A 47,048-nucleotide genomic window follows, 5' to 3' on the forward strand; every position below is an offset into this window, starting at 1 on the left:
GATGTATTCTACGACTATTCTACTTGACCAATATTCTGCTAGCATGGCTAACTCATTACACATAACTTTTTATTATTGTGCATTTAGGTTTTGTATTCACAGAAAGTTGGTGTTGTTATATGAGGAAATTATTTGTTTTTACGTTTTCAGCTGACTATAGACATAGCTATATTGTTACAGCTATAGAGGTTTTGACTAGGCTAGGTGAAAAAACTAGGTTGTTTGATGTTTATGCAACTGAGGAGATGGCGGATTTTAATAGAAATTTTCTAAGGAATTTTGATGGTGTTATGTTTTTAATTTCTGGTGATGTGCCTTTTTCAGATGAGCAAAAAGAGCTTCTAATTGATTTCGTTACGTCTGGAGGAGGCTTTGTTGGTGTTCACAATGCAGCTGCTGCACTATATTCCTTTGCTAGATATGGTGAAATGCTTGGTGGCTATTTCCATTCTCATCCATGGGTTCAAGAAGCTCTTTTCATTGTTGAGGATCAGAATCATCCATCAACAAGGCATTTGCCAAGGAGGTTCAAGGCATTTGAGGAAATTTACTTGTTTAAGAATTGGATAGGTAGAAATAGAACAAAGGTGTTGATAAGTCTTGACATATCATCTGTTGATCTGAGTAAAGCTCCTAAGGAAATTCAGGACTATCCCATTGCCTGGTGCCATAGGTATGGTGGTGGAAAAGTGTTTTATACTGCTTTTGGCCATTTATCGTCTAGGTGGAGAGAAGAATGGTTTCAAAAACATGTTTTAGGTGGAATTCAATGGGTTTTGGAAAAAGAGTAGAAATTTATTGGCAACTTCCTGAACACATTCATGGTATTATGAAAAACTCATTGTAGTTTTTAATGCTTGTCTCCTTTATCTTAACCTCCCATATATCAAATTCTCTAAGACTTTTTATAGTCTCTACGAAAGCATTAACTCTATCATCATCTCCCTCAACATGTATTTCCACACTACCATCAGGCAAATTCCTTACATATCCAAAGACCCCAAATGCAAGTGCAATGCTCTTTATCCTAGCTCTAAAGCCCACACCTTGCACATCACCATAAACATGCATCATCACAGCTTTAGCCATGCAAATCACCAATTTACTTTATAGCTAAACAACTCTGAAAACACATTTAGACAATTTAATTAAAAAGCTATTCCTCACAGAGTTTTGTCTCCATTAACTCGAGAGAATCTTTATCTTCGCTTTTTCAAGCTTCTAAACCTTCTTAACTCTCCTCGTAGCTATGATATCTGTGCCACACACATTCCTTATTATAACATCACCAACCTCTACAGGTGCTTCAACCTCAATTCTTGCCAGCATCTTCATTACTTGCCAAATACAGTCTTTGGGTACAGGATCGCGAGTAATGACAGATACTGTTGGCATATCCCCTCCCCTTACTTTAACAACACTCATAACATATCTTACAGGATTTGAGATTTCGCTTTTTGCAAATTCGATTCCACGTGGACAAAGAGCTCCTTCAACACTTTCAATCGAGTTGTCCTTTATGGTTACTCTCAATGTGCAACTAGCTGGACAGCGTATGCAAACCATCTCCACTATCTTATTCATCTAGGCTTCACCTGTATTGTAATTTTATCAGCATTTTCATTGATTTTGTTAAGAATATTCCTTCCTATTTTGAATCTAATCATTTCAGCTGGTCTTACACCAAAGTGAAACATTCTAAAGTTTAGCTCAGGTATTTCAACAAAAACATTTCTCTCTGGTTGAGCTACCCTAGCATATATTACAACATCTCTTTCTCCACCAATCATTTGTGGAACAACTAGCCTGATGTTTCTACCCTTCTTAACATATTTCCAATTCTTTGTAGGCATACCACCATTATCAACAAAGACCTTTGCTCCTTCTGCCGCAATTTCACCTTGCTCAACAGCATAATCAACAAGATCGTTTATCACCAAAGCATTTCCAGCAACAAATACACCAGGAATGCTAGTCTCTAGATACTCATTTACAACAGGTCCTCCAGTAGAAGGATCTACGACAACCCCGAGTTTCTCCAGTAAATCGATATTGGGTCTGAGACCAGCAGATACCACAACAGTATCACATGGTATTTCAAATTCTGTTCCATCTATAGGCCTCAAATTCTCATCTACTTTCGCCACAACTACTTTCTCAACTCTCTTCCTCCCAACAATTCTCACAACAGTATGCTGCAAAAGCAAAGGTATGTTGAAATCAACTAAACACTGCAGTATATTTCTCATTAACCCTCCTGGATATGGAAGTATTTCTACAACTGCTTTTACCTTAGCACCCTCTAGCGTAAATCTTCTAGCCATTATCAATCCAACATCGCCAGAACCTATAATCACTATCTCCTTTCCTGGTAAAACACCATAGATATCCATAAGCGTTTGAGCCTCGCCTGCTGTATATATCCCATCTGGTCTATCCCCAACAACACCTATTTCAAAAATGTGTCTTTCCCTAGCCCCAGTTGCATATATTATTGTTTTAGCATATATTCTCATTACTCCTTGAGGTGTAATAACATTTACTAGTTTCTTGTCATAGTCTATATACTCAATGCTATGAACATGTGCTCTCAACAAATACTCAACCTTTAAGCTCTCCAACTTGTCTAATAGCCTTGTTATAAATTGCGTACCTGTTAAATCCTCTCTAAAATAGTGTAAGCCAAAACCTGGATGAATACATTGAAGTGGTATTCCCCCAAGTAGATCCCTATTCTCAACTAAAATCGGTTTTAAGCCTAATTCAGTTGCCTTTATAGCTGCTGCAATACCTGCGGGGCCTCCACCTATAATAACTGTGTCATACTTTAGAAACTTCATTTTCTTCACCTACTTTCTTACTCCACAAAATCTTTATCTCACCTATGCCATAGCTACTCTTCTTCACAACAACATCATAATATGGAATACTCAGCTTATCAGATACCACTTTTGCTACTCTCCATCGACAGAAAGAGCCTTGGCATTTTCCAAAACCTGTATAGATTCTGAACTTCAACCCATCTAAAGTAATTGTCTTAATACCAATTTTCATCATTCTATCAATTGCTTCCAGCACTTCTGCTTTAGACACCATTTTGCAATAGCAAACTATTTCACCATAGTCAGGATTCTTTCTTATCAAATCATCTATTTCACTCAATGATTTGCCACTTAACCTAGTTATGTCATGTCTGTAGGGATTCCAACTACCTTTCCTAATCAACTTCACATCATATGTATTTGCAACTAACTCAACTACGTATTCAGCAATTGCTGGTGCTGCTGTTAGTCCTGGTGATCTAATACCAGCTACATTTACAAATCCCCATGGATTAGAATATGCTTTGATAAGCCATTGACCATTTGGAGGCTCAGGTCTTAAACCTGCAAATGTTCTTATGATCTTCGACTTTGGTGGTAACTTCTTTAATAGTTTAGTTGCTTCTCTATAGACATAGTCCAAGCCCTTTACAGAAGTTGATGCATCATCTCTAGCTTCAAGAGGTAAATCCTCAGCTGTTGGCCCAATTAAAACATTGCCATGAACTGTTGTTATGGCATAAACACCTTTTGTTATATGCGTTGGAACTGTGTGAAGTATTTTCAATGGCTTGGGTTCAATGTTTTCATCAAATAAAATATACTCTCCTTTGCGAGGTCTTATATAAAAATCTAGTTCTACCCCTGCTAAATGACTAATTTTATCTGCATACAAACCAGCTGCATTAATAACAATATCTGCTTCTACAAAGCCTTGAGTTGTTTCAACACCTTTTACTGTACTATTATAAACCCTTATCCCAGTCACCTCAGCTTCTGTTAAAAGCTTAGCCCCATTTTCAACAGCGTTTTCTACAATAGCTATTACAGCTTCAAATGGCGAAATTACTCCAGCTGTGGGTGCATATACTGCACCCTTTGCATCATCCCCTATACTGGGCTCCAAAAACCTTAGCTCCTCCCCGTACACCACTCTGACTCCTGGAACACCATTTAACTGTGCTAATTTAATATATTCTCTAGCCTGTTTCTCCTCATCCTCATTTGTAAAAACCATTAATTCTCCAGGCCATTTCACAGGTATCTCCAGTTCCTCAGCCCATGTTCTCCACATCTGATTTCCTTTAACACATAGCTTAGCTCTTAAAGGATATTTATTTGGGTCTTCTTCATGCCCTGGATGAATTATTGATGTATTTGCCTTGCTAACACCCCATCCAACATCAGGTTCTTTCTCAACAATAACAACATCAAAATTCTCATACATGCTGAGAATTCTTGCAATAGATGCTCCAACAATACCAGCTCCAATGATAACCACACGAAACTTCTTCAAAATCAGCACCTAGATGGCCACACATGTTAGTGTAAAGAAAAATAAGTTTCAAGTAAAAAAGTTATTCGTAGCCATACGCCCATGGAACTTCCTTTGCCCATCCAAGTGCTCTTTGAACTGCTGCTTTCCACCCTTTGTATAGCCTCTCCCTCGTTTTTTCATCCATTCTCGGTATAAACTCTTTCTCCATTCTCCAATTCTTTCTAACTTCATCAAGGCTCTTCCAGAATCCCACAGCTAAACCAGCTAAATAGGCCACGCCAAGTGATGTTGTTTCAAAAACTACTGGTCTAACAACTCTAACATTGAGTATATCAGCCTGGAACTGCAATAGGAAATCGCTTTTTGCAGCTCCACCATCTGCTTTCAAAACAGTTATATCTCTACCTGTATCAGCCTTCATAGCCTCAATAACATCTCTAGTTAGATAGGCTATTGCCTCAAGCGTTGCTCTAGCTATGTGCTTTCTCTCAGTTCCACGCGTAATACCAATTATCAATCCTCTTGCATAGTGATCCCAGTAGGGAGCCCCCAAACCAACAAATGCTGGAACAAAGTAAACACCACCAGTATCAGAAGCTGATTCAGCCAATGGGTTTATCTCAGCTGATACCTCAATTAGCTTCAACCCATCTCTTAGCCACTGAATAGCTGCACCAGTTATGAATATACTTCCCTCAAGAGCATAGACAGCTTTCTTTGGCTCTAAAGAATAGTATACAGTGGTCAATAGATTGTGTTTAGAGGGCACAGGAGCTTCGCCAGTATTGAGAAGTATGAAGTTTCCTGTTCCATAAGTACACTTAACATCTCCAACATCAAATCCAACTTGGCCAAAGAGAGCTGCTTGCTGATCACCAGCATCGCCAGTAACCGGAATACTTACTCCACCCATTAGCTCCTGCACCTCGGGACCTGTATACCCATAAACTTCTTTATCACTAGATGGTCGAGGCAATGGAAGAATTTCTCTTGGTATCTTGCCTTGAATTTCAAGCAACTCGTCATCCCAATCAAGTTTGTGTATATTAAATATCATCGTTCTAGAGGCATTGCTATAATCTATCACATGAGCACCATACCTCTCCGGCGTTAAAACATCTTTAGAACCCTTAGTCAAATTCCAAATAATCCACGTGTCAATTGTTCCAAAAAGCAGCTCTCCCTTCTTAGCCCTTTCTCTAACACCTGAAACATTATCTAAAATCCACCAAATCTTTGTACTAGAAAAGTAGCAATCTGGAACCAAGCCACTTTTACCTTGAATAACCTTGAAGTAGTGTTCACGAAGATAATCAATTTCCTTAGCTGTTCTTCTATCCTGCCAAACAATAGCATTGTAAACAGGTTTACCAGTTTTTGGATCCCATATAATAGTTGTTTCCCTTTGATTTGTAACACCAATAGCAGCAATTTCTCTTGGATTAATTTTCGTTTGCTCAAGAACCTCCTTAATGCACTGCTTTGTTTTTTCCCATATCTCCAATGGGTCATGCTCAACCCAACCAGGTCTTGGATATATTTGCCTATGTTCATGATAAGCCCAACCACCTTTAACAGGAAGACCATCATATGTAAACAGCATTACCCTAGTACCAGTAGTTCCCTGATCTATCGCCATAACATACTTTTTCTCAGCCAAAGAAATCCCCACTATATTGATTAAGGAACATATTTAAAATTTTTAATAAACTATGGCAAAATAATAAACGTTGCTAAATCAAGAAACTGTAGATCCTAGATTTTACCTGTACAAAATGTTTCATTAGAATGCTTTCCAAATGAGTATGTTTATGAAAACAGAAATGAAAATAAATGCTGTAAGGCCATGTCAGCCATGCTCTATAAACATTTAAACTTTTGTTTCAATATCAATTAGGAAATTATAATCTGCTATTCTTAGGTGTTGAATGTGCTTTTCAAAAAGCCAAATGTGTTTGACAAACCCATTAAATTGTTTGATGTAGATGATGTTGCGCTTCACATTGTTATTTCTAAAACCATTAATAATGTTGTTGTTCACACTAGAGATGATAGTGAAAAATTGTTAATTCCATTGAGGGGATGCGCAAAATTTGGAAATATGCATGCATATTCAAAGGACATAATCTATATTCCAAGAGGTTTTGAGGATATTTCCATAGATTTAGAACTGGGCTCAATAGTGTACATTGTTGAAGCTCCTTCAAACACTGTTTACAAACCATACATCAAGAGATTTGAAAATGCAAAAACTATTCATGTTGGCGATGAGCATTCTAGAAGAACAAGATATGTGATGATAGATGTTGATGACTCTTCTGAAAAATTTTTAGCTGGATACACATTTTGTTGCCCTGGGTGTTGGGGTTCCTATCCACCACATAGACATGATGATAAATATGAGATATTTATTTATTTTGATGTTGAACCTGGTTTTGGTGTTCAGCTACTAATTGATGATGATAAAGAAGAGGCTTATGTAGTTAAAGATTTTGACGTATTTCTAGTTACTCGCGGATACCACCCAAATGTATCAGCACCTATTAAAGGTCTTAAATATTTGTGGATTATGGTAGCTGTTAAAGGGAGTAGAAACTTTTCAATGAGTGTTAACAAAGCCTTTGTCGAAACACAAACAATGAAAATGTGAAATAAGGCTAGCAAGTTTAATGTGTTAAGCATTTTTGAAAATACATAAAAAGGTTGTTAAATAGTGGATTGAGTTATTGGTGTAATTATGTCTAAAAGTGAGATAATTATTTTATTTGACAAGGATTTTTATCTTCACAAACCTCCTTATGGGTATCATCCAGAAAATCCTTCAAGATTAGACATTGTGTTGAGGGGGTTGAGAGAACATGGATTATTAGATAAAGTTGTTTTTGTTGAAGGTATAGAGTTTTCTGATGTTCTAAAAAGTGTTCTCATGGTTCATGAGAAAAGCTATGTGGATATGGTTATCGATTTCTGCAATTCTGGTGGTGGATACATAGATCCAGATACATATATTGTTAGAGAGTCTTGTGTTGTTGCTCAAAAAGCTGTTGCAGCATCTATAAAAGCTGTTGAAAATGCTTTAGAGGTTAGAGAAAAGCTTTTCTTTGCTTTGGTGAGACCGCCAGGGCATCATGCTGGTTTTAGTGGAAAAGCTTTTGAGGCTCCAACACAAGGTTTTTGCATATTCAACAATATTGCTATAGCAGTTAACCATATCATGGAAAAGTATAGGATAAGCCCAGTAGTAATAGTTGATATAGATGTTCACCATGGTAATGGAACCCAGGAGATTTTTTGGAACAACCCAAATGTTATTCACATCGATATTCATGAGCATGGGATTTACCCAGGCACTGGCCATATAAACGATGTTGGGGGTTCAAATGCTAAGGGAACCAAGATCAACATACCACTACAGCCTTTTAGTAACGACGATGACTATCTCTATGTTCTCAACAAAATTATTCACCCAATTATATCACACTACAAACCCAGGCTAGTAGCAATTTCAGCAGGTTTCGATGCATATAGAGATGATGGCTTGGCTAATATGATGCTCACAGAAAGATTTTACTCCATTTTTGGAGCATATCTGAGATCATTATCTAAATTAGGAATTAGCATAGCAGCAATTCTAGAAGGGGGCTACACCCATGGACTTCTCCATGGATTACCATCAATGCTAAAGGGATTCATAGAATACAACAAGGATTATTTAGAAAAAATCTTGAGCTCAGCCACCCCAAGAAATAACACAGTTAAGGTTGTAGATGAGTTGATTAAGATATTAAGAAGCTACTACACCTTATAATTTGTTTTCTCTAAATCGATAATGATATGGCTATAAAAACCTCACATTCTTCTCATTTTCTTGTGCATCATACTTTAAATTTTGAAAAGCCATTAAGTTGACTTTAATCTGTAGATAGAGTTGATAGAGTTGAGAGTAAGGAACATACCTAATTTGTTGGTGCGGCGGCCGGGATTTGAACCCGGGATCTCCGGCTTGGCAGGCCGGCGTCCTAGACCAGGCTAGACGACCGCCGCTTGTGTGCTTCTGTTACTTTTTTGTGGTTGTGGTTAAAAATTGTTTTGCTTATATCCAGTTTGTTTTTACTATTGTTTTTGATGGAACATCTCTATATACTGTAACTCCTGGGTATATTATTGAGTATGAACCTATTTTTACTCCTGGCATTATTGATACATTTATGCCTGTTTTTGCGTATCCCCCTATTACTGCTCCTAGCTTTACTCTTTCACTATCTACACGCTTGCCTTCTATCATCATTTTCACTATTTGATTGTCAAATCTTAGATTCGCTATTTTTGTTCCTGCTCCTAGATTAACGTTTTCAGCTATTATGCTATCCCCGATGTAGGTCAAGTGTTCTGCATGTGTATTCTCCATTACTATACTCTCCTTAACCTCTACCGAGAATCCTATGTGTACTTTGCTTAATATTGTTGTGTATGGTCTTATGTATGAGTTTGGCCCTATAACTGCTTCTTTCCCTATGTAGACAGGCCCCTCAATGTATGTAGCTCCTTTTATTGTTGCCTCCTCATCTATGTATACATGCCCCTTTATTGTTGCATATGGTGATACATCGCCCATTACTTTTCTTAATGCAAGCTTTTCTAAAGCTATTTTGTTTGCTTTTAGCAAGTCCCATGGATATCCAATATCCTGCCAATCACTTAAGCTTATTGATACATATTTGAATTCCTCTCCTTTGCTTCTGGCAATAGAGATTATGTCTGTTAGCTCATACTCTCCCCTGGGAGACTTTCTCAACTCATTAACAAGTTCAAGAACCTTTGACTTAACAAAGTAGATACCGGCATTAGCAACACCAGTGCCGTTTTCAGAAGGTTTTTCAACAATTTCCAAAACCTTTTCACCATCAACAACAAGCTTTCCATACTTAGAAATGTTGGAAACAACAACACCAACAACCACATTAAATCTCTTTTCAACAGCTTTTTTCAAAGCATTTGAAACAGTAGAAGAGTTTAAATAGAGATCACCATAGATAATAACAGCATCATCCAAAACATTCTCAACAACTTTTTTCACAGCATGTCCAGTGCCCAAAGCATTGCCTTGATCAATAAACTTTACATTAATTGAAAGCTCATCGGTAATTTCCTTAACATTTTCAATAACCACATCCTTCATATACGACACAACAACATAAACTTCTTCAATACCTAACCTACTTAACACATCAAGTGGATAATAGATCACAGGTTTGCCAGCAACAGGCATTAAAACCTTTGGTTTTGTTTCAGTTAATGGTCTAAGCCTTTTACCATCTCCAGCAGCTAAAACAATTCCTATCAAGACTAACCCCAAAATATTTTGGTGAACCAGAATGTAAAATACAAAGTAAGAAGAATTTAAAGTTATAGCGATGTTCCATATGGAGCTTCTAAAACACCTGGCTTGGGGATTATAACAGCTTTTTTAAGTCCCTCTGGCGTTGGCACTGCTATTAGTTTGGATTTTGCAAACTCTACTTTTCTCAATGGATATATCTTCTTAGCTTCATTAAATATTGCCTGGTTATAGTCTCCAAAAACCATTCCAACAACAAATTCTCCAAACGTTTTCTCAGATGCTATTTTAGTTGCTTGCTCCATTAAAATTTTTCTAATTGCATGCCTTTGGCTAGTGCCACATCTATACGTGGTCCAAGCCATAATATTCAACCTAAGAACATAGCCATCCTTTGTTGTTACATTTAGTATTGCTGAGACCTTGCTACTTTTTCTTCTCGTCAAACTTCTTAAATAGTCTCTTGCAAGTTCATGACCCTTAAATATTGTGTATGCATTTTCCCCCTCAATCTTCCATATCTGGAAATAGATATTGATGTGAACCTGGGTAATGTCACCAGTTAAATCATATAGCGTTACAGCAACTCTTCTTCCAAGCAATTTCCAAGGCTCATCGGCAGGCGTTGTAGCTATGGCTACAGATCCAAAATACTCTGGCGCTACAACATTGAACCACTTCTTAAGTCTCCACCTCTCTCTTCCAGTTAACCTAAATTTTTGTGCTGACGACAAAGAGCTAAACACCCATTAACTTAACAAAAACCACTAACTGAATACCCAAACTTAAAAGCTTTTAAAAACATTTACCAATCAAATTATTTTGTAAGCAATGATGTAGAGACTTTCCACAATACGACTCATAACATGATACTAAATTGCCAAGTTTCAATACATCAAAATTTTGCTAAAATCTCTCAAATTTTGAACCTAGCAACATACTGCAGTTAACATAGCAAAACATATTGAAAAGGTATAACATCTTAACGAAGCTCAATAAAATGCAAGTGATATATACAAGTCCATGCCATGGTCTGTCTTTCCATAAACTTGGAGATAAAGGTATTGCTAATGTGAATAACAAGACTTTGAGCATGTACAAAAACTTTAATATTTGAGAACCAAATGAGTAGATTATGGTGTAACAAAAATGTTTGAAGTTTTTAGAGAAGAGGTTTTTGGAGATTTTACAATTATTGAGTATAAGCCTATAGAGCTTGAAAAGCCAAGTTTTGCATTGGTATCGCTTCCTGATGCAGGTCTTGTAAGTGTTATTGGTGCTTGGCACATAATTAAGACTCTTAACCTTTCTGAAGTGGGGGGTATAGACTCTTACATTCATTTGCCTCCAGTAGCTGTGATAAGTAATAAGCTTCTTAGAACTCCTATAAGGATTTTCTCAAGCAATACTCTACTCATTGTCTATAGCGAATTCATGCCTTCTCAACCAGGAATAGTGAAGTTATCAAAGCTTTTAGCAAATTATCTGGAGAGAAAAGGCATAGACTATGTGTTTCTCATGACTGGAATGCCAATTCCAAATAGATTTGAGATTGAGAAATTAAGAACATTTTATCTAGCAACATCGCAGAAAGCACTAGAGCTCATAAAAAGCTATGATTTGATACCCTTTGAAAATGGGTTTTTTGCAGGACCCTATGCAGTGCTTTTAAAGGAATTTGTCAAGGCTAGACTAAATACTGTTCTCCTACTTACAGAATCATTTTTAGAATTTCCAGATCCAGAAGCTGCAGCTAAAAGCATTGATATAGTTTCAAAAATAGTAGGGAAGCCTATAGATGTTAAGGAGCTTCTTGAAGAAGCAGAAACTATCAGGATCAGAGCTAGAGATGCTATGAGAAATGTTGTTAGGGGATTAGCTCAAATGAGAAAAGATGTTGAATATGCCCCACCTCTATACACATAAGGAATGAGAATATGATTGATGAAGAATTTGAAAAACTCTTTAGAAAAATTCGAGAAGTAGAGAGAAGTGTTAAGGATTTTGTTGAAAGTGAATTTAAAAGAATTTTAGATAGTGTTGAAGATGTGATGCATATTAGAAGAGTTTTATCTCCAACATGGTACCACGAAGGATATTTAAGACCTTTGTATACAGTCTATGACAGAGGTAGTTACTATGAAATTTTAATAGACTTGCCAAAAGTTGATGAAGGGTCAATAGATGTGAGATTTCAAGACAATCTCATATACATTAGGGCAAGACTTAAAGAAGAGATTAGATTTAGTAATTGGAGTGGTGTAGGAGGAGAAACTAGATTTCATGAATATAGAGAAGTTATAGAAATACCAATAAGGATTAACCCTGAAAAAGTTAGGATTCAAACTAGGCGCGGACTAGTTAAAATACTAGTATATAAGTAACAATGTTTTGTTTAGGGTTATGAAATTGGGTGTTGTTTTAGCTGTTCATGGTGGTGCTGGTGGTTGGAAAGTTGATAAAGATGTTTTGGAGAAGGTTAGAAATGTGATTAAGGAGGCTTTGGAAGAGGGGTTCAAAGCTTATCAAAATGGTTCAAGTCTAGACATGGTTGTAACAGCTATTGAGGTTTTGGAGAATTCTGGGGTTTTTAATGCAGGTATTGGAAGCACTGTTGATTTAAGTGGTTCTATTTCAATGGATGCTGGCATAATGTTTCGTGGTAAAGCTGGTGCAGTTGCATATGTTAAGTATCCTAAAAACCCAATAAAATTAGCAAGATTTGTTCTTGAGAAAACAGATCATGTAATAGTTGCTGGTGATGCTGCTGATTTGCTGGCTAAGAAAATTGGTTTAGAGCCTCATCCAGGACCTTTGAAGAGGATTCTCGAAACATATAGAGAATACATAGCTAAGATTGTGAAAGGCGAGGCAAAGAGTGTTCCATTTGCTAAAAGCATTGCCACATGGCTTTCCATAGGAGATACTGTAGGAGCTGTTGCAGTAGATAAAAATGGTGATTTTGCAGCAGCAGTAAGTACTGGTGGCGTGTTTTTAAAAATGCCTGGAAGGGTTGGCGATTCTCCAATACCAGGTGCTGGATTCTATGCAAATGAATGTGGAGCTGCTGCTGCAACTGGTATTGGAGAATATATTATATTAACTCACTCAACTCTTAGAATAGTTGATGATATGTGTAAAGGAAAAAGTGCTGAAGAAGCAACAAAAAATGTGTTAGAAACTATAACAACTATCTATGGAAGTGGTACAGCAGGTTTCATAGCATTGGATAGACTTGGCAGAGTTGCTGGGCTTTTTAACACACGCGCAATGCCATGGGGTTTTATAAACAGCTATGGAGAGTTGAAAGTGCTTGGACTATAGCAGTTGCGAGCAGGTGTGTAATATATATACTAGCTTAAGTTTATGTAATAACTACAACTAAGAATTTAGAGGACCATGAAAGTAATAACGCTAAATGATTTAGAAAACTTGGTAGGTGTTTATTGTCGTGAATAAAAATGTGATAGTTTTTTATGTTAAAGAATGGATAGATGAGGAAGATTTTGAAACATTTCTAAAGTTTGCAAAATATCTAGGCAAAGATAATCGTGGATCAAAGTTTGTGATAGACGTTAATAAGCTTTCTCAATCCCTTAGAGATAAAAAGTTGAGCTCTGCAGATGTTATTGACTTGATGATGGGATATGAAATAGAGTTTGTGAATGGCTCATTAGAAGATGTTAAAAAACTTATTGCTAGCTATACCCCAACAGTAGTTTTTGAGAGAGGTTTGGATGGGGTATATCTAAGACCAAATTTCTATATTAGTGATTTGATTAAGGATCTTCGGGAAAAGCATATAGTTGATTATGATAGAGAAAAGAAGGTATTTAGAATAACTAAGCCAATGTATTTTTTCGATGTTCTAGAGACATTGAAAAGAAGAGGTGTTGAGGTTGAGAATAGAGCTGGTATTGAAAAAGAGCTGAAACTGCCAATAAGAATTTCTTTCAAGGGTAGTTTAAGAGATTATCAGAAAGAAGCTTTAGATGCTTGGAGAAGCAATGGATTCAAAGGCATCATAGCTCTTCCAACTGGTACTGGAAAAACAGTTATAGCAGTAGCAGCTATTGCTGAACTTAGCGTAAGAACATTGGTTGTTACATACACTAAGGAGCAAATGTTTCAATGGGGAGAGAAAATAGTTGAGTTTACAGATATTCCAAAGAGTTTTATAGGGTTTTTCTATGGTGATGAGAAGAGGATTGCACCAGTAACTATAATAACATATCAATCAGCTTATAGATACATAGATTCTCTCTCCCACCAGTTTTCTTTTCTAATTGTTGATGAGGTTCACCATCTCCCAGCAGAGAAATTTAGGTTTATAGCAGAAAACACATATGCTGCTATGAGAATGGGTCTTTCAGCAACAGTTGTTAGAGAAGATGGTAAACATGTTGATTTGTTTCCATTAATGGGTGGAGTAGTCTATGCGAAAACACTTCAGGAGCTTGCAGATAGAGGATATATAGCACCATTTAAAGTTATAACAGTTAGGGTTTCTCTAACTGAGGAGGAGAAAAAGAAGTATAAAGAGTTGATGGATAGGTATAGAAAGCTGGCTTTGGGAAGAGAGTTTCAACAAATTTTGGCAGATGTGAAAAAGGGTGATGCAAGTGCTATGGAGGCTCTTAAGATAAGAAGTGAAATAAGAATGCTTATTGCCAATGCGAAACAAAAAATTGATGCTATAAAGAAAATTGTTGAGGATGAACTTGAGAAAGGAAGTAAAATACTCATTTTCACACAGTATATTGAGCATGCTAAGAAGATTGCTGAAAGCATAGGAGCTCAATATGTAATTGGTGAACTAGATGAAGGCACCAGAAAGAGAAGGTTAGAGCAATTCAAAAGCGGACTGGTGAAAGTATTGGTTTTAACAACTGTTGGTGACGAGGGTATAGATATACCAGATGCTAATGTTGGTATAATTGCAACTGGTACTGGATCTAGAAGACAATTCATTCAGAGACTGGGTAGAATCCTTAGGCCCCTGCCTGGGAAAGAGGCTAGACTTTATGAGGTAATAGTCAAAAACACTTTTGAAGAAGCTGAATCGAGAAAGAGAAGAGAAGCACTAAAAATGTTGTTTGAAGATCTAATAGCAATAGGTGAAGCTTATTAACTATTTTTCACAAAAGCTGCTACTTAGGAAATTAGTGGGTTTTTATAATGAGCTATTCCTTGTGTAAATCTGAAATAGTTCTTGGAAGAGTTGGTGAGGAGTCTTATCCAAATATTGTTCAAATAATTTCGAAGCTTCCCATACCACTTGGCACATACATTTCAATACCTTTTGAAGCTTATGATATTTCAACAGGCAATAGAAAAAGCCACTGTGCAGTAGGCGTGGTTAGTGTAACATCGTACAAGAAAATCATATCTACTACACCAACATTTATAGCATCAATATCAACAAGTATAGGTATTGATGATGAGAACTTGAGGTATGCACCATCAAAGGCAAGAATATTTGCCGATATTATTAATGACTATGTTGAAACCCCAACAGTGCCTCCACCACCAGACTCGGAAATTTACCTAGCCCCATCACATATTCTAACAAGAATATTTGGCTCCATCAAACCAAGTAGCATTAGAATTGGGCATCTTCTTGGTAGAAGCGATGTTGAGATAAGTGTTGATGTAAATGCGCTCTCAAAACATCTATTCATTACAGGTACTACAGGTTCTGGAAAAAGCAATACTGTTGCAATACTTGCAGATAGAATAGCATCTATTGGTGGAACAATACTTATATTTGATGTTCATGGCGAGTATGGAAATTTGGAGCCACAATCACCAGGTGTTGAAGTTCAGAAAATTGACTATAAACTCAATCCACTGAAAATACCAACGCGAATGTTAACAAGAATGATAATTCCAGAAGCTGGGGCATCGAGACAAAGAGCTTTGGCTTCCAAGGCTTTTGAAATATCTAAAAAAGTTGTTGATGGTCTTATTAACAATTTTGGAACTGGCCAAGAACTTGTTAACGTAATTAGAAATGGCAAGCTAAATGAGATACTTGCAAGCAATGTTGGGTTGAAGCAATATCTTAGTGTTTTGAATTTGGGAAGCATATCTATGGTTGACTATGAGAATAGAAGTGTTGATGATATTTTGCTAGAGCTTTTCACTAATATTGTTGTTGAAGTATTGAAAAGGGAGAAGGAGGAGAGGGAGGCTGCATTAAAAGCAATTTCTAAAATAGAAGAGTTTTTTGGAACTGTTTCAGTTAGTTTTACATCACCAGATGTAATAGACTATCTAAGACCCTCATCTATAATTGTTTTGAATGTTTCTGAGCTTAGTGATGAGCAAAAGGATTATAGTTTGAAAAGCATATTGGATGAGCTTTTATCCTATGCAAGACAAAAACTGCTTTCTGGAAATCCCCACCCAATTCTGGTATTTATTGAGGAGGCCCACCTATTTCTTTCAGTATCTAGACAAACCATCTCTAGAAGCTCGATAGAAAGAGTTGCTAGAGAGGGAAGAAAATTTGGTTTGTCCTTGGCAATAATATCTCAAAGACCTAGAAACATAGACCCTAATACTGTTAGCCAAGTGCAGAACTTTGTGTTTATGAAGCTTGTTCAAGAAGCTGATCAGCAGGCCATAATGAACATATCTGATATGTTAACAGATGATATAGCAACATCACTTGCATCTCTCAATACTGGAGAGGCTATAGTTCTTGGTGAATGGATTGGCAAATTCCCTGCCTATGTGAAAATAGATAGACATGTTGGGAAGAGAACTGGGTCAACACTTGATATGGTAGCTATTTGGAGTGGTATGAAGCTAAGAAAGGACATGTACACCAAGTTAGCAGCATCAAGTGAAGAGGCATACAAAGAGTTTTCTAGTTTGTTATAGCCTCATAGTTTTTAACATCTATTAGCTCTATAAAAAACCATTTGAGTACAGGCTGTAGATAATGTTTGCTCTTCATGTTAGTGATACACACTTGGGGTCTATGCAATATAGTCTTCTATCTAGAGCTAAAGATGTGTATGCAGCTTTTGGAGAAACCATAGAAATAGCGCTAAGGGAAAGAGTTGACTTCTACATACATTCTGGGGATTTTTTCGATTCCCCAAACCCACCACCTGAAGCATATATTGTTGCATATAAAGGGTTGAAGAAGCTTAGAGAAAGAAACATAAGGGTTGTTGCTATTGCTGGTCAGCATGATATTCCAAAGAGGTACTCGGTTTCACCTCTACACATTTTGCATGATCTTGGCTTATTGGATTTAGTTGCTGTAAGCGAGGCAACTCAAAAGGAATTTGATTATGGGCAGAACAAGATGGTTTTTGTAGCTATTCCATATTCTCAAAGATTCTCAATTTTGAAATTGCAAAAGCCATTAACTAAAACTGGTAAAGCTGTGTTGGTTGCTCATCTTCTTCTCAAAGAGCTTGGCATTCCCAGTGAATATGCTGATATCTCAATTAAGCAACTACCAGAATGGTTTAACTACATAGCTCTCGGAGATTATCACATAAAAACTGAGTTTAGACATGGCCCATGCTACGTTGTTTATCCCGGGGCTACAGAGGTTTTTAGAGTTAATGAATGTTGTGAAAAATATGTAGCATTAGTTGATTTGAGTATTGATTACCCCAAGCCAGAGTACATTAAATTATCTAGTACAAGACCATGGATTAGGATTACATACAGTGATTTTCAGAAGTTTGTAAGTGAGCTTAGTTCCACGCTTCTAGAGATTAAAAAGAAAAACTTGAAGCAGCCAATTGTTTTTGTGGAAATGCATGGTTCTGGTATAGAACAGTTGGAAAGATACTTACTGTCTTTGCGAGTAAATGGTGAAATAGAGTTTTTTAGAATAGTATATTCTGATGAAAAAGTAAAGGAACAGCCAATTATTGAATCCATTGCTGAAAACATTGAGTATATAGATTTGCAGAAAATTGTGGAAACTGTTGTAAAAGATCGTGAACTTGCAGCATTGTTAACAAGTCTTGCTAAAGAACCTTCAAAGAGCTTGGCACAAAAAATTGTTGATTATTTAAAGGAGAAGCCAGATGTTGTGAAAAGGCTTGAATCAGAGTTTCTGGCAAATAAATTAACATCGTTTGTTAAGAACAAGGTGAATTCATTGAAAGTTTGAGGATGAGAATAATGAGTGAAACTATTCTGGTAAAAAGAGTTAAGATAAGAAATATACTCTCCCATGAGAACACTGAAATAACTTTACCAAGTGGTTTAATAGCTTTTGTAGGGCCTAATGGTGCTGGCAAGAGCTCGATAATAGACTCTATAATTTATGCATTATTTGTAACACCCTCTGCTGCTAAGGGAATTAGAGGTGAAGGAAAAAAGGGTATTCTGAGAATAGGTGCTTCAGAAGGGTTTATAGAGGTGGAGATGAATGTAGGTGGCAAAACATATATTGTACAAAGATTTGTTAGTAGTCAAAAGCCGGACATGGCCTATCTTATAGAGGTGCAAGAAAATGGTATGAAAAGAACTTTGGCTACAGGCGTTCAAAGTGTTATAAGTGCTGTTGAAAAGCTTTTGTCAATACCATCAACAGATGCTGTGAGATTCTCAATAATTTCTAGACAAAATGAGTTAACAAAATTTATTGATGCACGTGAAGCTGAAAGAAAGGAAATAATTCTGAAGCTTCTTGGGCTTGATGAACTTGAGAAAGCAAAGGATATTCTAAAGGAGGTATTAAATGATATAAGTAAAGCTAAGACTCTGTACGATGAGAAAAAGAGATTGATTAGTGATGCACAAAAAGAGTTTGAATACATTGAGAAGGAGCTGAGCAATCTCTATAAAAAGAAAAGTGATCTTGAAAAAGAATTAGCTGAGTTAAATACTAAGATCTTGGTACTTGAAAAGGCAAAAGATGCTTTGTATAAATATGAAAAGCTTAAACAAGCAGAAAGAGTTTTCAATGAAATTGCTAAGTATGAAAGAATAGAAGGTATTTGCAAAGAAATATCAACCTTTGATATAAGCTTAATGATGTCTAAGCTAGAGATATATAAAAACCTCAAGAAAAAAGTTGATGAAGTTTCTAAACAATTAGATGATGAGATAAGAAAAATTCAAGCAGTAGTTCAAGGCCTGAAAGAGTTTTTGCCATTGGATCAGACAAGTGTTGAGAATTTAGATGCATATATTAAGCTTGTGGAAAATAAAATTGATGAAATTAGAGAAAAGAAGCAATTGAAAAAAGCAGAAATTGAAATAAATGAAAAGTCTATTAACATAATAGCATCTTCTTCAACATGCCCAGTTTGTGAAAGACCCTTAGATGAACAACTGAGAAAAGCGATATTAGCAGGTATTGGAAATAAAATTAGAGATGCTAAGAAGATTATAAATGAGTTTGAAAAGATGGAGAGTAGGCTAAGAGAATATGTAAATTCTTTGAAAAACTCAAAGGAGATTATATCTCGATTGAATCTGGCTCTAGAAACATTGAATGAACAAATTAACAAGGCTTTAGAAGAATATGAAAAGTTTAAACAATTTAGCATGGGTATTATAGAGAAGGCTAAGCTCTATGATGAATTTAGAGAATGTGTTGAGTTGAATGATTTTGGTGTTATAAAAACAATGCAGTGTCTTCATAGAAGAGCCATAGAAAGTATGAAGATTTTAAGTGATAGAAGAAATATGCTTGGAAAAATATTGAATGAATTGAATTTAGATGTTTCAGAACTTCAAAACTACTTGCAGAAAATTCAAAAAACTCTTCTAGAGCTAGGCATAGACATTGAGAAGACAAGATATGAAGACTTAGAGATGGAGTATAGGAAGTATACTTCTGCTTTACAGAGGATTAGGGATGAGTTAAAATTTATTGAGGGGCAAATAAAGGAGCTTGAGAATCGCAGAAACAGTTTAGCAACTAGAATGGAGAATCTTAGAAATGAGATTAAGAAGCTTGAAAAGGATGTGGAAATTCTTGATGTGCTTAGTTTTATAACAAATAATGTTATGGGTAGAGATGGTCTCATAGCAAGGACCTTGACAAAAGAGGCTAGAAGGCTTATGGAGCTTTACACAAATGCTATTCTAAGTGAGTTTGGAATGGATTTTCAGATAAGAATTGATGATGATTTTGGTATAGATGTTCACAGCCCACTGGGTAGAATGGATTTGAGGGGTTTAAGTGGTGGCGAAACAATTGCTCTTGCTATAGCATTGAGAATAGCTCTCGCCTATACGATATTTGGTAGATTACCAGGTTTCTTCATATTGGATGAGCCTACACAGTTTCTTGATGAGGAGAGGAGAAGAGTTGTGTTTGAAATAATAAAGAGGCTTTCTCAGAGAATGCCACAGGTAATTGTTGTTACTCATGATAGAGAGGTTATAGATCTTGCTGATAGAGTATTCTACGTGGTTAAGGAAGGTAATAAATCTATTATAAGAGAAAAAAGTCTTGTTATTGAAGAGATTATTCCTTAGCTACTCAACAACAGGTCCTATAACTTCCTTTCCAACCATTTTATTGATTCTTTCAACCTCTTTATCAACATACTTCTGAATTTCTTCTATATCAGCATCAGTTAAATGGTTGAACCTCCCCTGAAGTCTTAAGTAGTGCTTCACATGCTTTCTCTTAGGCACTGAAACAGTGACTCTGAACTCTCCATGGTCAAGCTCCCAGTTTATCCACATAGCAGTTTCAGTAGCTAGTCTAGCAAGTTTTATTCCCATTCTTGGATCAAATCTCCAGCCAGTTGTGCAAGGCTGCAGCACATGGATAAATGATGGGCCTTCTACCTCGAGACCTCTTCTAAACTTGTTCATCATGTCTAGGAAGTGTGCAGGATTTGCTGTAGCAACATAGGGAATTCTATGAGCAGCCGCTATTTCAGCCATTGGCTTCTTTATTTGTAGTTTACCCTTCAAAATCTTTCCAACAGGTGTTGTTGTGGTCCATGCAAATTGTGGTGTTGTTCCACTTCTCTGAATACCCGTATTCATATATGCTTCATTATCATACATTACATACATTACTTTATGACCTCTTTCAAGCATTCCACTAAGAGCTTGAATACCAATATCAGCTGTGCCACCATCACCAGCAAACACAACAACATTTATTTGCTTGTTGGAGTCTATGACACCTTTCTTCTTCAAAATCTTTATAGCAGCTTCCACACCACTTGCAACTGCTGCTGCATTTTCAAATGCTACGTGAATATATGGCACTCTCCATGATGTGAATGGAAATGTTGTTGTTGATACCTCAACACAGCCTGTGGGGTTAACAACTATTGTGTTGGGGCCTGCAACTTTAAGCAAGAGTCTAACAATGGTTCCTGCTGTACATCCAGCACAAAGACCGTGGCCTGGAGCAAATAGTTCATCTCTTGGAATATCAAATACTGTTTTATAGCCTGGTTTAGTTGGGGAGCTCATGCTCTAACACCCCAATAAATGGATTTATCAGTAATTCTTACACCTTTTTCAAGAAGATTCATACTATTCTTCACAATAGCTACTATATCCTCTTCTGTTACAGCTCTTTGACCAATCGATGCTATGTAGCTGTGAATTGGTATGTCCACACCCTTCTTAAATGCTATAGACATTGCTTCCAAGGCTACAGTGCCCTCTACTGGTGCTCCAAAGCTTATTGCTCTATCAATTACTATTAGCGCTTCTAGATTTTTAATTATTTTGAGAAGTTCTTCCTGTGGGAATGGTCTGAAAACCCTAAGCTTAATAGCTGCTACATTCAAACCTGATGTCTTCTTCAAATAATCCACAGCCTCTTGAACTGTACCATACAGTCCTCCATAGGTTAGTACTCCAATTTTGCTATTCTCTAGGTTATATGTTTCTATGAAGCCATATTTTCTGCCAAATCTTTTCTCAAACTCTTGAAACGCTTCTCTCATAACATCAAATGAATTTTCTATTGCTACAACTTGCTGATATTTGAATTCATAGTACCAATCGGGATTGCCTACAGCACCTATTGTAATTGGTTTTTCAACATCAAGAACATTCCACACAGGTTTTTTCTTAGGTATGTAATCCAGTATTATAGACCTGTTTTGAGCAACATAAACAGGTTCATAGGTGTGACTCATTATAAAACCATCATATGCTACCATAGCAGGTAGCAAAACATTTGGATTTTCAGCTATTTTATACGCTTGAATAACACTATCATAAACCTCTTGAGCTGTTGAAGCTATCATTATAATCCATGAGGTATCTCTAACGTTCATAACATCACTATAGTCTCCCCAAATGCTTATGGGAGCTGAAAGAGCTCTAGCGGCTATTGCCATAACTATTGGTAGTCTCAAACCAGATGCTATATGGAGAATCTCATGCATAAGTTCAAGTCCTTGAGCAGATGTTGCTGTAAATGTTCTTGCACCAGTTGCAGCTGCACCTACACATGCACTGAGAGCCGAGTGCTCGCTTTCAACATGAATCATTTCAGCATCTAGTTCACCATTTGCTATGAATTCTGCAATTTTTTCTACAACTGGTGTTTGAGGTGTGATTGGATAAGCTGCAACAACATCTACATCAGCATCTTTAGCTGCGTAAGCAGCTGCATAGTTTGAGCTTAAAGGTATTCTAATCCACAACTCTTTCTCCATACACTACTTCACCTCCTCAACAAAATCAATTGCCTTAACAGGACATTCCTCAACACATATTCCACATCCTTTGCAAAAAGCGTAATCAACTTCAAAAGTGATCTTCCACTCTCTACCACTTGCTGTTTTATAGGGCTTATCCAAAATCTTTATTGCTGGTTCTGGGCAGAAAACCCAGCAAAGATAACATCTAACACATTTATCTTGATTTATCACAGGCTTGAATACTCTCCAATCGCCAGTTGGTCTATTAATACTGTTTCCAGGCTCTATAATCGCTCCTCCAATTGGCATTTCTCTCCAACCTAATTTTTTGAAGCTTGTGCTCATGAGAGCTCCACCTCGTTATATGCTCTTCTCATAGCCTGTATATTTGCCTCTGCTATCTTAGGTCTAAAGTTCTCCTTTATAGCTTCTTCAATATAGGCAATATCAACAATTGGAATGGCCTTCACAAGCGCCCCTAGCATTGCCATGTTAACAAAAGGTGCTTTCAAAACCTCTAAAGCAATTTTTGTTGCATCAACACGAGCAATTTTCACATCGCTTCTCTCAATATCTTTCAAAATATCGCCAATACTTTTCTTAGTGTTTATAACCAAAATTCCATTTCTTTTCAAACCCTCCATATAAATTGATTTATTTAGCGAAGGATCCAATACAACAACAACATCTGGTTCGATAATAGGTGCTCTTGTGAGAATAGGCTCTGTAGATACCCTTGTGTAAGCTGTTACTGGCGCTCCTCTTCTCTCAGCACCAAACTCTGGATATGCCTGGGCATATTTACCTTGATATATCGCAGCTTCAGCAAGAATCATCGACGCTGTAACAGCTCCTTGGCCACCTCTACCATGCCACCTAATTTCAACACGTTTTAAATTCACTTAGCTCACCTAGTTACGATGCTTAAAAGTATTTGGTTGGAAATATAAAAGTGTTAATGGTTTAATTTTTAATGTTTATGAATATATAATGAAGTGTGATAAGGTGTTTTGAAGAGTGTTGAAAGAGGTTATTACTATTGTTTGGCTTCTTTTACCTGCATATTTTGCAAATGGTTCTCCAGTTATAATTTCTAAGATTATTCTAAAGCTAAGGCTAAAGAAACATCCCATGGATTTTGGAAAAAACTTTATTGATGGCAAAAGAGTGTTTGGTGATAGTAAAAGTTGGGAGGGGTTTGTAGGTGGGGTACTAACAGGTACTTTAACAGGATTTATACAGAGCATCTACATGCATGAAATGCTTGCAAAAGGAGCTTTAACAGGGTTTGTCCTCGGAGTTGGAGCCATGCTTGGCGATTTACTTGGAGCTTTCATAAAGAGAAGACTTGGGTTAAAACCAGGTGATCCTCTTCCAGTACTAGATCAGCTACTTTTTATTGTAGTTGCATTGGTGTTAGCCTCGAAGCTTAACTTGATTATATTGAGCATTGAGGAATGGGTTTATGCAATAGTGATAACTTTTCTGCTTCATATTTTAACAAATCTTATTGCATATCTCTTAAATTTAAAGAGTGTGCCGTGGTGAAAGTTTCGGTGCAACGGGTATAGCGATTGTTTTTGTCATCTACTGGGTTTTATAGTCAAGCATAATAATATTGTCATTGAGTCTTTATAGCTATAAGGGTGTGGGTACAGTGAAACTAAAAATATTTGTATATCTATGTATAGGCTTTGCAACAGCAATATTCACATCTAGAGCCATGGACTCTACACAAACTCTTATTGCAATGATTTCTCTTCCATTCATGGGCTTGTTACATGAATTAACTCATCTCATGGCAATTAACATTATTGGTGCTCAACACAAATTCATGTTCAGAGGACTCTACATAGGATTTAATGTAGTCGTTGAGAAAGTTGAAGATTTCATCGCAATTGCGTTAGCACCACAACTACTCACCATAGCGCTTGCAATGCTATATCTATTACTACGTTCAGGTATTGCATTAGCACTGGCAATAGTTCACATATCTGTTTCAATAGAAGATTTGCAGAAAGTTATTAAGTATTCCAAACCATTTATATACAATAGTATTAAAGCGTGTATAAGGATTTTACAAAATGATTTTAGATGACATAGCTAACTACTTGCCTAGAAAAATTGATAGAGAGAAACATAGAAGGCTGTACATCAATAAAGAGTATATCGATAGTGATAAGCTAAAAAGAATAGAGGATTTAGTAATAAAAGCATTTAGAAAAACTATAATTGAGATATTGATAAGCAAGGGGTATGTGATACAGAAAGAATTTATGAAAAATCCAGAAAACCTTGGTCCTGATCCAGACATGCTTTGGTTTATAATTTACGGTGATAATGATATAGGAGTTGTTATTGCTGATTCACTATTCCATACACTAAATGAAAACGATGTGAATAATTACGTAAATCAATTCTCAAAAAATATCAAACTTGCAGGATTTGAACCAATATTCTGTGAATTTACATCATTAGAAAGCCATTCTAGAGAATATCTAATGAAAAGAGTTTTCTATGCCAAGTTAAAGTATTTGAAATGAAAAATGGATGTGTGTAGAAATGGGCAAAGCAATTGCAATGTTTAGTGGAGGTAAAGATAGTACATTTGCTGTTCACATAGCTCTTCTCCAAGGCTTTGACATAGCAGCTCTGGTTACATTCAAACCATCTTCTAGTCATCCATGGTATATTCACAGACCGTTTGTAGAATACACAAATTTGCAGACAAGTTTGCTTCCTCTTAAAAGTAAACATATCATCATAGATGTTGCAACTAATGATAAGAAGGAAGAAGTACAAGAAATAAAGAAAGCTTTAGAAACTCTTTACACGAAAATTGAATTTGATTACATTGTTCTAGGGGTTATTTCAAGTGATGCACAACGAATGCTCTTTACAGAAATTTGTGATAGTATAGGGATTAAGCTGTATACACCCTTCTGGGGTAAAGACCCATCACAACATCTTCTAGATATTGTATCAAGCAATATAGAATTCATAATAACATCTATTAATGCATGGGGCTTACCAACAAAGTTTCTTGGACATGTTATAGACTCTAAGCTTGCTTCAGAAATTATTGCTCTTTCTAAAAGATATGGCTTTAACCCATCTTTTGAAGGAGGTGAAGCAGAAACATTTGTTATTTACACACCTCTCTTCAGAAACCACAGAATTTGCGTAGAATATGATGTTACTATTGTAAGTGAGTATGAAGGTTATGTAAAGCCAAAAAATGTTTATGTATGTTAGCTCTATTTAATACATTATCAGTTGTCTTATTTACCTTTATTTATGTTTATTATAAGGAAAGTTAAGGAGTAAAAGCTTCTCATTTCTGCATTAGCTTTAAGGAAAATTGGCGAACTCTACTGAATTGTTGTTTTAAGAGGATTTCTGGTTACAAATTTGCGTAACCTCTTCGCAAAGCTCAATACCACTAATATCATATCTGTGAACGCATAGGCAATACCTGTTATTGTTAGCAGCATAAACTATTACCTTGCCTTTTCTAACAAATTTTATGGTTTCTACACGAATGTTATTAATGTCAATGCCTGTTACATCAGCTAGGCATGTGCTATATATTTCCAAGGCACATGCATAATCATTACACTCAAGAATTTCTTCAGGATCACAATAAACTGCATATACACTATCTCTAGTGATAAGCTCTGTTTTTAGGCTTGCTCCCTCAGCTTCCGGAATGTTTCTATACATGAACCTCGCCAATAGATTAGTTCTAAGTTTTATGGTATATAAAACATTACAAGCTATTCACTAAACGATACCTGTGGTTCTTCCTCGCTTAGATTTATGGAGATTGCAAATTGAAATATCGTGTCAAAAAATCTTCTTAAATATGCCACATGCGGTCTATACAAAACCAGCTTATTGATTTTAGTATTTCTAATATCTAGAATTTTTGCTACAACATGAGCTGCTATAGAATCTTCTATGATTGCTGCTCCCTCACCAATATCAGGTCTTAAAATGATTATTATAGGAAGAAGTAGTTTTTTAGCTTCTTCATCACTTAAGTAAGTTCTTAATTTCTCAAGTTCTGCTTTTTTGAATGTGTGTAAAGTTCCATCGCGAAGCTTAACACATGGAAACTCCATTTTTAATAATTCTTCTATTGGTATTCTCTGAATTGGTAAGTGTTTATTAACTATTCTTAATTCTAGTTCTAGTAATTTCTCAATTTTATAATCACTTGAAAACATTTTCATCCACAATATTATTTGTTTTAGTTACTTAAAATACTTTATTATGCGATTCTAAAATTTGGTTTATAGAACTAGAAACAATAAAATTTATTAACTTGGATTGCCTTTTTCTTAAAATAAGAGTTGAAGGTGTTAAACATGTCGGATATAATGATAGAAAAGAGAAGAAGAAAAAAGAGAAAGCTGATGATAACAGACAACAAGGTTGTTTTTAGAAAGAGGCTTGAGCATCAAGTTGAGTTATCGCCAGAGGTAAGTGAATGGGCCAAAGCAAATCTTGACCTACTTGACTGGCTTGTATTCGACTCTGCTATAGCTTCTTCCCTCAGACATCCTCATAGTGTAAGAACTTTAATATACCTTCTCTATGCTAGAGCCAATGGCATTCCAATAGCTCAAATAGCTAAAGCAATTGATGTTGCACATGAACAGCTTTATAGATTAGAGAGATTATTAAGCAGAGCAGGCATTAAAGACTTTGTATATAAGATGCTGAAGCCTCTACCAAAACAACAATAGCAATCACCATATAAAATCAAAAATAGTTTTTTACCTATTTTTATTCTTGATGTGTATTGGTGTATAGAAAATGTGTAGAGTTTACTATGAGTCGATAAGAATTTCAACAACCAAACAATTTGAATTAATAGATATAACAGATAATGTTGAGAAAATAGTTAGAAAAAGTGGCATTAAGAATGGTATTTGCCTTGTTTTTGCACCTCATGCTACAGCAGCTATTGTTGCCAACGAGAAAGAGCATGGGCTTATGAGTGACATCATAACATTTGTAAAAGAGCTTGTAAAGCCTGAAAGAGAATGGAGACATAATATCATAGATTCTAATGCTCATGCTCATATAGGCTCATCTGTTATAGGAGCTGATAGAGTTTTTCCAGTTGTTAATGGCGAACTTGTTAGAGGTACATGGCAAAACATATTCTTAGTTGAAATGGATGGGCCTAGAAGCTCTAGAAATATTATAGTTGTTGTTATTGGAGAGTAGGTTTCATAATAATATATAGGCTAAATAATTCCAAATTTAACTTGGGGGTTTAGGGTGGCAAAGGCAATAGTTTTATTAAATACTGATGTTGGTATGGAAGAAGAGGTTGTGAAACTATTATCACAAATTCCAGAGGTTAAAGAAGTTCATATAGTCTATGGAATATATGATGTTGTAGCTATTATCGAGGCTGAGAATTTTGATAAGCTAAGAAATGCTGTTATATCAAAAATTAGGAGATTGCCACACATCAAAGCCACAACAACACTAATTGTTGTTGAGAAGTAGGAATATATGTGTGGAGGAACTCGTTATGTTTTATTGACATAAACTTGTTATTATAAATTTTTTAGTCTTTTCCTCAAACATATTGCTAGAAGTGTTTTAGTGATATGTGATGAGTTTAATTAGCTATAATGACCTTATGGACATTGTACTTAAGTTGCATAAATGTTATAGACTTCAAGGAATTCTAGGCAGTGATGTGATAAGCAAAGTAGACTTTCTTACAAAACCATATGCCACACTAGCTATTGCAGTGGCTTTGCATGGTATTAATATTACTAAAAAACATGGTATAAGCTATAGCGATGTTGTTTCATTGCAAAGAAAAATAGCACATTTTTTGCTTAAGGCAGATAAAAATGAGGTTGAGTTTTTGGAGAAACTTGTAAGTTTAACTCCATCTAAGTTGGGCTTCGATGTTGCAACAGTTTCAAGAAGATGCTTGATAGATTATCAGAAAATTACTGATCTAATTAAGTTATTAAACATGCTGAAAGAGTCTATTTCTCTAGCTTCTCTTGCTTCGCAACAAACATTTACTGAGGTTCAGAAGAAGCCTAGAGTTATATGCTTAAGTAATACTGAAATGCTTCCACCATTGAATGTTATTGCAGAAAGCATTACAAGAATCATTTTAATGGATTTAGAAAATTCGAAAGAGATAAATGAAGATCCTTACTTCACACAATTAATGGATTCAATAAAGAGAAAGCTAAATGAATCAAAATTAACTAGCAACGATATTGCAGCTTTTTCACTTGTGCTAATAACTATTATGCGCCACTATAAGGATTCTCAAATATGTGTTGAACCAGGAATAGATGTAGAAACCCTGGCCAGAAAAATGTATAATGACTTAACATCTGTAAATGCCGATCCATCAAAATCGGACATTTATGCCATATATCAGGAAATAGCTTCTAGAAGTGTTATGAAGAGGTGATGTGGAATAAACTGGAAGGATAAGTTTTTGATCATTGCACATAGAGGTGCATCAGCCTACGCACCTGAAAACACATTAAAATCTTTTAGAAAAGCTTTGGAGATGCATGCAGATGCAATTGAGTTTGATATACGAAGAACTTTTGACAACATACCCGTGGTTGTTCATGATGAGGATTTGAAGAGAGTTGCGAATATAAATAAAAAGGTTTCTGAGCTTACATTGGAGGAGCTGAAAAGGATTAAGGTTTTTGGAGAAGAGAATATACCTACATTTGAAGAGGTTTTACAGGAATTTGGAAACAAGATTTTGATGTTTATCGAGATAAAGGATGAGGGACTTGAGGAAGCTGTTGTATCATTAATTAGCAAATACAACATTAAAGATAATTGCCTGGTAATATCATTTAACTACAATATTTTAAGGAAGATAAAAAGCCTGGATAGCAAATTAGAGATTGGGCTATTAACATATTCACATTCGATGCCAATAGACATTGCATTAAAAAGCAAGGCGTTTGCCATATTACCACGATTTAACACAATTACTCCTCGAATAGTTAAAGAAATACATTCAAAGAATCTAAAGGTTTACACATGGACTATCAACGATGTTTCAACAGCACTTAAAGTTATTGGTTTTGGTGTTGATGGAATAGCTACTGATGATCCTCACATAAAGAATTCCATATCAAAGCAAGTAACTCTGCAAAAGTTTTTTGATTGAATTCTTGGCTAGGTGATGAAACTCCACCCCTAATGAAGAGATGATAGAAATTCCTTTAACTGATTAAAAGAATTTCAAAGTTGTTCCAATACCTTTTTTAACAGCCTCACTATACACATACCAAGCTGTTATAGCATCTTGTATCGCTAAACCTGTTGATGTAAATACTGTAATTTCCTTCTCAGATTCCCTACCCTTCTTCAACCCAGCTACTATCTCCCCCAATTCAGCATATATTTCACTTGGTTCTAAAATACCCATAGATATTGGAACATTAATTTCCCCACTATGTATAGCCTGCTCATAGTCGTCAACAACAATTTTTGCTCTTTTCAAGATTCGTGGATCTAGCTCTTGTTTACCTGGAGCATCAGCACCCATAGCATTTATATGAACACCTTCTTCAATCCATTCATTTTTAACTATGGGACTTCTAGATGGAGTTGCTGTGACAATGACATTAGCTTCTTTAACAGCTTCATGAGGAGACTCAACAGCTTTTGCATCTAAACCTAATCCTTCTCTCAAACTTTGTGCAAGATTCTTTGCCTTTTCAGTAACAATATCATAAATCTTTACAGAGCTTATACTAACTACATACCTCAAACCTTCAACAGAATATGATGATACCATTCCAGCTCCTATAAGACCAACTGATGCCTCTTTCAATCCCCATAAATACTTTGTTGCTATAGCTGCTGCAGCACCTGTTCTATACCTTGTTATCACTGTTCCATCCATGATAGAAAGTGGTTTTCCAGATGAGGGATCTACTAATAGAATAACAGCCATTACAGTAGGTAGTCCATGTATTTGCGGATTCATGGGATGAGAATTAACTATCTTAACAGCTGCAACATCTAAAGTCTCTAGATATGCTGGCATTGTTCGTAAGTCTCCATTGTATTTTTTAAAGAATAGATAGGATTTAGGAGGCATTTGAACTTTTTTCAATCCCTTTTCTCTAAAAGCTATTTCAACTAATTCTATGACTTTCTTCATATCAATAACTTTTTCAATATCATTCGCACTTAGAAATAAAACATTAACCATTCCCAGCTTCACCATTGTTATTTGCTGTGCATGAAAATTATAAGTTTATATGGGTTAAAACACTAATATCGTAAGCTATAGCTTATGTCTATACAGAAACATAGTCTAGTTCATATCTATTTATAGATATTTTTACATTCTTTTTAAAGATTTTTGATATGAACATAGGCAAAAAATTCTCCAAAACATTCTTAATGTCGCTGATTTCTAATAGAGGAACTAATATGCCAGTTCTCGATTGAAGACCAAAAATATATCCCCCTACATCATTTAACATATTTGCTATAGAATTAATCCTAAGCTCTTTAGAGATGTTTTCATTAAACTCCATTATAAAAGCAATTGGAATTAACTCATTGTTTGCTGAAATATATTGAAATGAAATGAAACATTTAATATCATCTACATCCAAATCGACTAGAAAATGTATCATGTTATAGCCCAAGGTATTTGCTTCTTCAATAGCCATAAAAACTACTTCGTTTCTCTCTAAAAAACCTTGAAATAACTCTATAACTTCTTCAGGTTTCGTAAGATCTTCACCTATCCTTATAAAGTCTTTAAAGTAGATTTTTAGGCTATACAACAGCAAGCTATATTATTATTGAAGGTGCTGATTAGTGACTGCCGTAGATAAAGTTAGTGTAGATATTGTAAAGCATTTAGAGAAACTAACTCTTATACGATTTACTGAAGAGGAAAGAGAGAAGATTGAGAAAGAAGTTAGAAAGGTTATGGAGTTATTTAATGAGATAATGAAGGTTGAAGGTCTTGACAATATTGAGCCTCTATATCATGTAGTGGAGATAGAATTGCCTTTGAGAGATGATGAAGTGTTAGACAAAATTGATGAAAATCATGAGTTTCTTAAAGACAATGCCATATTAGAGAAAGACTATGTTAAGGCTCCTAAAACTGTTGGTGCATGAAATTGGGCAAACCCGTTAATATACCTGTCTATAAACTTGTTCATGAGTTTAGATCTGATCCATCAAAAGTCTTTGAATATATTGATTCTGTTTATGAAGTCATAAAAAAAGTTGAGGATAAGATAAAGTCATTTATTACTATTACCCCAATTGAAACTGTGTATAACTATGTTGATAATTTGATTAAGAGCAATAAACATAGAATTGATAGGTTAAAACTTTTTGGTGTACCTATAGCCATTAAGGATAACATTTCAACAAAAGGTATTAGAACAACATGTGCTTCGAAAATGCTTGAAAACTATGTTCCACCATATAATGCAACTGTTATCGAAAAGATAATGAATGAAGGAGGTGTAATAATAGGCAAAACAAATATGGATGAATTTGCAATGGGTTCAACAACCGAGACAAGTGCTTTTTATCCAACGAAAAATCCGTGGGATTTAACGAAAGTTCCTGGAGGATCATCTGGAGGTAGTGCTACTGCCATAGCTTCTGGTGAAGCTCCTCTTGCACTAGGCTCAGATACCGGTGGATCAATAAGAAATCCAGCTTCATTTTGTGGAGTCTATGGGTTAAAGCCAACTTATGGTCTTGTTAGTAGATATGGTTTGATAGCTTATGCTAGTAGCATGGATCAAATAGGTCCCATGGCCAGAAATGTAACAGATTTAGCAATGCTTCTAAATGTTATTGCAGGTTATGATCCTCGTGACTCAACTTCCGTACCAATAAAGCAAGGAGTTGATTATGTTGATGAACTTTATAAACTCTACTATAAAGAGCCTAAGCTTAGAATAGGCATTATCAAAGAATTTTTCGATGGTTCTGAAGAACCTGTTAGAAAAGCTGCTCTAAAAGCTGTAGATGTCTTGTGTTCTCATCATAAGTGTAGCGATATCTCATTGCCATTCCCTAGACAAATTATTGCATCGTATTACATAATTGCAATGGCTGAAGCAAGCTCAAATCTTGCTAGATTTGATGGTGTTAGATATGGCATTAAAATTAATTTGGATAATAAAAGCTGGGATGAGGCATTTGCTGAGGTTAGGACAAGAGGCTTTGGATACGAGGTTAAGAAAAGAATAGCTGTTGGTGCATACATATTGAGTGCTGGCTATAGAGACATGTACTATATTAGAGCTCTCAAGTTTAGAAGATTGCTCAAAGAGAAGTTCGATCAAATATTCAAATCATTTGATGTTGTTGTAAGTCCTACAATGCCTATCTTACCACCAAAACTTGGAGAATTTTTTGAAGATCCAATAAGGATTTACTTGGCAGATGTAAACACTGTTGTAGCTAACTTAATCGGTTCTCCAGCTATTAGTATTCCAATTGATTTTTACAATGGTCTTCCAATAGGTCTTCAAGCAATAGCTAAACAGTTTTCTGAGCCCATACTATTATACATAGCTAAGCAACTAGAGGATAGAACTGGTTTCAAAGACATTATCGCCTCTGTATAGGGGGGTGAAATTCACATGAGTAGTGACTTGAATTTGAAAACAATAATAGGTCTCGAAATTCATGTGCAATTAACAAAGTTAAAAACAAAGCTTTTTTGTGCAACATCAGCTGATTACAGAGGAGGTAAGCCAAATACTCATGTCTGCCCTGTTTGTTTAGGGCTTCCCGGGACATTACCTGTGGTAAATAGAAAGGCTATTGAATATGCCATAGCTGTTGCTAAAGCACTTAACTGTGAGATAAGCGATAAAATAATGTTTGTACGTAAACATTATTTCTATCCTGACCTTCCAAAGAATTATCAGATATCACAGTATATAGGACCTGGTTTTGAGTCTATAGCTAAAAACGGCTATGTTAAAATATCTGTTGATGGCAAATCAAAAATCGTGAGAATTAGAAGAATAAATGTTGAGGAGGATCCGGGTAGGATAGTGTATATTGGGAGTATTGAAAAAAGCCCCTATAGCCTGATAGACTATAATAGATCTGGTGTGGCTTTACTCGAAATTGTTACAGAACCTGATATTGAAAGCCCTAAAGAGGCTAGGGCATTTCTGGAAAAACTCATGGCAATACTAGAGTATCTAGGTGTTACAGATCCTGGACTAGAAGGTGCCTTTAGAGTTGATGCAAATATTTCTTTTGAGGGATTTGGCAGAGTTGAGGTTAAGAATATAGGATCAATAAAAGATGTTGAAAAGGCGTTAAACTATGAAATAATTAGACAGAAAAGAATAATTCTACAAGGTGGTAAAATAGAAAGGGAAACAAGACATTGGGATGCAGATAAAGGCATAACAATATCTTTAAGATCTAAAGAATTTGAAGAAGACTATAGATATTTTCCAGACCCCGATCTACCCCCACTAAAAATAAGCAAAGAATTCATAGAGAAAATTATAAGTTCTCTTCCAGAGCTACCAGATGAAAGAATAAGAAGGTTTTTGAAGCAATATGGTTTAGATGAGTATAGAGCAACCGTTCTAGTGTTAAACAAATGGCTTGCTGACTTTTTTGAAGAAGCTGCAAAGATTTATGGTAATTATAAGAAGCTTGCTGATTTACTAATAACAGATTTTCTGAGATGGATAAATGAATACAACATAGATTATAGAAAACTAAAGGTAAAACCAGAACATGTTGTGAAGATTCTAAAGCTATGGGATGATGGGATATTATCGGTAAAAATGGTTAAGGAAATACTGCCACATGTTGTGAGGGATGGTGTAGATGTTGAGGAATATATTAAGGAGCATGGATATATAAGAATAGTAGATAAAAACTATATACAAGAGGTGGTTGCTGAAGTATTCAATGAGAATCCAAAGGCTGTTCAGGACGCAATTGAGAATCCAAAGGCAATAAACTACTTAATAGGATTAGTTATGAAGAAGACAGGTGGAAAAGCCGATCCTCAAATTACTAGAGAGATTGTTTTAGAGATGCTTAATAAGAAGAGAGATACTGGATCATAGCGTGGGTTTTTCATCAATAATCAGATCTTAAAACCCTAATCATCTCCACAAATAATCACTGTTTTTAATTCTTAAAAACTTTATTTTAATTAGGTTTATAGCATTAACAACGTCAATTATGACTTCCCTCAGTTGACTATTCTCAACATCATCAATACTTATTATTTTCATACCAGAAAGTTTTATGTCAACGCATTTACTTGTTAAATCAATTATGTAGTTTATTTCACCTGCAATACCCTGTTTGCTATGCAAAAATTTTTTAGTGCTTCACAATCGCTAAGAATTATTGTTTCTTCAATACCTGCTAGCCCCCTCAGGACAACACCTATTACCTTATCATTTAAAACATCAACTATTAGAATTCTACTTTCTTTCTTTAAATGCATTTCTTAATGCCTCCTCAAATTTTTGTGAAAATTCCTCAACAAGTTTTTGTGCTTCATTTACAACTTCCTCAAAAACGTCTAGTGGATTTCTGCTTCCATCAGTTAATATGACAATTTCTGGATATGATGTTATTGGGTGTTCGAGAATATATGCTGCATAAACTACGCCAGGCTTTTTTATTGCTAATTTTGCTATTAAATTTGGTAGTGAGTGCTTATCCTCATCATAAATAACTATTCTTAGCTCTCTCTCTGTAAGTTTTTTCAGCTCAAGTCGAATTGACAAGTAAATCACCTTAAATATTATTGTAATATCTTAGACAAGGCTTTAATACCTAATCAAAGCTTAAATTTTTATTGAGTTATCAAAACCTTTTCCTCGATATAGTTTAACGCTTCTTGCCATGGAACTTTAAGCTCCATTTCATCACTAATGACATTGTTTTCTGAAAGCACATCTAAAATCTCATGAACATCAACATTGTAAAGGGTTATTGCTGTGATTATGAGTTTCTTTAGATTATGTGAATATCTCATATTAGATACTTTTTCCATTGCTTTTGCTATACGCTGAGCATACATTTGTATTGTTTCTAAATCAGTATCAGCATAAATCATAGCACCTCTTAATGTTACATTTGCTATTCCTTGTCTTTTAAGAACCTCAGCTAAAACATCTAGTGGTATTGTTTTACGAATTACTTTAGCTAATTGCTCAGCTGATATTCCATTCTTTGGATTAAGTGTTTTCAGCATTAGAAACTGGTTTATATAATCTCTAATCCTCTTCATAGCAGATTCAACAGCAGGCTCAAAGCCAATCACTCTAAAAATCAGCTTATTATGTTTAAATTCCGCAAACAATTCTACATCCAGGGAAAGATCCTCATCTATTTTTTCAAGAAGTTCTATACATAGGTTTCTCGATGTGCATGTATATGAAAACGTTCTTTCTATAAACACTTTGCTCATGAAATCACCTTCTGCTCGCAAATGCATAGTCCGGAACTATTTTTCTTGTTTCAATATTTCCACAGTTACTACATTTCAAAACCTCCTTGTCTTTTTCCTTTATTAACGGAGCTCCGCATTTAGAGCAGTAAGCAGCTATAACACCTAGCTTTGTATCCTTCATTGTAACTAGATATGGTATATAGCTATTGAGAATCTTAACCCTTACAACATCACCTAGTCTAACAGCTTCGTAAAGACTTTGAATTCTTGAATTAGATGCTTGTGAAACATGCAACACCCCCTTAAACTCATGCTTAAACACCTTGTTTATATCATACCCCAAGAGCTTGATCACAGCAATTTCATCTCTCATTTGCTTCACAACACCTATCACCACATCCCCATTCTTAGGCATTTTAACATCTTTTACCGGCTTTACATAAACCCTTCTGTTGATGAAATCAAATATGGGTTTTCCTATAACAGTTGCTCTAACCACACCATCTTCTACATATGTATTTGTGTATGGTATGAACTCCTCCTCTGCACACAAAAATTCTCCTGGCACCACAATCTTTTTGTTGTCTTTACTCATTCCCGTTACACCCTCACAATTTTTAAAGCTACAATAGGAAATCTGTAAACGTTTCTTCTGTGATGCACATATGTTGCATGAATTATCATCATATCTAAAAACAGTGGTAGCATCTTAAATGCATCTCCATATAGCTTGAGTTTATTCTCAACAATATTAAGTAACTTGTGAGAGTATTTATGTATTGTGTATATTGCTGCTGGTTTTATTTTCAAGGCGCTTTCTAGAAATACCATATCAATTCCACGTTTATAAACACCAAATGGTGGATTCATAACAACTGTATCCACACCTCTAAGATTCAACAATTCAACATCTGAACATAGGTAATTGATGTTAAAAGCATTTTTACTATCTAAAAAAGATTTTGCAGTAGAAAGCGCTTCACAATCAATATCAATACACATTACCTCTCTAGAGCCTAGAAGATATGCAGCATATGCAAATAAACCTGTTCCACAACCAAAATCTGCAACAATCTTATCCTTTATATCACCAGAAATATAAGCATGCCACATAACCTCACTAGCAATTCTACTATCACACACATATTGTTCTAGAAATTGTTTTGGCTTTGGAAACCTGGGTACGTTGCTCAATAATACCTCAAGCTCTTTCTTATTCTTTATAATCATTCCTTTACTACCATGGATACATGTATCTATTGAGATCTTTGTTAATAGCCATTAGAGCTTCTCCAACAGTTAAAACAGGTTTTTCATAATCTGTTAAATCAAATGCTATATAGGGACAAGAAACAACTACTATTGCATCAAACTTTTTCTCTGCATTTATATTATCTAGAAGGCTTCTATCAACTTTCAATGCTTTAACAACCAAATATTGTTTTCCATGCTCCTTCAATGCATTCGTCAAAAAGTTTATTAATTGTTGTCTATGCTGCCCATAGAAGCCATCTATAATAAGCCAGTTTTTAGCGTCAAAGGCTTCTCTAACTTTCCATAGTCTAACACGAAGAATCTTCTCAACATCTTTCTTAGGATCCCAAATACTGTTTATGTATGGATCTATACAAATTGTTTTTAAATAGCCATATCTGGCGTAGTTTCCCAATGCCTGTGCTATGCAATGAAACCTTCCACCAGCTATAACAACATCAATACCACAATCACTTGTTTCAGGCAGTAAACAACCAAGAATTATTCCTTTGAATTCAAATCTACAATTTTGCATATTTTTAACAATATTATGTATTTCCATTGAATGTTGAGCTGTTGTGGTAATGCATATTGGTTTAAAGCTTTCTCTACATATCTCATTTAGTAACATCTTAATTCTTTCTACATCAATTTTTCTATAGCCTCCTCTAACAAAAAGCGTTGGTGTTTTTGGTTTATATAGCGGATATTCTAGATGGCCCACATGAATTATTGCTTCAGCACTAAGTTCTGCTGCACTATAGTCATCAACTAGGCAAGAACCATATGAAGGGTTTTGAGATAGGTAAATCTCTATTTCATTACCAAACTTCTTTCTCAAAAAATCAACAATTAGAGAAACACATGTTTGCAACCCCTCTGGCAACTGTAAAACAATTTTCCTAGCTTTTCTATCTTCAATGAATTTAGCAATACTATCTAATTCAAAATCATAGTCATTACAAAAACTCATAGTATTGCTACTTCAACTTTCTTACTTCTATAGTACATTTAATTGGAAGTTTCGATGCTGCTCTTCTCAATGCCTCTTTTAAAATCTCTACGTGCTGCACCATACCCCTAACCTCTATTACCTCATCTAATGGCTCTACAACAGCTCCAACACCAACAGGTTTTCCAAATGCTCTTCTCATACCTTCTTGAAGTCTATCAGCACCTGCAAACGCCATCATTTTATGTTCTCTCAAAACCTGATGAGGATACTTCCTGATTACCAACATAAAGTTTTGTTCGCCAATTTCGGTACTTAAGAATTTGTGTGAAATAACTCTTGCAGCCTCTAAGGCATTGTGTCTCACAATTCCTTTTTCAATAGCTTTCAAAACTACTACTACTTCAGCATCAAGCTTTGTATTTCCCATTACAAACTTTGTTATTTTTGGAGGTGGAACGCCATGGATATATTCTTTTCTAGTATATGGAGGCTTTTTTTGATTAGTGTAGCATCTAGCTGGTTTTTGAGGCATTTTAAAAACCTCTTTAGCTCTGCCTCAGTATTTTGTTTGCCAACCTCCTTATAAATGTTACTAGAAAACCTATCTCAGCTTTTGATAATGGGGCTTTTCTCAGCAGTCTCTTGAATGTTAGTGAAAACATTTCATATTGTCTATCATCACTTGCAACAGCTTTTGCCAAGGCATCTATATATTTTTCAGCTATTTTCAAGCTATCTTCATCAGCTTTATCAATTTTTTCTGCAAGTGAAGCTTTCTTAATAGTTTTGTAGAGTTCATAAAGAACAATTGCAACAGCATGGCTAAGATTTAACACAGGGTATTCAGGATTTGAAGCAATATGCACAAGAAGATTGCACTTCGAAATTTCTTCTCTTGTTAAACCAACGCTTTCTCTTCCAAAAACCACGGCAATGCTTGTATAAGACTGTGCTATTTTAACAAAGTCTTGTAACTCAATGGCTTTTCTAAGCACATCACCACTTCTAGTATCTATAACAGCTGATGTACAAGCAGATATGCCAACATCTTTTAAACTATCTTCAATACTTTGATAAATCCTGACTTTACCACTAAAAAGATAATCAACACCATTTGCTGCAAATCTCTTGACCTCATCAGAAAACACATTGATTTGAGGAGATACAACAGCAAGCTCATCAACATCAAAATTCTTGCAAAGTCTTACAATAAATCCTAGATTGACCTCCCCCTCAATTCCTACAACAACAACCTTAAGCATCTTAAATACTCACCATGCATTCAACTGAGCATATTGTTTCAAAAAAGAAATTTTTACACATGTGAACATCTATAGACAAACATTTACTTTCCATAACATAAAAAATTTTCTCCATGTTCTGCAGACTCGACAAAACAAATAGTATTGAGCACTTGGATTTACACTTATTTATAGAATCCTTAAAGAATTTACTCCAAATTGAAAAGCCATTAGCTCCACCACTCCATGCCTTTGAAATCCATGAACCAGAGTCTTCCACAGGTAGATAAGGAGGGTTAAACACCACCATGTTTGCTATTGAATCACGAAAGCATGTTAAGGAATCACACTGAACAATATCTAAATACATATCTAAGTTGTTGAGTTTAGCAGAGCTCCAAGAACTTTTCATTGCACAAGGTGAAATATCTGTGGCTATTGCATAAACGTTGTTAAACTTGGTTAAAATTGTTTTAACTAGGCTAATTATTATGTAGCTTGTGCCTGACCCTATTTCAATAACAATAATATCCTTGTTTTCTAGTCTAGATAAAACCTCTTTAGCTGTATCAGTAAGAATGTATGTATCATCAGAAGGCTCATAAACTTCTTCATTCAAAGCTATTTTTATGTTGTTAATCACTACAATGCCTAGCTCTTTTGCTTTGCAAGTGTATAAACTATCTTCTCCAATTCCTCTACCGATAACTGATAAACTCTCTTTCCCCATACCTCTTTTAACCCATTAAAATATTCAACAACATTTCCATCCAGACATTTAGTTAGTGCTTTACTAATAACCTTTCTTCTAAAGGAAAATAAGCATTTGACTACATTTTCAAAAAGCTTTGAAAAGTCATCATAAACACGCTTGCGTTTGAGAATAACTACTGCAGAGTGAACCTCTGGTTTTGGATAAAACTTGTTTAGAGATATTGTTTTAAGGTACTTAACATGGAACAGATGCTGCAAAAACACAGTTAATTTTCCATAGTTTCTGCTACCAGGTTTGGAAATAATTCTTTCAGCAACTTCTTTTTGTACAGTTACCAAGGCTATATCCGCATTTCCTTTAGCAATTGTTACCAGAAGTTGTGATGTTATATGGTAAGGCAAATTGCCTACAACAGCATTACAGTCTCTTATACTATTCAAGATAAGTTTAGCATCTCCTATGATAAAGTCAATGTTTGGAAAATCGTCTTGCAATTCCTTCAAAAAATCAGTAAATTGCTTATCTATTTCTATAGAAACAACAACCTTGTCACTATTCTCAAGTGCTAAGAATATCGATAAATTTCCTATACCAGCACCAATTTCTATAATACATGGGGTATTTACTGCTTCATTTTTAATTGTTGTAGCAATGTATTTAAGCTCGTTTAAATCGATTAAGAATGTTTGACTTAGTCTCTTTTTTATTTTTACTCCTTTCTCAGATAAGACTTTTTTTAGCCATTCTATAAAATCATGTCTAGACGCAAAATCTTTAATATTTTTTACCATGGCTCACTATATCCAATTCTTCTATATAGCAATTCTAAATAGTTGAGAAACTTGTATTCTGGTGATGGAGGGTAGGGCTCGACAAACAGATAATACCTCTCAATTCTTTGCAATTCAGTTATAATTCTATCAACAAAAAGTTTAACAGGATCTGATATCTTCAATCTCTTTTTAACATCTTCAAAATTTGTGAAAAGGCTTTTTCTTCTCTCCTCTAAAATCATACTCAAAGTCTTTTTTCCTATGCCAGGCAATAGCTCTAGACTATGCAACCTTATATTTATTGGTTCAGCAACATTGAAAAATTCTACAAAGACCCTCTCCTTCTCCTCAACAATTCTAGTAATAACCTTGCCTAAGTTTTCCTTAGCAATGGTAGTTAAATCCTCATACAACAACCTCTCAAATACTCTCAGCCCTGGCCTATCAGGTGCTGAGGAAATGGGAACTCTCTCACCAATTGCTAAAACCTGACTTCTGCCAGGCACAATCTCAACAAGAGAAAAATACTTTGTGCCAATACCCTGGGCTATGGGCATTGTTCTATGATGGGCATGCTTATCATATGGATTGCCCATTGGCATGTAATCAAGGATAATGGCAAATTCATCAGGAACTATTTGAAATCTTTTGTATCGAGGTTTCATAGATTCAAAGCCTGCTTATCAAACATTAAATAGCTATTCTTTACAATTATTTAAAATCATATCAATAATTGTTTTCAGTACATCATCATCTGGAATTTTCTCCTCGAAAACTAGAAGAGTTCTAAGTTCATCAATAGATTTAGGAACAATGTTGAGAATCATAGATATTGTTACTTCTTTAAAACCAAGCTTTTTCAATTCATTATACATATAATCTATTTTCTCATAATCACACTTCTCCACTTTATCCAAGTATTCAAGTGTTACCTTAACAATTTCAGAAACCCCACCTCTAAGATTTGCAACATATTTTTCAAGAATTTTCTTAGCTAATGAATTGGGAATATCATGATACTCTATAATTTCATATGACATAAACCAATCCCCAGCTAACATCATATAAAGACTTCTTATCTATATTATGTAGAAACTACTTTTTCAAAAGCTTTAACAAAGCCACTCTTTGCTCTCTTCTTATCTTTGAAATTTCAGCAAGCTTCTTTAGCAATTCATTAACTCTTTCTTTAACATCAAATGCAGGTCTTACATGTTCAGGTAACAAGAAAAGCTTCTTCACCTTTGACCCAACCTCTACCTCAACTATTAAAGCTCTACCTCTAAACCCAACTACCTTACCCACTTTTCCAATGTATCTTCTATGCGGCATTCCACCATGTATTGCCGGATCAACATCTATGTAAACCTTGTCACCAACTTTATAATCAATAAGTATTTTACTTAGTGAAGGAACTGCTCCCCTCTCCCTAATACTTTTTCTCATTAACTTTCTTGTTCTATGCCTTAATCCTCGTGGTGCTTTAACCATAGTTTAAACAACCTGCAAAAATCTTCAACTACATTAAGACTATTTGAATACCCTTATATATATTCATGAACATATATAACATCGAGCATTAAACACTGCAACTCAGTATTTAGATAACTTGAAAAACTTGGTGTTGTTCTGCCACCATCTCCGGTTATCAACTCCTTTACGTATAAACCACCATCACATTTTATTATCGCGGCAAACACATGTGGCGAAATATACAATGTTTTTACTTGATACACAACTTTATTGCGAAGTCTATCAGGTTTCCTTCTAAGAATACGTGTTGGAGTTCTTTGCACAATCATCCTGTTGTTAAAGAATTCCTCAAGCATATGCAATTTTTCTGGCTCGACCTCTTGTTGAGAATATATCAAAGCTCTATATATTTTATAAGTTAGGCTACCAGGACCTTTCAGCCTTGAAACAAACTCTCTTCTAACCTTCATCTCCATTTCAAATTGTATCCATGGAGTAAAAGAATTGAGTACTTTATTCAGAGACTCTATATTAATATTGCTATTTTGAGGAGATTTATATTCTATCACCAAAGGCCTTCCACTAAGAACTCTGACATCAACATCCTCTCTGCCACCAATATGCAAAACAACATCAGAAGCCTTAACATAGCTTAGAGAATGTTTCACAACATCTTCAACTGATAGATGATATCTCCTTTCTCCACTTTTCCTAATCCATACATTTTGCGATATTAATCTACCAAGCTTTCTGTATTTGCCATATAGGAAAAGTGATCTAATCTCCTCTTTCACAGTATTGTTAATCAAATCAATTATGTATGTAACATGAGGATTCTCAAAATCAACTTTAATATTTGTCAGGCTTTGAACTCTTTTTCCAATCTCTCTTTTAATTTCCCTTTTGATGCTTTCCCAATAGGGTATGTGGTATTCTTTCACAATATTACTTTCTCTCTCAAGCACATCATCTGCAATGATAACGCCTATAAGAAAACTCCTAACATTCTTCTCCTTCACAAGTTTTGCAACAGTTTCTGAAAAGGTGATAATAATGTTATCTAGTTGATCTCCACATATGTAGCAACTTGGAAAAGCCTGTGGATAATCCATTCCCAGTTCTTTGAAAAAATCTTTAAAATTTAGCTTACTATTTAACACAACCTTTCTTAAGATATCTAATGATTTTGAATCTCCACTCAAAACTCTTCTATGCAAATCTAGTATCGTTGCTATTTTTAGTGCTTTGCCTCTTTCATTGTTTCCAAGACCTTTACCAAGATGTGCAAAAAGCCTTCCTAAGCATCTATCACATAGCGGATACTTCTCCAGTATCTTAGCTACAGTATCTATAATGTTTTCCACATTTTTCCCCATTTAATGCCTTATTGTTCTTGACTTATCTTCGCTAAATCAATTCCAAATTTCTTAAATAATGTCTTTCTTCTTTTAATATTCTTTATCATTGTATTTACAAGCTCATAGTATTTTAACAGCTCCTTAACATCTTCAATTGTTGTTCCAGATCCTATAGCTATTTTCACCATTCTATTCTTATCAATAATACTTGGGTTTCTGAGCTCTTCATAAGTCATGGAATCTATTATAGCTAACCACTTTCTCATTTTTTCTTCTGTTATCTTCATTTGCTTATCATCTATTGGCATCATGGAGAGACCAGGTATTAGCTGAACTATTTTTGCTAGTGGGCCAAGTTTTCTCATTGTCTGTAATTGAAGGTATATATCAGCTAAGGTGATTTTGCCTGTTGACAGGGCTTTTGCAAATCTTTTCTCAACTTCCTCGCTATGCTCAATGGACTTGAGCTTCTCTATTAACGTAGATATATCTCCGAGACCCAGCAATCTACCAACGAATCTTCTAGGCTCAAAAACCTCTATCTCTGGAATCTTTTCACCTACTCCAATAAACTTTATTATTGCTTTTGTTGCTGCAACAGCTGATAAAGCTCCACCACCTTTTGCTGTTCCATCAAGTTTTGTTATTGTTATTGAGCCTATGGGGGTTGCGCTATGAAATCTAAGTGCGAGTTCATAGGCTTTCTGTCCCATTGAAGCATCTAGAATCATCATTATTTCATCAGGGTTAACAGATTTTGCTATTTCCTGCATCTCCTTTAACAATGCTTCTTCTTCTCCATAACCATGTCTACCAGCAGTATCTATAATCACAATGTTGGAGTTTTGATTTATACACCACTCAGTGCATTTCTTAGCAATATTCACAGCATCTGTTGACTTTTGTTCTCCGCAAAATGGAACATCTATTTGCTTGCTCAACTGACTAAGCTGGTCATAAGCAGCTGGTCTATATGTGTCAGCACATACAAGACATGGTCTATACCCATATCTTTTGTAGAAATACGCTATTTTAGCAGCTGTTGTTGTTTTTCCTGAGCCTTGAACTCCAACAAGCATTATTATGTAGGGTGTTTTTTGTGGAAATACCTGTGGTTTTACATCTCCTCCAAATAGATTTGATAATTCATCATATACTATTTTAATGAACCATTCGTTTCTAGAAACAAGTGGAGGTGGTTTTTCCTTTAAAGCTCGTTCTCTAATAGAATTTGTTAATTGCAGAACAAGCTTAACATTTACATCTGCTCTTAGAAGAGTTTTTTGAAGTTCCTTAATAAAATTTTCAACAGCAACTTCATAAGGGTCTTTTCCACGTAAAAAATCTACCACAAGTTTTTTTAAAGAATCTAGTACTGTGCTCATTTTACAATCCTATCGCTATTTACCTAACCCTGACTATAAATCTTCTTCCCATGGCACTCCAATACTCAACCTCAACTCCTGGAGCTATCTTAGATCTTACTCCTTCATCTGTTGGCATGTCGACTTCAAAAGTTTCAAACGTTTCTGTATCCATCACCTGTACTTTATCAGCTAGAACAGCTACAACTTGCCCAATTCTCTTATCTATTATTGGCACTTCAACTCTTTGATCAGCCGGGCCTACAAGAGTTTTTCTAGCACCCGTAAATATGCTTATCGCTACCAAATGAACCTTTGCACTACCATGCTTACCTGTCTTAGCTCTTGAAATTTCTACTACTCTACAAGGCTCTCCATCTATAACCACGTAACTACCCTCTTTTAAATCTCCAAGCTCTGCATAGTCTACGCTCATAAAACCACCAAAACATGTTATATTGCATAGAGATATAAACTCTTCGCTTAGTTAATAAGATTTTGTGAAGCTATAGTGATTTAAAGATGAATTTAAAAGAAATTAGGAAATCTATTGAAAGTCTCATAGACAAGGATAGTGTTGATGTAGATGTTGTATATGATCTTTATGTAGAGTTTGTTAAGGAAATGTCTAAGAATATAAGCCATAAATATAAAGATGTTGATGCATGGAATATTGAAATGCTTGACGAGGCTGTGGATCTCATCTGTGATTATTTAAATGGTAGTAGCAAAGTTATAGAGGTTTGGGATGCTATATGGGATGCTAAAATTGATAAAAGGAAAATTAGTGGTGATGTTGTGCTAAAGTTTTTAGATGTTGTGAAAATGGCTGAGAAACTCTATGGAGTCTAGCAAAAAAGTTGATGAAGTTCTAAAAGATTTGATAGAGTTTACCACATTTTGTTTTGATTATTCTGCTGCAAATAGTATCTCCAAAAACTTTCGCATAATGTTGTTTCCTTCTTTCAAGAGTTGGACAAAGATTATGCTCTATCCTGCTATACACGAAACTGCTTTAACAAAGGTTTTCAGCAAACTAAAAACTATTGGCTCAGGTGTACTAGCTGGGTGGTTGTGGGGTGGTAGATTTATGCCATCACCACATTTCTACAACTTTGTGAAAAGTTTTACCAACAGTATTGGATGTGCTATTGTTGCTAAAACTCAAGGTGTTAAAGCATTTCTTTATGGCAATGATCTTTTGTTAGCCTCATTCGAAAAAGCCTTGCCCCCTGTTTCAAAAGGTAAACCTGTTGCAGTTCTAGATTCTGAAGACTATATGGCTATTGGTATAGGCATAGCTTTGTTTGAGTTAAGGGAAATTGAAATGCTTTTAAAAAGTGGAAAAATGCTTACTCCAATAGTTAAAAATGTTTTTGATTTGGGAATGCATATACGTGATGAAGAATTCTTTTACTAAATAAAGCTTTTTAGTCTTAGAAAGAAATACTATAGCCTTCAAAAGTGTAGGTGATTAAAAAGTGTTTTGCCCAAAATGCGGAACTCTACTTGTGTTTGACAAGGTTAAGAGAGTATATAGATGCCCAAAATGTGGTTACGAAGCTAGCAATTTAGGAAATAGAATCGTTATGTCAAAAGCCATATTACATAATGAGAAAGAGAAACTAACAGTTGTTGATTCATCTCAAGTTTCAGCACCTCCAACAGCAACACTTGTAAAAGGACATGTAAGATGTCCAAAATGTGGCAATGAAGAAGTATATGCATGGCAAATGCAAACAAGAGCAGCTGATGAACCACCAACAACATTTTATAAATGCACTAAATGCGGTCACACCTGGAGAGAATACTAGCATAGCGGCTATAGCACAACCATAGTAAATATTTGAAAAAGCTAATAACCCCAACCACAAACAAAAAGTTTATTTAGAAATAAAAGGGCCCGTCGTCTAGTCTGGTTAGGACGCCGCCCTTACAAGGCGGAGGTCCGGGGTTCAAATCCCCGCGGGCCCACTAATACAATAGATCTTGAACCAATTCTAATTACTCAATCAACAAAGCTACAAACAGTTAATTGGTTTTTACTTCATCACATGTTTTCAATCACAAAAAGAAATGTTTATACACAACAAAATTACTTTCCCACAGTATCGATAAAATTACAACAGTTCTTAACATATGATTCAAATCTATAACCTGTTAGCTTGT

Annotated in this window: 57 protein-coding genes and 2 tRNA genes; 26 read left to right on the plus strand and 33 right to left on the minus strand. The window is 35.3% G+C overall.

Annotated elements, in window-relative coordinates; genetic code table 11:
- Positions 1 to 119: 119 nt before the first annotated feature.
- Complete coding sequence (locus QPL79_RS08770) at positions 120 to 791, plus strand: ThuA domain-containing protein (protein WP_285274442.1); 672 nt, start codon at positions 120 to 122, stop codon at positions 789 to 791.
- Between the two features lie 28 nt (positions 792 to 819).
- Here the strand turns inward: QPL79_RS08770 and QPL79_RS08775 are convergent, their stop codons facing one another.
- The 5 genes from QPL79_RS08775 to glpK form a co-directional block, all read right to left on the minus strand.
- Positions 820 to 1,089: an acylphosphatase gene (locus QPL79_RS08775; protein WP_285274443.1), complete on the minus strand. Its 270-nt coding sequence runs from the start codon at positions 1,087 to 1,089 to the stop codon at positions 820 to 822.
- A gap of 132 nt (positions 1,090 to 1,221) precedes the next feature.
- On the minus strand, positions 1,222 to 1,584 hold the full coding sequence (locus QPL79_RS08780; RefSeq protein WP_285274444.1) for a DUF1667 domain-containing protein: 363 nt from the start codon (positions 1,582 to 1,584) through the stop codon (positions 1,222 to 1,224).
- Entirely contained in the window at positions 1,581 to 2,840 is a 1,260-nt protein-coding gene (locus tag QPL79_RS08785) for an NAD(P)/FAD-dependent oxidoreductase (protein ID WP_285274445.1), read from the minus strand. Before QPL79_RS08785 ends, QPL79_RS08780 begins: the two co-directional genes overlap by 4 nt.
- Positions 2,821 to 4,338 (minus strand): NAD(P)/FAD-dependent oxidoreductase, encoded by a 1,518-nt coding sequence (locus tag QPL79_RS08790; protein WP_285274446.1) that lies wholly within the window; start codon positions 4,336 to 4,338, stop codon positions 2,821 to 2,823. Before QPL79_RS08790 ends, QPL79_RS08785 begins: the two co-directional genes overlap by 20 nt.
- 61 nt (positions 4,339 to 4,399) lie before the next feature.
- Positions 4,400 to 5,986: a glycerol kinase GlpK gene (gene glpK / locus QPL79_RS08795; protein ID WP_438839359.1), complete on the minus strand. Its 1,587-nt coding sequence runs from the start codon at positions 5,984 to 5,986 to the stop codon at positions 4,400 to 4,402.
- A 264-nt stretch (positions 5,987 to 6,250) separates the two neighbouring features.
- Here glpK and QPL79_RS08800 point away from each other — a divergent pair, with 264 nt between their 5' ends.
- Together QPL79_RS08800 and QPL79_RS08805 are read left to right on the plus strand one after the other, a co-directional pair.
- Entirely contained in the window at positions 6,251 to 6,970 is a 720-nt protein-coding gene (locus QPL79_RS08800; protein ID WP_285274448.1) for a 5-deoxy-glucuronate isomerase, read from the plus strand.
- An 87-nt stretch (positions 6,971 to 7,057) separates the two neighbouring features.
- Positions 7,058 to 8,128: a histone deacetylase family protein gene (locus tag QPL79_RS08805; RefSeq protein WP_285274449.1), complete on the plus strand. Its 1,071-nt coding sequence runs from the start codon at positions 7,058 to 7,060 to the stop codon at positions 8,126 to 8,128.
- 157 nt (positions 8,129 to 8,285) lie between these two features.
- Here QPL79_RS08805 and QPL79_RS08810 read toward each other — a convergent pair.
- The 3 genes from QPL79_RS08810 to QPL79_RS08820 all read right to left on the minus strand — a co-directional run bounded on the left by QPL79_RS08810 (position 8,286) and on the right by QPL79_RS08820 (position 10,392).
- Positions 8,286 to 8,364, minus strand: a tRNA-Gly gene (locus QPL79_RS08810).
- Between the two features lie 49 nt (positions 8,365 to 8,413).
- Positions 8,414 to 9,664, minus strand: a complete 1,251-nt coding sequence (gene glmU, locus QPL79_RS08815; RefSeq protein WP_285274450.1) for a bifunctional sugar-1-phosphate nucleotidylyltransferase/acetyltransferase — start codon at positions 9,662 to 9,664, stop codon at positions 8,414 to 8,416.
- Between the two features lie 62 nt (positions 9,665 to 9,726).
- A complete protein-coding gene (locus tag QPL79_RS08820) occupies positions 9,727 to 10,392 on the minus strand; it encodes a 30S ribosomal protein S3ae (RefSeq protein ID WP_285274451.1) in 666 nt (221 codons plus the stop codon).
- Positions 10,393 to 10,807: 415 nt separating this feature from the next.
- Between QPL79_RS08820 and QPL79_RS08825 the strand changes: the two genes are divergently transcribed.
- The 7 genes from QPL79_RS08825 to QPL79_RS08855 all read left to right on the plus strand — a co-directional run bounded on the left by QPL79_RS08825 (position 10,808) and on the right by QPL79_RS08855 (position 20,128).
- Complete coding sequence (locus QPL79_RS08825) at positions 10,808 to 11,584, plus strand: proteasome assembly chaperone family protein (RefSeq protein WP_285274452.1); 777 nt, start codon at positions 10,808 to 10,810, stop codon at positions 11,582 to 11,584.
- 11 nt (positions 11,585 to 11,595) lie between these two features.
- A complete protein-coding gene (locus tag QPL79_RS08830; RefSeq protein ID WP_285274453.1) occupies positions 11,596 to 12,042 on the plus strand; it encodes an Hsp20/alpha crystallin family protein in 447 nt (148 codons plus the stop codon).
- Positions 12,043 to 12,067: 25 nt separating this feature from the next.
- Positions 12,068 to 12,982, plus strand: coding sequence for an isoaspartyl peptidase/L-asparaginase (locus QPL79_RS08835; RefSeq protein ID WP_285274454.1), 915 nt, complete (start codon positions 12,068 to 12,070; stop codon positions 12,980 to 12,982).
- Positions 12,983 to 13,109: 127 nt separating this feature from the next.
- Positions 13,110 to 14,789 (plus strand): DEAD/DEAH box helicase, encoded by a 1,680-nt coding sequence (locus QPL79_RS08840; protein WP_285274455.1) that lies wholly within the window; start codon positions 13,110 to 13,112, stop codon positions 14,787 to 14,789.
- A 47-nt stretch (positions 14,790 to 14,836) separates the two neighbouring features.
- Positions 14,837 to 16,546: an ATP-binding protein gene (locus QPL79_RS08845; protein ID WP_285274456.1), complete on the plus strand. Its 1,710-nt coding sequence runs from the start codon at positions 14,837 to 14,839 to the stop codon at positions 16,544 to 16,546.
- Positions 16,547 to 16,607: 61 nt separating this feature from the next.
- Positions 16,608 to 17,804 carry a metallophosphoesterase family protein gene (locus QPL79_RS08850; RefSeq protein ID WP_285274457.1) on the plus strand — a complete coding sequence of 399 codons (1,197 nt, stop codon included), beginning with the start codon at positions 16,608 to 16,610 and terminating at the stop codon, positions 17,802 to 17,804.
- A gap of 11 nt (positions 17,805 to 17,815) precedes the next feature.
- Positions 17,816 to 20,128: an AAA family ATPase gene (locus QPL79_RS08855; protein ID WP_285274458.1), complete on the plus strand. Its 2,313-nt coding sequence runs from the start codon at positions 17,816 to 17,818 to the stop codon at positions 20,126 to 20,128.
- On the opposite strand, the gene QPL79_RS08860 is transcribed toward QPL79_RS08855, so the two are convergent.
- From QPL79_RS08860 to QPL79_RS08875, 4 genes are read right to left on the minus strand one after another with little or no spacing between them, the layout of a single operon-like run.
- Positions 20,129 to 21,088: a thiamine pyrophosphate-dependent enzyme gene (locus QPL79_RS08860; RefSeq protein WP_285274459.1), complete on the minus strand. Its 960-nt coding sequence runs from the start codon at positions 21,086 to 21,088 to the stop codon at positions 20,129 to 20,131.
- Complete coding sequence (locus QPL79_RS08865; protein ID WP_285274460.1) at positions 21,085 to 22,290, minus strand: ferredoxin oxidoreductase; 1,206 nt, start codon at positions 22,288 to 22,290, stop codon at positions 21,085 to 21,087. The genes QPL79_RS08860 and QPL79_RS08865 overlap by 4 nt, the downstream gene beginning before the upstream one ends.
- A gap of 3 nt (positions 22,291 to 22,293) precedes the next feature.
- Positions 22,294 to 22,620: a 4Fe-4S binding protein gene (locus QPL79_RS08870; RefSeq protein WP_285274461.1), complete on the minus strand. Its 327-nt coding sequence runs from the start codon at positions 22,618 to 22,620 to the stop codon at positions 22,294 to 22,296.
- On the minus strand, positions 22,617 to 23,177 hold the full coding sequence (locus QPL79_RS08875) for a 2-oxoacid:acceptor oxidoreductase subunit gamma family protein (RefSeq protein WP_285274462.1): 561 nt from the start codon (positions 23,175 to 23,177) through the stop codon (positions 22,617 to 22,619). The genes QPL79_RS08870 and QPL79_RS08875 overlap by 4 nt, the downstream gene beginning before the upstream one ends.
- A gap of 115 nt (positions 23,178 to 23,292) precedes the next feature.
- Here QPL79_RS08875 and QPL79_RS08880 point away from each other — a divergent pair, with 115 nt between their 5' ends.
- From QPL79_RS08880 to QPL79_RS08895, 4 genes are all read left to right on the plus strand, one after another.
- On the plus strand, positions 23,293 to 23,823 hold the full coding sequence (locus QPL79_RS08880; protein ID WP_285274463.1) for a CDP-2,3-bis-(O-geranylgeranyl)-sn-glycerol synthase: 531 nt from the start codon (positions 23,293 to 23,295) through the stop codon (positions 23,821 to 23,823).
- Between the two features lie 109 nt (positions 23,824 to 23,932).
- The gene (locus QPL79_RS08885) at positions 23,933 to 24,373 is read left to right on the plus strand and encodes a metalloprotease family protein (RefSeq protein WP_285274464.1); all 441 of its coding nucleotides are present in this window, start codon (positions 23,933 to 23,935) and stop codon (positions 24,371 to 24,373) included.
- A complete protein-coding gene (locus QPL79_RS08890; protein WP_285274465.1) occupies positions 24,360 to 24,818 on the plus strand; it encodes a hypothetical protein in 459 nt (152 codons plus the stop codon). Before QPL79_RS08885 ends, QPL79_RS08890 begins: the two co-directional genes overlap by 14 nt.
- Before the next feature lie 19 nt (positions 24,819 to 24,837).
- Entirely contained in the window at positions 24,838 to 25,530 is a 693-nt protein-coding gene (locus QPL79_RS08895) for a Dph6-related ATP pyrophosphatase (RefSeq protein ID WP_285274466.1), read from the plus strand.
- A gap of 132 nt (positions 25,531 to 25,662) precedes the next feature.
- On the opposite strand, the gene QPL79_RS08900 is transcribed toward QPL79_RS08895, so the two are convergent.
- Together QPL79_RS08900 and QPL79_RS08905 are read right to left on the minus strand one after the other, a co-directional pair.
- A complete protein-coding gene (locus tag QPL79_RS08900; RefSeq protein WP_285274467.1) occupies positions 25,663 to 25,998 on the minus strand; it encodes a hypothetical protein in 336 nt (111 codons plus the stop codon).
- Positions 25,999 to 26,051: 53 nt separating this feature from the next.
- Positions 26,052 to 26,504 (minus strand): DUF61 family protein, encoded by a 453-nt coding sequence (locus QPL79_RS08905; protein ID WP_285274468.1) that lies wholly within the window; start codon positions 26,502 to 26,504, stop codon positions 26,052 to 26,054.
- 141 nt (positions 26,505 to 26,645) lie between these two features.
- Here QPL79_RS08905 and QPL79_RS08910 point away from each other — a divergent pair, with 141 nt between their 5' ends.
- From QPL79_RS08910 to QPL79_RS08930, 5 genes are all read left to right on the plus strand, one after another.
- Complete coding sequence (locus QPL79_RS08910; RefSeq protein ID WP_285274469.1) at positions 26,646 to 27,026, plus strand: helix-turn-helix domain-containing protein; 381 nt, start codon at positions 26,646 to 26,648, stop codon at positions 27,024 to 27,026.
- Between the two features lie 70 nt (positions 27,027 to 27,096).
- Complete coding sequence (locus QPL79_RS08915; protein ID WP_285274470.1) at positions 27,097 to 27,513, plus strand: secondary thiamine-phosphate synthase enzyme YjbQ; 417 nt, start codon at positions 27,097 to 27,099, stop codon at positions 27,511 to 27,513.
- 54 nt (positions 27,514 to 27,567) lie between these two features.
- Positions 27,568 to 27,801, plus strand: coding sequence for an Lrp/AsnC family transcriptional regulator (locus tag QPL79_RS08920; protein ID WP_285274471.1), 234 nt, complete (start codon positions 27,568 to 27,570; stop codon positions 27,799 to 27,801).
- A 109-nt stretch (positions 27,802 to 27,910) separates the two neighbouring features.
- Entirely contained in the window at positions 27,911 to 28,741 is an 831-nt protein-coding gene (locus tag QPL79_RS08925; RefSeq protein WP_285274472.1) for a hypothetical protein, read from the plus strand.
- Positions 28,742 to 28,768: 27 nt separating this feature from the next.
- On the plus strand, positions 28,769 to 29,467 hold the full coding sequence (locus QPL79_RS08930) for a glycerophosphodiester phosphodiesterase (protein WP_285274473.1): 699 nt from the start codon (positions 28,769 to 28,771) through the stop codon (positions 29,465 to 29,467).
- Positions 29,468 to 29,530: 63 nt separating this feature from the next.
- Here QPL79_RS08930 and ala read toward each other — a convergent pair whose 3' ends face one another.
- On the minus strand, positions 29,531 to 30,520 hold the full coding sequence (ala, locus tag QPL79_RS08935; protein WP_285274474.1) for an alanine dehydrogenase: 990 nt from the start codon (positions 30,518 to 30,520) through the stop codon (positions 29,531 to 29,533).
- An 88-nt stretch (positions 30,521 to 30,608) separates the two neighbouring features.
- Entirely contained in the window at positions 30,609 to 31,106 is a 498-nt protein-coding gene (locus tag QPL79_RS08940) for a hypothetical protein (RefSeq protein WP_285274475.1), read from the minus strand.
- A 34-nt stretch (positions 31,107 to 31,140) separates the two neighbouring features.
- Here QPL79_RS08940 and gatC point away from each other — a divergent pair, with 34 nt between their 5' ends.
- From gatC to gatB, 3 genes are read left to right on the plus strand one after another with little or no spacing between them, the layout of a single operon-like run.
- On the plus strand, positions 31,141 to 31,449 hold the full coding sequence (gatC, locus tag QPL79_RS08945) for an Asp-tRNA(Asn)/Glu-tRNA(Gln) amidotransferase subunit GatC (RefSeq protein ID WP_285274476.1): 309 nt from the start codon (positions 31,141 to 31,143) through the stop codon (positions 31,447 to 31,449).
- Positions 31,446 to 32,924, plus strand: coding sequence for an Asp-tRNA(Asn)/Glu-tRNA(Gln) amidotransferase subunit GatA (gene gatA, locus QPL79_RS08950; RefSeq protein WP_285274477.1), 1,479 nt, complete (start codon positions 31,446 to 31,448; stop codon positions 32,922 to 32,924). The genes gatC and gatA overlap by 4 nt, the downstream gene beginning before the upstream one ends.
- A gap of 15 nt (positions 32,925 to 32,939) precedes the next feature.
- Positions 32,940 to 34,403 carry an Asp-tRNA(Asn)/Glu-tRNA(Gln) amidotransferase subunit GatB gene (gene gatB, locus QPL79_RS08955; protein ID WP_285274478.1) on the plus strand — a complete coding sequence of 488 codons (1,464 nt, stop codon included), beginning with the start codon at positions 32,940 to 32,942 and terminating at the stop codon, positions 34,401 to 34,403.
- 39 nt (positions 34,404 to 34,442) lie between these two features.
- On the opposite strand, the gene QPL79_RS08960 is transcribed toward gatB, so the two are convergent.
- The 17 genes from QPL79_RS08960 to QPL79_RS09040 all read right to left on the minus strand — a co-directional run bounded on the left by QPL79_RS08960 (position 34,443) and on the right by QPL79_RS09040 (position 45,315).
- Positions 34,443 to 34,658, minus strand: coding sequence for a hypothetical protein (locus tag QPL79_RS08960; protein ID WP_285274479.1), 216 nt, complete (start codon positions 34,656 to 34,658; stop codon positions 34,443 to 34,445).
- Complete coding sequence (locus QPL79_RS08965; RefSeq protein ID WP_285274480.1) at positions 34,625 to 34,792, minus strand: hypothetical protein; 168 nt, start codon at positions 34,790 to 34,792, stop codon at positions 34,625 to 34,627. The genes QPL79_RS08960 and QPL79_RS08965 overlap by 34 nt, the downstream gene beginning before the upstream one ends.
- Positions 34,770 to 35,078 carry an RpoL/Rpb11 RNA polymerase subunit family protein gene (locus QPL79_RS08970; RefSeq protein WP_285274481.1) on the minus strand — a complete coding sequence of 103 codons (309 nt, stop codon included), beginning with the start codon at positions 35,076 to 35,078 and terminating at the stop codon, positions 34,770 to 34,772. The genes QPL79_RS08965 and QPL79_RS08970 overlap by 23 nt, the downstream gene beginning before the upstream one ends.
- 68 nt (positions 35,079 to 35,146) lie before the next feature.
- Positions 35,147 to 35,764: a DUF2067 family protein gene (locus QPL79_RS08975; RefSeq protein WP_285274482.1), complete on the minus strand. Its 618-nt coding sequence runs from the start codon at positions 35,762 to 35,764 to the stop codon at positions 35,147 to 35,149.
- Between the two features lie 4 nt (positions 35,765 to 35,768).
- Positions 35,769 to 36,341, minus strand: a complete 573-nt coding sequence (locus QPL79_RS08980; protein ID WP_285274483.1) for an exosome complex RNA-binding protein Csl4 — start codon at positions 36,339 to 36,341, stop codon at positions 35,769 to 35,771.
- Positions 36,342 to 36,346: 5 nt separating this feature from the next.
- Positions 36,347 to 36,976, minus strand: coding sequence for an METTL5 family protein (locus tag QPL79_RS08985; RefSeq protein WP_285274484.1), 630 nt, complete (start codon positions 36,974 to 36,976; stop codon positions 36,347 to 36,349).
- A gap of 7 nt (positions 36,977 to 36,983) precedes the next feature.
- Positions 36,984 to 37,973: a 2-(3-amino-3-carboxypropyl)histidine synthase subunit 1/2 gene (locus tag QPL79_RS08990; protein WP_285274485.1), complete on the minus strand. Its 990-nt coding sequence runs from the start codon at positions 37,971 to 37,973 to the stop codon at positions 36,984 to 36,986.
- Between the two features lie 7 nt (positions 37,974 to 37,980).
- Positions 37,981 to 38,487 carry a 50S ribosomal protein L16 gene (locus tag QPL79_RS08995; protein ID WP_285274486.1) on the minus strand — a complete coding sequence of 169 codons (507 nt, stop codon included), beginning with the start codon at positions 38,485 to 38,487 and terminating at the stop codon, positions 37,981 to 37,983.
- 13 nt (positions 38,488 to 38,500) lie between these two features.
- Positions 38,501 to 39,217 (minus strand): RNA methyltransferase, encoded by a 717-nt coding sequence (locus QPL79_RS09000; protein ID WP_285274487.1) that lies wholly within the window; start codon positions 39,215 to 39,217, stop codon positions 38,501 to 38,503.
- Position 39,218: 1 nt separating this feature from the next.
- Positions 39,219 to 39,926: a HemK2/MTQ2 family protein methyltransferase gene (locus QPL79_RS09005; protein ID WP_285274488.1), complete on the minus strand. Its 708-nt coding sequence runs from the start codon at positions 39,924 to 39,926 to the stop codon at positions 39,219 to 39,221.
- Entirely contained in the window at positions 39,848 to 40,702 is an 855-nt protein-coding gene (gene rsmA / locus QPL79_RS09010) for a 16S rRNA (adenine(1518)-N(6)/adenine(1519)-N(6))-dimethyltransferase RsmA (RefSeq protein ID WP_285274489.1), read from the minus strand. The genes QPL79_RS09005 and rsmA overlap by 79 nt, the downstream gene beginning before the upstream one ends.
- Positions 40,696 to 41,349, minus strand: coding sequence for a DUF655 domain-containing protein (locus QPL79_RS09015; protein WP_285274490.1), 654 nt, complete (start codon positions 41,347 to 41,349; stop codon positions 40,696 to 40,698). Before QPL79_RS09015 ends, rsmA begins: the two co-directional genes overlap by 7 nt.
- Before the next feature lie 33 nt (positions 41,350 to 41,382).
- A complete protein-coding gene (locus tag QPL79_RS09020; protein ID WP_285274491.1) occupies positions 41,383 to 41,724 on the minus strand; it encodes a hypothetical protein in 342 nt (113 codons plus the stop codon).
- 55 nt (positions 41,725 to 41,779) lie between these two features.
- Positions 41,780 to 42,175: a 50S ribosomal protein L21e gene (locus QPL79_RS09025; protein ID WP_285274492.1), complete on the minus strand. Its 396-nt coding sequence runs from the start codon at positions 42,173 to 42,175 to the stop codon at positions 41,780 to 41,782.
- 53 nt (positions 42,176 to 42,228) lie between these two features.
- Complete coding sequence (locus QPL79_RS09030; RefSeq protein ID WP_285274493.1) at positions 42,229 to 43,521, minus strand: tRNA pseudouridine(54/55) synthase Pus10; 1,293 nt, start codon at positions 43,519 to 43,521, stop codon at positions 42,229 to 42,231.
- A 20-nt stretch (positions 43,522 to 43,541) separates the two neighbouring features.
- On the minus strand, positions 43,542 to 44,900 hold the full coding sequence (locus QPL79_RS09035) for a signal recognition particle protein Srp54 (RefSeq protein ID WP_285274494.1): 1,359 nt from the start codon (positions 44,898 to 44,900) through the stop codon (positions 43,542 to 43,544).
- Positions 44,901 to 44,919: 19 nt separating this feature from the next.
- Entirely contained in the window at positions 44,920 to 45,315 is a 396-nt protein-coding gene (locus tag QPL79_RS09040; protein WP_285274495.1) for a translation initiation factor IF-5A, read from the minus strand.
- An 86-nt stretch (positions 45,316 to 45,401) separates the two neighbouring features.
- Between QPL79_RS09040 and QPL79_RS09045 the strand changes: the two genes are divergently transcribed.
- From QPL79_RS09045 to QPL79_RS09060, 4 genes are all read left to right on the plus strand, one after another.
- Positions 45,402 to 45,731, plus strand: coding sequence for a hypothetical protein (locus QPL79_RS09045; RefSeq protein ID WP_285274496.1), 330 nt, complete (start codon positions 45,402 to 45,404; stop codon positions 45,729 to 45,731).
- On the plus strand, positions 45,721 to 46,299 hold the full coding sequence (locus QPL79_RS09050; RefSeq protein ID WP_285274497.1) for a hypothetical protein: 579 nt from the start codon (positions 45,721 to 45,723) through the stop codon (positions 46,297 to 46,299). The genes QPL79_RS09045 and QPL79_RS09050 overlap by 11 nt, the downstream gene beginning before the upstream one ends.
- A gap of 61 nt (positions 46,300 to 46,360) precedes the next feature.
- Positions 46,361 to 46,693, plus strand: coding sequence for a transcription factor S (locus QPL79_RS09055; RefSeq protein WP_285274498.1), 333 nt, complete (start codon positions 46,361 to 46,363; stop codon positions 46,691 to 46,693).
- An 85-nt stretch (positions 46,694 to 46,778) separates the two neighbouring features.
- A tRNA-Val gene (locus QPL79_RS09060) sits at positions 46,779 to 46,853 on the plus strand.
- Positions 46,854 to 47,048: the final 195 nt, after the last annotated feature.

It is taken from the genome of Ignisphaera cupida, from assembly GCF_030186535.1.
GTDB lineage: Archaea > Thermoproteota > Thermoprotei_A > Sulfolobales > Ignisphaeraceae > Ignisphaera > Ignisphaera cupida.

Bases quoted from the DNA above. Each gene is read 5' to 3' on its own strand.
- QPL79_RS09000 (WP_285274487.1), bottom strand. From the start codon at position 39,217: ATGCTTAAGGTTGTTGTTGTAGGAATTGAGGGGGAGGTCAATCTAGGA.
- QPL79_RS08865 (WP_285274460.1), bottom strand. From the start codon at position 22,290: ATGGAGAAAGAGTTGTGGATTAGAATACCTTTAAGCTCAAACTATGCA.
- QPL79_RS09015 (WP_285274490.1), bottom strand. From the start codon at position 41,349: ATGAAACCTCGATACAAAAGATTTCAAATAGTTCCTGATGAATTTGCC.
- QPL79_RS08805 (WP_285274449.1), top strand. From the start codon at position 7,058: ATGTCTAAAAGTGAGATAATTATTTTATTTGACAAGGATTTTTATCTT.
- QPL79_RS08910 (WP_285274469.1), top strand. From the start codon at position 26,646: ATGTCGGATATAATGATAGAAAAGAGAAGAAGAAAAAAGAGAAAGCTG.
- QPL79_RS09040 (WP_285274495.1), bottom strand. From the start codon at position 45,315: ATGAGCGTAGACTATGCAGAGCTTGGAGATTTAAAAGAGGGTAGTTAC.
- ala (WP_285274474.1), bottom strand. From the start codon at position 30,520: ATGGTTAATGTTTTATTTCTAAGTGCGAATGATATTGAAAAAGTTATT.
- QPL79_RS08825 (WP_285274452.1), top strand. From the start codon at position 10,808: ATGTTTGAAGTTTTTAGAGAAGAGGTTTTTGGAGATTTTACAATTATT.
- QPL79_RS08830 (WP_285274453.1), top strand. From the start codon at position 11,596: ATGATTGATGAAGAATTTGAAAAACTCTTTAGAAAAATTCGAGAAGTA.
- QPL79_RS09005 (WP_285274488.1), bottom strand. From the start codon at position 39,926: ATGGGGAAAGAGAGTTTATCAGTTATCGGTAGAGGAATTGGAGAAGAT.
- QPL79_RS08775 (WP_285274443.1), bottom strand. From the start codon at position 1,089: ATGGCTAAAGCTGTGATGATGCATGTTTATGGTGATGTGCAAGGTGTG.
- QPL79_RS09020 (WP_285274491.1), bottom strand. From the start codon at position 41,724: ATGTCATATGAAATTATAGAGTATCATGATATTCCCAATTCATTAGCT.
- QPL79_RS08785 (WP_285274445.1), bottom strand. From the start codon at position 2,840: ATGAAGTTTCTAAAGTATGACACAGTTATTATAGGTGGAGGCCCCGCA.
- gatB (WP_285274478.1), top strand. From the start codon at position 32,940: ATGAGTAGTGACTTGAATTTGAAAACAATAATAGGTCTCGAAATTCAT.
- QPL79_RS09050 (WP_285274497.1), top strand. From the start codon at position 45,721: ATGGAGTCTAGCAAAAAAGTTGATGAAGTTCTAAAAGATTTGATAGAG.
- rsmA (WP_285274489.1), bottom strand. From the start codon at position 40,702: ATGGTAAAAAATATTAAAGATTTTGCGTCTAGACATGATTTTATAGAA.
- QPL79_RS09035 (WP_285274494.1), bottom strand. From the start codon at position 44,900: ATGAGCACAGTACTAGATTCTTTAAAAAAACTTGTGGTAGATTTTTTA.
- QPL79_RS08915 (WP_285274470.1), top strand. From the start codon at position 27,097: ATGTGTAGAGTTTACTATGAGTCGATAAGAATTTCAACAACCAAACAA.
- QPL79_RS08845 (WP_285274456.1), top strand. From the start codon at position 14,837: ATGAGCTATTCCTTGTGTAAATCTGAAATAGTTCTTGGAAGAGTTGGT.
- QPL79_RS08870 (WP_285274461.1), bottom strand. From the start codon at position 22,620: ATGAGCACAAGCTTCAAAAAATTAGGTTGGAGAGAAATGCCAATTGGA.
- gatA (WP_285274477.1), top strand. From the start codon at position 31,446: ATGAAATTGGGCAAACCCGTTAATATACCTGTCTATAAACTTGTTCAT.
- QPL79_RS08770 (WP_285274442.1), top strand. From the start codon at position 120: ATGAGGAAATTATTTGTTTTTACGTTTTCAGCTGACTATAGACATAGC.
- QPL79_RS08905 (WP_285274468.1), bottom strand. From the start codon at position 26,504: ATGTTTTCAAGTGATTATAAAATTGAGAAATTACTAGAACTAGAATTA.
- QPL79_RS08925 (WP_285274472.1), top strand. From the start codon at position 27,911: ATGAGTTTAATTAGCTATAATGACCTTATGGACATTGTACTTAAGTTG.
- QPL79_RS08890 (WP_285274465.1), top strand. From the start codon at position 24,360: ATGATTTTAGATGACATAGCTAACTACTTGCCTAGAAAAATTGATAGA.
- QPL79_RS08895 (WP_285274466.1), top strand. From the start codon at position 24,838: ATGGGCAAAGCAATTGCAATGTTTAGTGGAGGTAAAGATAGTACATTT.
- QPL79_RS09045 (WP_285274496.1), top strand. From the start codon at position 45,402: ATGAATTTAAAAGAAATTAGGAAATCTATTGAAAGTCTCATAGACAAG.
- QPL79_RS08980 (WP_285274483.1), bottom strand. From the start codon at position 36,341: ATGAGTAAAGACAACAAAAAGATTGTGGTGCCAGGAGAATTTTTGTGT.
- QPL79_RS08855 (WP_285274458.1), top strand. From the start codon at position 17,816: ATGAGTGAAACTATTCTGGTAAAAAGAGTTAAGATAAGAAATATACTC.
- QPL79_RS09025 (WP_285274492.1), bottom strand. From the start codon at position 42,175: ATGGTTAAAGCACCACGAGGATTAAGGCATAGAACAAGAAAGTTAATG.
- QPL79_RS08780 (WP_285274444.1), bottom strand. From the start codon at position 1,584: ATGAATAAGATAGTGGAGATGGTTTGCATACGCTGTCCAGCTAGTTGC.
- QPL79_RS08985 (WP_285274484.1), bottom strand. From the start codon at position 36,976: ATGATTATAAAGAATAAGAAAGAGCTTGAGGTATTATTGAGCAACGTA.
- QPL79_RS08965 (WP_285274480.1), bottom strand. From the start codon at position 34,792: ATGCATTTAAAGAAAGAAAGTAGAATTCTAATAGTTGATGTTTTAAAT.
- QPL79_RS08995 (WP_285274486.1), bottom strand. From the start codon at position 38,487: ATGCCTCAAAAACCAGCTAGATGCTACACTAATCAAAAAAAGCCTCCA.
- QPL79_RS08900 (WP_285274467.1), bottom strand. From the start codon at position 25,998: ATGTATAGAAACATTCCGGAAGCTGAGGGAGCAAGCCTAAAAACAGAG.
- QPL79_RS08850 (WP_285274457.1), top strand. From the start codon at position 16,608: ATGTTTGCTCTTCATGTTAGTGATACACACTTGGGGTCTATGCAATAT.
- QPL79_RS08990 (WP_285274485.1), bottom strand. From the start codon at position 37,973: ATGAGTTTTTGTAATGACTATGATTTTGAATTAGATAGTATTGCTAAA.
- QPL79_RS08975 (WP_285274482.1), bottom strand. From the start codon at position 35,764: ATGAGCAAAGTGTTTATAGAAAGAACGTTTTCATATACATGCACATCG.
- QPL79_RS08860 (WP_285274459.1), bottom strand. From the start codon at position 21,088: ATGAGCTCCCCAACTAAACCAGGCTATAAAACAGTATTTGATATTCCA.